Raw genomic sequence first — 42,246 nt, 5'->3', positions numbered from 1 at the left:
GGGGGGGGGGGGGATAGAATGCACTAAATTTTTGGTTGAAAGGAAAAATATGGCTGAGGATAAGATTAACGGGAACGAAGCCTTGACCCAAAACGGCATGAACAACAATAAGAAAGAAAGTGAAACGAAAAATATAAATGAAGATAAAGAAAATGAAGCTTTTGTCCAGGTTTCTTTATCGATTTTGGGCGGTATAGTAGGCGGCGCATGGGCTAATATATTAGATAAAGATTTATGGATTAATGTATTAACTATAGCTGTAGCGGGCTTTATTGTCTATGCAACAATAACTTGGCACGATAAGAAATTAGATAAAAAGATAGGATTTCCTATTCTGATTGTTCTTTTGCTCATAATAATGGCTCTACTTGCGTGTTTAGCGTATTGCATTCATAAATAATTTCAAAGGAGAAAAGAATGAAAAAAGTAATTTTAGTTTTAGCAGTTCTAGCGAATTTGGCGTTTTCTGCTGAAGAATTAACACAAGCTCAAATCGAATATTTCGATAAAGAGTGCGAGGGTGGAAATTTAAAGTATTGCACGGTAATCGGTGAATATTACTTTATGGTTGGCGGAGAAAGGATAGATTACAAAAAAGCAAAATACTATTTTGAAAAAGTTTGCAAAATGAACAAAGCTGTTCAAAAAAATGAATATTTTATTGAAAGCTGCGGAAATCTCGCAGCTATGTATTATAAGGGGATTGCCGGGATCGAACAAAATTATAAAGAAGCGGCTCGCTTATGGAAAGTGACTTGCGATATTGGAGACCCTATGGCATGTAACAATCTTGGGATAATGTACAATAATGGATATGGCGTGAAAAAAGATATAACAAAAGCCGTATCTTGCTATAAATACGCTTGCAATAAAAACAATTGGCGAGGATGCTCAAGTCTTGGTGCATATAATATTGCTTTAGGCAATAAGAATACGGCTGTTAAATATTACAAAAAGGCTTGCGAGTTGGGTAAAAACGACTCAGAAGCACAAAATCCAAGCAATAAAGATTTTTGGCAACTCACTTGTGAATTGTATGAAAAATTAAAATAGACTTAAAATTACCCGAGCCGAATTTACGTTCGAGTAAATCCGCTCAAATTTTCCCAAATCAAATTTAAATTTTCGCTACTCTCGTTTGCGCCGCCCTTACGTAGCCGTCTTACTTAGCCTTATGTTCTCAAAGCATCATATTTTGCCCTATTGTGCCGTATTTACGCGTAACAAAGCGCACAAAAAGTAAATTTTGAAATTTATTCGCCCTATCCTACGATGAAATTTGCGCGCAAAACGCAGGAATAAAAAACAGAAACACCTTAAATTTTACTCATTAGGTCGCCAATGATCGCTTGCGCGCCGTTTTTATCAGCTAGCTCAAGCAGTCCTTTGCTCGCTCGCGCCACGTCGAAGCTTTCAATCAAGCTCAAGATCCGCTCGCCGCTTGCGTCCTGCTGACGCACGATTTCGCACAGCCCGCGCTCCTTAAGAAATTTCGCGTTATAAAACTGATGATCCGCCGCCGCGAACGGAAACGGCACGAATATCGCAGGCAGGCCGTTTGCGCAGAGCTCCCACAGCGTGCTTGCGCCGCTGCGTCCGACGCAAAGATCGGCGCTTGCGATGAGCTCGTGCATGTTTTTGCAAAAGCCTACGAGCTGTACATCCAGGCCCTGCTGCGCGTAGATCTGCGAGATGCGCTCAAACTCGCGCTCGCCGCACTGATGGATCACGCCGTAGCCGAGGCCCAAAAGCTTGGGCGCAAGCTCCACGGCAAGCGAGTTGATAAAGCTCGCTCCCTGCGAGCCGCCCAAAAAGATGACCCTCTTAAGCTCTGTGCGCAGCCGCGCCGTCTCGAAAAAAATATCCGCGATCGGATAAGCAAACGCGGGCTTTTCATAGGAGCTGTAAAACGTGCGCGCAAAGGGCCTTAGTAGGCGGTTAAGTCGCCCGCAAACGGCGTTTTGCTCGTGGATAAAAAACGGCACGCGAGAAAGGATCGCTGCGATGGATGCGGGCGCCGAGCTGTATCCGCCCACGCTGATAAGCGCGCGGACGCCGTTTTGCTTTAAAATTTTACGCGCCGCAAGCGAGAGGCGCAGGATATTTAGCAGCGAGGCTAGCTTGGCGATGCCCTTTTTATCGACGACGCCCGAGCTTTGCAAAAAATAGGTGCGCGCAAAAAGCTCGCTATTTTCAAACCACGCGCGATCCTGCCCGCGGTTTGAGCCGATGAAGATTGCTCCGATGCCCTGCTTCGCAAGATGAGCGGCTAAATTTTTAGCGATTATCAGATGCCCGCCGGTGCCGCCGCCGCTGATTGCTATGACCATACTTTTCCTTTAAATTTATAAAATTTCGCGCTTAAATTTGAGCCTCGGCGCGCTTCGGCATAGAATTTTAAGCGCATTCGGCTCTCAATTTACGCCTAAATTTAAATCGCGCTCGTCCAAAACCCGAAAAAGCTTTAAAATTTCGCCCTTTTCGACGCCATCAAAACGAGCCCCACCGCAAACGACGCCGCGAGCAGGTGGCTGCCGCCGTAGCTTATAAACGGCACGGCGATACCCTTAACCGGCGAGATCGACGTGATGCCGTAGGAGTTGATAATGAACGAAAAGAAAAACATAAAGCCGATACCCAGGCAAAAGAGGAAATTCACGTTACTCGGCGACTTACTCGCGGTCTGAAAGATGCGAAAGAGCATCGCATAAAATAGCGCCACGATGAGCAAAATCCCGACGAACCCCCACTCCTCGGCGATGCCTGCGAGCACGAAGTCTGTATGTACCTCGCTCAGATATCCGAGCTTAAAGCTCCCGAGCCCAAGCCCCTGCCCGAAAAACTCGCCGTTGTTTATCGCATTTAGCGAGTGTCCGACCTGATACGGCGCACTAGCGTCCTCTATACGCAGCCCTGCAGCGGTCTCCGGCGACATAAACGACAGCACGAAATCCTGCACGCCGCCCCACCACGAGCGCACGCGATCGACCCTATGTGCGCTCGTGACGATAAAAACGTAAGCAAGCCCCAAAATCCCCATAAAGCTAAAGCCGATGAGCTTGAAGCTCGTGCCCGCAAAAAGCGACATAAAAATCATCGTAAGCCCCAGCACCGCGACCTGCCCCAGATCGTTTTGCACGATGGCGACTAGGATGACGACGAAGCCGAAAAGCGCTACGTAAGGAAGCAGAGTCGCGATCTCCCGCCCGATGCTTTTTTTGGAGTGATCGAGCTTACGCGAGAAGCTCCACGCCAAAAAGTAGATGAAGCCCACCTTGAAAAATTCCACCGGCGCGAGATTAAAAAACGGCAGCCTGATCCAGCGCGCCGCGCCGTTTACGTCGGCGACCAAGGACTTGGGCAAAAAGCCCATCGCGAGCATCAAAATCCCCATTATCGCAAAAAGCGACATGCACACCGGCGTTAGGCATTTATCGGGATCGGCGCGCGAGACGATCCACATCACCGCGATGCAGGCAATCCCTACCGCGCACTGACGATAAAAAAAATGCAGTGGCGTAGCGCCCAGCAGAAGCACCGTATATGAGCTCAGCGACAGCGAAAATATCATGCCGATCGTAATGAGCGCGCAGGTGAAGTAATATAGCCATTTATCGGTTCTCAATCGTCTCTCCGTTTTAAAATTTATTCGCATTTACGTGCGCCGTGCACGCTTCGTCCACCGCGCGAGGCTTGAAACCTCGCATCGCGCCCGTGCCGCACGGCGCCGATCGTGGCACCGCCTTTTAAAAAGCATACGGCACGACTGCGCATTGTCTTTTGGCACGCAATGCGATTATGCGTCTTTGACGCGCGGCGCACATTCTATTTTCGCATATCGGCGGATTTGCGGCATGCGCTGCGGGATAGCACGCCACAACAAGTATAATCTTGCGTTATCCCGCAAGCGTGCATTGCATACGCTCTATTTTAACATATCGCGGCGACTTTCGGCACGCGATAACAAGGTCGCAAATCACAACTGCGCAAAATCGCGCACAAGAGCAATACAACGGTAGTCGCAAGGTCTTAACGCTATACACACCGGTAGAGCGCGGTAGTTGCAAATTTACGCTACGTGTTGTTAACATGTCGATCAATTTTCAACATGCCGCGGTGCAAAATGTGCCGTATCTTACAACGCAGCCACACTGTAAAATACGACTTCGTTGCAAAAACGCGTTTGTACTTGCAGACGGTGCGAAATTTCGTTTTAAATTTATTTGCCGCTATAGCGCAAATTTATTTATGCGCGCAGTGACACAAATTTCATTTAAAATTTTGCGCCACAGAGCATTGTAAACACTCGCTCGCAAAACATGCTGTATGCAGCCGCACTGCGAATTATACCCACACAAAACACCGCGCGCCAAACAGCTTTTTGTGAGCGGCTTGCGACACAACGGCTTTTAGCGTGTGCAGTGCGAGCACTCGCGTTGCAAATCAGCCGCTGTGAACGGACAACCTCAGTACTCTGCGCATCGACCTTCAAAGCATGAAATCTTTCTGCCAATGTACTCACGCGGCAAGCCAAGTCTGCAGCAACTTCTCCCTCTTGCGCAGTCGCAAGACGTTTCATATCGGCGCTGCGCAATTTAAAATTCAAGTCCGCTGCGACAAATTTTAAAATTTTAAATTCTGTCACTCTTTGTAAATTTATAAAATTTGAAATCGCAAAATTTTTACAATCAATTTTTAAATTTTAAAACCGCCCTATTTCTACTCCGCTTGCACTTTGAAATTTCACGCCGCGATTGAAATTTAGTGCCAAGAGCACAGCGTTCAATTAAACCGCGCTTTAAATTTCAATACGTCTTAAAGCAGGCGCGTCGCAAACGCAAGCTGCAAAACGTGCTGTTTATACCCGCCGAGCACTACTTTTAAACGCCTCCCGCACCGCAAAGAACTTTGACACATCCGCGCATCCATGTAAACCGTCCGCCTTGCTACAGCCACAGAAGCACAAGCGCGAGCCGCAGAACACGCAAATTTTAAAATTTAAATCCGCCGCAGGGGCCGAAAATTTTAAAATTCCGCCGCGGCAAATCCGATAAATTTTAAAATTTATAAAATTTACAATTCCACCGACGCAGACCGATCAAATTTCAAAAATTCCGGCGCCCGCAAATCCAATTAAATTTCAAAATTTCGCCGTTTAAATTTCATCGAAATTTTAAAGCTTACTTGATTATGTCGCGCTGACCTTTGGCGTTGATCTCGCTTAAAACGCCCATCTGCTCGAGCTGCTCGATGATCGTCGCGGCACGGTTGTATCCGATACGCAAGCGGCGCTGTAGGTAGCTGATCGAGGTCTTCTCCTCCTCCAAAACAATCGCCTTCGCCTCGTCGTAAAGCTCGTCAAGCACGATATTTTGCGGATTGATTATGCCGCCTTCTTGCTTGGCGCCCTCGTTCTCGATCAAAAATCGCTCGTCATAAACGACGCTTTCTTGCGCCTTTAAAAATTCCGCGATCTTATTGATCTCATTCTCGGTCGTAAACGGCGCGTGCAGGCGGATGAGCCCCGGCGCGGTAGGCGGCGTAAAGAGCATATCGCCCCGCCCGAGCAGGCTGTCCGCGCCCATCTGATCCAAAATCACCTTGCTATCGACCTTTGAACCCACGCGGAAGCTGATGCGGCTAGGCAGATTCGCCTTTATCAGCCCCGTGACGACATCCACGCTTGGGCGTTGCGTCGCTACGATGAGATGGATGCCGCTGGCGCGCGCCATCTGCGCCAGACGCGCGATATAGTGCTCCACGTCCTTGCCGCTCGTCATCATCAGATCCGCGAGCTCGTCGATGATAACGACGATGTAAGGCAAAATTTCGCCGCCCTCGCGCAGCATCTTTTCGTTGTAGTTATCGATATTTTTCGTCCTGTTTTGCGCCATGAGCGAGTAGCGCTGCTCCATCTCGGCTACAAGGTTGCTCAGCGCGATGATCGCCTGCTTAGGCTGCGTGATGACGGGCGTTAGCAGGTGCGGGATGTCGTTGTAGATGCTAAACTCGAGCATCTTCGGATCAATCATTATGAGACGCAGGCTCTTGGGCGAGTTGCGATACAAAAGGCTAAGCAGCATGGCGTTGATACCCACGCTCTTACCGCTTCCCGTGGTGCCTGCGATGAGAAGGTGCGGCAGCTTCTTAAGGTCGGTGACGAAGGGCTGCCCCACGATGTCTTTGCCAAGCACGATCGTAAGCGGGCTAGAGGCGCTTTTAAACACGTCGCTTTCTAAAATTTCGCGCAGATAGATCGTATCGATATTTTGATTTGGGATCTCGATGCCCACGACGTCTTTGCCCGGAACCGGCGCCTGGATGCGGATGGTCTGCGCCCGAAGTGCCATCGCCAGATCGTCTTGCAGCGTTAGAATTTTACTTACCTTGATGTGCGCGGCTGGGCGAAACTCAAAGGTCGTGACGACCGGGCCCGAGTAGGTCCGCACCACGTCGCCGTCGATCTTAAATTTACGCAGCTTATCGAGCAGGTCGTAAATTTTACGATCAATCTCGCTCTCGTCGATATTGCTTTTCTTTTTCGGCGGCAAATTTAAAAAATCAAGCGGCGGCAGTTTAAAATCCTTTGGCTTAGCCACCCTGCCCTTATCGAGCTGATCCAAAAGCCTTTTATTTTCGGCGACTTCGCTTAGGCGCTCGACCCTTTTTAGCCTGCTCGGCTTTCCCTTTTGCGGCATTTTAAGCTCGCGTTCAGCGGAAGCCTGCAGACCCTGCGCGTCACCAAAATTCTGCTCATTTTCAGGCTCGCGAGTATCGTTTAAATTTTGTAAATTTCGCTCACCTTCAAAACCGCGCCCGCTTGCACCTCGCTCCGCAAAATTACCCTGTTTCGCCGAATTGTCCTCTGCGCTCAAAGCGTCATTCGAAGCGTTAAAATTTTCCGTACCTCTCAAGCCTTGCGCAGACGAATACCTTGCAAGCCCGCCCCTTTGCGCTGCATCCGTATCGCTAGCGAAATCATCTCCAATTCCATCCTGTGAGCTTTCGTCTCTTGAGCCAATAAAGCAGTTTTTGATGATGTCGGTAAAGCGGTCTTCAAATATAAGCACTAGCGAAAGCACAAAAATCGTAATATTAAAAATCCACACACCGACGCTTCCGATCATTCGCCTAAGTCCGTCCACCGCGAAGCTGCCGACTGCTCCGCCACTAGCGCCAAAGAGACTCGACTGCACCATCAAAATGGTAAAAAACAGCAAAATGGCTCCGATGCTAAACTCAAAAAATCTAAAGTCAAAACCGCGAAAATGCTTATAGGCTACGTATGCTAAGGCGAGCAAAAATAGCGGATAGATATAAGCGAAGTAGCCGAACAGCCCGATATTAAATGAGCGAATGGCGTTACCCGCGCTGCCTACAAGCGCGGAATCGGGCGCAATAGTAGCAAGCCCAAAAAATATTATGATAGCCGATACGACGATAAAATATATTTCTTTAACTATGATTGATCCTTAAATTTAAAGCGGTATTTTAGCCAAACGAAGGTTAAAATTTTATTTGAAGGATGAAATTTTAATGCTTTGATAAAATTCCGCGCCCTCACAGGCGCGGAATTAAAGGAGTTAGTTTTTGACGGCTTTGCCCAGATCCCACATAGGCATAAAGATACCCAGAGCCAAAAGAAGAACCATGCCCGCCATAAAAAATAGCATGATCGGCTCGACGTAGCTTGAGATATTATCGATGATATCGTCAAATTTCTCTTTATAATAATCCGTGACGTTGCCAAGCATCTTATCGAGGTTACCGGCCTGCTCGCCCGCGCTGATCATCTGAATAAGCATACTCTCATAAAGCCCTGTATTGTTAAACGCCTCGGTTAGGCTCACGCCTTGCTGCACGGCGATTTTAACGGTAGAGAGCTTCTCTTTTAAAGTATGATTATCCACCATTAAAACAGATGTATCCAGCGCATCTGCGATAGGAATACCCGCTCGCACGAGCTCTGTAAAAATAAGCATAAATCGTGACATCGTAGAGAAAAATATAATCTTGCCGAATAGATAGACCTTTAAAATCGTCTTATCAAAGCCCTTTTTAAACTCATCGTTATTGCGATACGCCCATCTAAGAGCTATGATAGTGCCTATAATGCCTACTAAAACAAAAATTCCATAATTATTAAGCGTGCTTTCGATACCAAGTAGAATTCTAGTAGGCAGCGGCAGATCCGCGCCCAAATCCTCAAAAATCTCACGGAATTTCGGCACAACATACATCATCAAAACCGAAAACGCAATTGCCATAACGATCATAAGGATCATCGGATAGCGCATCGCCTTTTTAAATTTACGTTGGTTCTCCCAAAGCTCTTGAAGCATAGCGGCAAGCTTGGCTAGAGACTCTGCCATATTACCGGTTGCTTCACCAAGGCTTACCATCGCGACGACGACATCACCGAGCTGACCTCTAAATTTCTCCGTAGATTCGGTAAGACTAAGACCCGCGTTAAGATCGTCGTTCATAGCACTAAAAATCTCTTTTAGCGTCTTATCCTCTGCCGCTCTTGCGACCTCTTTGATCGAGTCGTGGATTGAAATTCCCGCATTTGTCATAACCGAAAGCTGACGAATCGACGCTACTAACGGCAGCGTTCTAACTCTTCCGCTACCACCTAGCATGCGCGAAACCTGCGCCTTAAAATCGCCGCCCGTATTCGCCACGACTTGGGTTTCACCTCTTTTTACGATCGTCCCGCCTACGCGCTGCTTCATGAGGTTGTTTGCTTGCACCTTATCGCTAGCTTGCAAAAACATCTTCTTTCTTGCGCCCTTGGCGTTGTATTCAACTTCTAATTGCTTTTTCATTGTTTAGCCACCCTATAAATTTCTTCTATACTAGTTACTCCGCGCGCAGCACGTATAACACCATCTTCAAACATATCTATAAAACCCTCCTCCTTCGCCAAGGCCCTCATATCGTCCTTTGAGCCGCCATTAGCGATCAAGCTCTGCATTTTATCGGTAATAGGTAAAATTTCACTAATCATCTCACGCCCCATATAGCCCGTCTGACCGCATTGATCGCAACCTACGGCCTTAAAAAATGTGTATTTTTCAGGCAAGAATTCCTTCAGCTGATCAAGCATCGATTTAGGCAGATTCGTAGGCTGCTTGCAGTGCGGGCAAAGCTTTCGCACGAGACGCTGTGCCTCTACTGCAATGAGCGCACCGCTTATGAGGTAGGCCTCTATACCCATATCCACTATTCGTGGGATCGCGCTAACGGCGTCATTGGTGTGTAGGGTCGAGAAAACCAAGTGCCCCGTAAGAGCAGCCTGGATCGCGATCCTAAGGGTCTCTTGATCACGGATCTCCCCGATCATTATGATGTCGGGGTCTTGTCTTAAGATCGAGCGCAATGCTGAAGCGAAGGTAAGACCTGCTTTTTCGTTAACTTGGACTTGCTGGATTAAATTTACTTGATACTCGACCGGATCTTCTACGGTAATAACCTTAGTATCAATATTTTTAATATCGTTTAGCGCCGCATATAGCGTCGTAGACTTACCGCTTCCCGTAGGTCCGGTAACCAAGATAATACCATATGGAGCCTTCATAGCGTTATTAAATTTCTTAAAGCTATCAGGGTGCATGCCTAGTTTTTCGAGGCTGATGATAACCTTGGATTTATCGAGGATACGCATAACGGTAGATTCGCCGTTGATAATAGGCAGCGTCGAGATACGAAAGTCATATTCGCGACCTGAAATTTTCATACTAAACCTGCCGTCCTGCGGCTTGCGACGCTCGGCGATATCCATATTCGAAAGTAGCTTCAATCGACTTACTAGCGGCGGATAGATATCTTTATCAAAGATAAAAATTTCAGCGAGCATTCCGTCGATTCTGGTGCGCACGACGCAGTTATTCTCGGTAGGCTCGATGTGAATATCGCTACCGCGCATCTTAATAGACTGACTAATTATCATCTCAATGAGCTTCAAAATCGCCGAGGTATCATCGCTGCTTCCGCTACCGCCGGTGTTGGCGAGCTCTTTGCGTATCTCCGCTACGAGCCCTTTAATGCTCTCTGAAAGCTCAAGCTTAGATAGATATTTATTTACCTGATTTGGATCGGCTACTACGATTTTAAGCAGCTGTTTGCTAAACATAGCCTGCGCTTTATCTTGCGACTCAAGATTAAACGGATCAGAAAAAGCAACGTAAATATTCAGATCATCCGCTTTAACCGGTATCACGCCGTATCTTTTAAGCTGTGCGGTAGGAGTGCGTTCCGATAGCCTAAAGTCTATGTCGATATCGTCTAAATTCATATACGACAGATTCATTTTCTTGGCTAGAATTTGCAAAAATTCCTTCGGATCCATCGAAAATTTTTCGCTTATATCGTCAAATGCTATCTGACGACGCTTGTACAGCTCAACTAAAATTGAGCAAAAATCATCCTGGCTTAGATAGTTATCTCCGACTAAAACCTCGCCTAGCGTCAAGCCAATATCCATCTTGTCCTTTATTTCCGGAACAACGGTGCTAGTAAGGATATTGTTTCGTATTAAAATCGCAACGATCTGCTCTTCAATCTTTGTCATCGCGATCACCAATAAATTTTAATCGAGCTAAGCTTATCGCCAGCATAAATTGCAATTACCATCTTTTTTACCTCTTCCTCTTCTTTGATAAAAAGCTCGGCGCGCTCGCCGTTTTCTAGGGTAAAGACATACGTATCACTCTTTTTTACGTATGCTCTCTCCGTAAATTTATCAAAAATTTCAGACAAAATATAATTGATCTTGGGCGTGCGGATATAACTAATATCCACGCCATCACAAAGTGCTAAATAAAGCATCTTTTTTTGAAAAATTATAGTCGAATAAAGAGAAGCATTCTCGCGAGCCTCTTTCGTCTTATAAAGCATCACCGTAGGCACGACGAGCTCATTTACTTTATCCATCTTTAGGCACGCTTTAGCATACATATTTGCAAGTGCCTCGCTCTGCTCTTCGATGAATAAATTTCGCACGCTTTCTTGGCAGATACGGTTGTACTGACCGATCTGATCCCAGTTGCGCACGTCATCGGCGCTAACTGCAAATAACGACGCGATCGCAAAAGCTAAAATATATAAAATTTTCATAGTTTGTCGCTTCTTATCTTTGAAATGAGGTTAGAAATTTCGCTATTTTTCGCCTTTGCATTAAAAGTCTCAAGAGCGTAAAGCGCGTCTTCTTTACGACCCTTTTTATAATTGGCTTTAGCAAAAATTATCCAGCTGGCGACGTTGTCCTTATCAAGCTCATTTGACGTAAGAGCCCATTTGATCGCATTGTCGTAGTCTTTCTTATTATACGCTTCTTCGGCTAGCGATAGCGAATACTCAATCTTATTCGTTGCGTAAAATTTACTCTCCAAGCTCTGCTTATCTTCGCTTAAATTTGAAGTTTTTATCTCAATTCTGGAACTTAGCGGAGCGCTACTTGCGGTATTTGTAGAACCTCCCGAGAAATTTGATTTAGGCGGCAATGGAGCACGCCCAAAATCTATAACCTCGTTTTTAGGCGGCTGATTTGCAAAAGCTGCGTTATTGGTATTAGGTACGTTAAATGTAGGAGCATTTTGATTGCCAAAATTCTGTCCACCAAAATTTTGACCGCCGAAATTCTGCGCCTGAGCCTGCCCGCCATAGTTTCCGCCATTTTCGTAATTATTGGTTATCTTAAATCCACCGGAATCCTCGCTGGATAGCACACCTACGTCGTTTAAATTTAAACTTGGGCGTTCCTTTTCATGTTTAGAGGCGCGGGCAACTTTCGGCGCGCTGATATTGTAATCTTCTTTAGAGATATTATTTTGCACTGCAAGATCTGCCGCCTGCTGCTCGGCATCATTAGCAGAATTTGTAGCTCCGCCCTTATCCTCAATATTTTGATTGATGCTTGCCATGCTAACGCTATCGCTATCTTTAAGCAGCCAAAATATCGCTCCGATCGCAACCGAGATCAAAATTAAAAGCCCTAAAATCGTCTTGTCAAATCTCAATACAAAATTCGGCTTAGATTTCAGGAAAGAAAACTGCTTTCTGTTTTTGTTATACTCTTCCCATTTTTTTTCAAGTTCGTTTACTTCGTAAAATTCAAGCATTTATTATCCCCGAGCCTATCGCTGCCATCTCTATGATTTTATTATTAATCTGCGAAAAACTAATTTCCGTAGGTTTATTTACCTCGTAATACTCAAAAAGCTCATACATCTTATACATAAGCTTGTTGATATTCCTCATATTACCGTCCGTTAAATTTAAAATCAAATCGAAATTATCGTCGCTAAACATAAAATAGTATTGTTGAAAGCCATGAAGCACAAGCTTTTTTTCAATATACAGCTTGACTTCGCCTAAATTTGAATTAGGAAGCTCGATGCTCTCCCAAATTCTAGTTTTAAAATAATCCTTCGCGAGGCGATCTTCCTCGTCCGTCTTATGCACTGTAAATAAAAATTTAAATAATCTGGTATCTGCCATAAGGCGAATTTTTTCTATTAAATTTCCTGGATACAGCTGAGCTTCGTCGAGCAAAATAACGACCTGCTCTACCGCTCCGACATTGGTAGAGATACCAAATCTTTCTCTATAAATCCGCATAAAATTTTCATAATTATCAATCGGCTCGCTAGGAGTAGAATGAAAAATCTGCGAATAAAGCTCTAAGAAAAATTCTTTCTCATCAAAAAACGGCTGCGGCACAAATACGACTCTTACCTTTTTTTCAAGATCGACCTTGATTTTATTAAGCAAAAATGTCTTGCCACAGCCCGGTTTGCCGTAGAAAAGTATAAGTTTTAACGGCTTTTGCAAAGCATTTAAAATTTTATGATAAGCAAGGGTCGATTTATCGAGATTAACGAAGTCTGAGACTTCGTTATCCTCGATAAAAATCTCCTTGATCGCCGTATAGTTATTACTCATTTTCGTAGATGGATTTTGAGTAACCTAGCTCTTTAAGAGAGGTAGCAAGCGGCGCGCCGGTATTGTCGATGATATGTGGAGTTACTACGAAGATTAACTCCGACGTTCGCAAAACATCGGCAGTACTTTTGAAAAGATTTCCGATTAATGGAATTTCAGCTAGCACAGGCACCCTAGTGTTATCTTTCGACTTAGTTGCACCAATCAAACCGCCTAAAATTACAGTATCGCCATCATCTACCCAAACTACGCTTGAGAGTTTCTTTTGTAAGGTATCAGGTGCAATCTCTCTTCTATTATTTGTTCTTACATTGTCCTCTGCGTATTTAAGAGAGCTTAAAGATGGATTAATTCGTAGCATAATCCTATTATCATCTGAAATTTCAGGCAAGATATTCAAAAGAATACCTACAAATATCGAATACTGATCATCTGACTGAGTATCTCCGCCTTGATAATCACCTGTAGTAGTGGATTTTAATACATAGTTAATAGTATCACCTACAGAGATAATAGCAGGCTGATTATTCATCGTAGTTACCTTAGGGCTTGAAATAACCTTAGTTTTACCTTTAGTCTCTAGGAAGTTAATCAAACCGTCGATATTGAAATTTAGATTAGCCCCTATCGTCCAAGTTCCGTGAGTATCGCTAGCCTTTCCTCTATTTCCGTTATCTATGTGATATCCTGAAAGCTTAGTCGGATCTCCACCTACATAGGTATTAAATCCTAGTTGAAATTTACTCCAATCTATACCGGTGGTGTATTCGTTATTTAGCTCGACAGATATGATATTTACATCTAGCAAGACTTGACGACTAAGGCGTTTTTGCATACCACTTAGATATCTATCGACGCGAGCTATCTGAGACTTCATAGCAGTAACAGTTACTAAACCAGCATTTTGATTTATAATAGGAGCGACTGCGACGTATTTTTCGGTACCGTTATTTAGAACGGAGGTGATTTCCTCACTAATCTTCTCCCAAAAATCAAATTTTTCTTTGGTAGTGATCTTATTATCGTCATTTTCTGTTTTATCACTATCGCCATTATCTACTTTAGTAGGTGCGGAATCGACAGAAGATTTAGTAACAGCAGTGCCTTCTCTAATAGAGGTGATGTAATCCACTTTAAAAGTCCTAGTCTCTAGCGCTGAAATTTTTAATATGCCATGAGAATACTCATAGCTTAGATTATTCTCTTTTATGAGTAGATCTAAAACTTCGCGTAAAGAAAGGTCTTTGATGCTTACACCTTGCAGTGGCTTACTCATCTCCTCTTGAGCAATAGCGTCTTTTGCTACCACTGAGAAGTGGCACATATCGGATAGCTGAGTTAGCATCTCGTTTAGCGTAACGGTATCGTTAATCTTAATATTTAGCGCCTTCCTATCGCAGTTACCTGCAGTTGCGGGAGCGGCATATAGACTAGTAGCCGTAACAGACAAAGCAAGCATAGCAGCTATGCTAAGCTTTTTACTTATATGTAATAATGACATTTTGACTTCCTTGTTTTAGTGTTAGTTCGACTTTATTTTCATCGTCGTTGGTAATAATAACGCTATTGCCCGTTATTTGCACGATCTTATATGAGCCTACATATTCGCCCAAACCATACCACTTATCGTTTAGCTTAACCTTATCGCCCATAATACCTACTAGCTGATAACCTAGATCCACCTGCTGATTAGCTTCTCTAGGTGCATTAGCTTCTTTAGGATAAAACGGATCTTGCAAAGAAGCTATCTGCTCATCACTAAGACCTACTCTAGGCTTACTAAGATCATCGAATATCGCATCGTACTTAGCTTTATAGGCTCCATTACTAGGCGCCACCGTCTGATTATTATCTACAGCAAATAGAGCAGTAGAAAGTAGCAAAGAGCATAAAATTAACTTTTTCATTAGTAATTTACTCCCCAGATAGATATACCGATGCTTCCACCGATTTTGCCATTTTTAGTGGCATTGATATCCATCTTATTTACATCTACGATCATCTCCGATTGTTCGATAAGGTTGATATACCTAAGAACGTTCGAAAATGCTCCTTCAAATTTCACATCTATATCCAGCAAGGCTTCAGGCTGAAAAATTTGTTTGATGCTAGGCTCTCTTCTATCGCTGTGAATAGCATAAATTTTAATATTGTTATTCTCTGCGATCGTTGAGAGGCTATCCATAAATTTAGCCCAGTTCTTTTCATTATAGGTAAGCTTTGAAATTTCTTTTAGCTTACCGTCTAGATACTTACGCTCTTCAACGATATTGTTAAGGTTGGTCCTAGCACCATTGAGGATATTGCGCTTATTATTAACAAAAGCATCAGGATCACCGCCAAAAAACTCGTTATACTCTCTTTGTGCGCCTTCAAGCTTAGTCGTGGCAGTACTTAGATTTGTTTCGCTCTCCTCTAAATACGGATCCGCATAGCTACTCAAAATAAAGTAAGCTACCACACCTACAAACAATAAAGCTATGTAAAAATAGTTATTTGCACTATTTCCCTTGGAGGCAAACCATTGATCAAGTTGATCTAATGAACTTTTCTTTTTCATTATTTAACCTCCACACTGATGTTGCTATCGTAAAAGACGGTTTTATTACCCTCTTGTAGCGCGATTGTTTTAGTATCCACGCCATACACCTCTTTTTTACTGATATCCTCTAAAAGCTCGGTCATCTGCTTATCATTTTTGGTGCGCACCTGAACAGTTAGAGTCCTATTCTCATCACCGATCCTAACCATATTGCCCTTATTTTTAACGACCATATTGGTTAGCTCAAAAATAGAAACACCCTTCATAGCGTAATTATTTTTCTTATCTAAGATGGCATTAATTAGTTTGCGCCTGTCATTAAGCTCCTTACCACTCTTAGCAGCCTGAGCATTTACCTCTTTAGTCTCTTTATCCAAACGCGCACTTTCAGTTCTAGCGGGACCCATCTTTTCCTCTAAACCTTTATATTCGCTAGTTTTATCATCAGCTACCATATTATTATAATAGCCGTAGCCAAAATTATACGCAGGATATGCAGCCCCAAGTAAGCAGCCTAGCAGCATATAGCCTATCAGCTTGCCGGTTGATCTTTGGGTCAAAGGCGGAGGTCTCATAAACGGTGAGTAGTTGTGATCATCGTCTTTGGTAATCAAATAATCTTGACCCACCAAGAACATCAAAATATCTAGCTGAGTGAGCGGATAATCTTTTGCGTTGATTGCAACGTTAAAATTAAAATCCTTGTATCTTAGCTTTAGATTATTTTCTACAAAAACCTCGATCGCAGGAATTTTACCGATATCCGTTCCGATATAGACATTTTGAATATTGACGTTGTAAATTTTACTAATACCGTTCAATACGTCATTGATGTAGTAAAACATATCGTCAAAAATTTGGATCATATAATCGCGTTCGGTCGGATTTTCTAAATTTACTCCCTGCTTGGAAAGCAGCCTATAAAAGCTCTCTTCATCGACCCTGCTACCGACTAGCTCGACATATTTTTCATGCAAAAATTTTAGGTTATATCTTACTTGACGAGATTGAAAATATTCGCCGTTTTGATACACTACCAAAAACGCATCGTCGCGCTGCAAGTAGATGAAGCAGTCGATTCCGTCGCGAGTTAGGACGCCTCTATTATACAAGCCCTCGTATAAAAACGGAGCCATAGCCACATAGTCGATGTAGTTCGTCCTAGCGGCGATCGCATCGAATTCTGAAGTGAGTTTGGCATTATCTACGACGAAGACATTGAAAATTCTATCATCGCCGCCAGCGCCTATTACCTCACTATAGGTGATTTTGTAATCCAAAGCGGTGTCAAGCCCCAGCTCCTCATACACCTTAACGACGATCGCATCTAAAAGATCCGCGTCCTCTACCGATCTGCTTATCTCGACCGTCGCAGTCATTATATCCTTATACGGAATATATGAGACGTAAGTTTCCTTCGCACGATTTGCTTTTGAGAAGTCGTGCTCGAAAACTTCATTCTCACTTAGACCGAATATGGTTTGCGTGACTTTGTTAATCGCAACAATCGAACTAGCATTTTTACTATTCTTTGCCATAACACTCCACTTCCAAATGAAATTTTCTACGCTGCTAATACTAATAGAAATAAAATAAAATGTCAATAGATAAAATCGGTTTTCACCATAAATTCGTCATTTTTCCAGCTTTTTTTTACAAAAACTGTTAATTTTAAGTAAATTTTGACCTTAGAAAAATTTGAAATTAACTTTTTGGCTCGAATTCCGATCCGCTTTATTGCCTCGCCGTTTTTGCCGATCAACATCTCTTTGTGTGAATTGCTGTCCGTTATGATCCGCGCATATACCGAGGTTAGACCGGGTTTTTCGACCACTTTTTCCATCACGACGTCGCTACAATACGGGATTTCGTCGCTCATACTCTCAAAGATCGCCTCAAGTATGAAGTCGCGATAAATTTCACGCTCATTGGTTGCGCTTAAAATTTCGGGATCGTAAAAATACTCGTGCTCGGGTAAAATTTTGCAAATTTCGTCCAAAACCTGCTTTTTATAGACCTTTTTTTTGATGCTAACGGGGATTATCGCTTCGAATTTATCGGTAAATTTTTGATATTGCAGCAGCTTTTGCACGATCTTTTCGTCGTTTGCTTCATCAATTTTAGTTAAAATCACGATATGTTTGGTGCCTGCATTTAAATTTAAAAACTTTTCGTATTCTGTGGTACCGTCGTGCACGGGCGCCAAAAACAGCACCAAATCGCAGCCCTCAATCGCTCCGAGCGCCACTTCGACCATCAGTTTATTCATCAGCTTGGCGCTTTCGTGCAGCCCGGGCGTGTCCGTGAAAATCACCTGATCGGCGCCGTTCATCGCGATGCCGTTAATCTTACGACGCGTGGCATTGATCTTGTGTGAGACGAGCGAAATTTTCTCGCCGCAGAGATAGTTTAACAGCGAGCTCTTGCCCGCATTCGTTCGCCCGATGAGCGTTACAAATCCGCTTTTCATATTTTCCTTAAATTTATAAATTTATCTTGCAACCGCAGCGCTAAGCCCTTACGGGTAAATTTTAAAATCTCGTTTTGTGCAGGCCGACTCCGCACGAGCGTAGAAATTTTAAAATTCCCACGCCGCGCAAACAGGTGAAATTTTAAAATTTCAAGCTGCACGGTAGCGCTCAATTTTACTCGCCTCGGCGCAAAATTTTATCTACTTCAAATTCTGCGCGCCATAGATTTTGCGACTTCATAAATTGATCGAGAAATTTTAAATTTTATCCTGCCATGCGCTACGGCTTGACATACAGCTTGCACCGCGCAGAATTCAATTATCCTTGAAATTTTACAATCTTAAAATTTCAAAGCATCGTCAAATTTAAAAAGATAAAATTCTGCACATTTTAAAATTTCGCTACGTTTCGCGCCCGAAATTCCAGCGCTTTGCAAATTCTAAGAGCGCATAATTTTCGCTATCCGCAAAATTCCACGACTCTATAGAATTCTAAAAGTAGCTGTCGCGCCACCTTATAAAATGTATTTTGCCAGATCCTCGTCGCTTGCGATGCCTGCGAGCTTTTCGCTTACGAGCTTTTCATCCACGACGATCTTTTGCCCTTTAAACTTATCCGCCTCAAAGCTGATATCCTCAAGCACCTTTTCCATTATTGTATGTAGCCTTCTAGCGCCGATATCCTCGACCTTTTCGTTCGTGCTTGCCGCAAATTTCGCGATCGCTTTAACCCCGTCCTCGCTAAATTCCAGCTCGACGCCCTCGGTCTTTAAAAGCGCCGAGTACTGCTTAAGAAGCGAATTTTTTGGCTTGGTTAAAATTTCACACAGCGCCGCCTCGTCTAAGCTGTCAAGCTCGACGCGAAGCGGGAAGCGCCCCTGAAGCTCGGGGATTAGATCGCTCGGCTTGCTGATATGAAAGGCGCCCGCGGCGATAAAAAGGATGTGATCGGTATCGATATTGCCGAATTTCGTGCTTACGCTGCTGCCCTCCACGATCGGAAGCAGATCGCGCTGCACCCCCTCTTTGCTCGGATCCTGCCTGCCGCTATTACCGCTTGAAACCGCCACCTTATCGATCTCGTCGATAAAGATAATGCCCTCGTTTTGCGCACGCCTAACGGCCTCTGCTTTGATGCTCTCCATATCGAGAACCTTCTCGCTAGCCTCGCTTTTAAGGGCAACTTTGGCATCTTTGACCTTCATCTCTTTTTTGCTTTTGCGCGTCGAAATTCCGATTACTTTGATGAAGCTTTCCTGCATATTCGCCATCTCGGGCGGCAAATTTGGATTTGATTCAAGCGCGTTTTCGCTCACTTCAATCTCGATACTAAGATCATCCAGATCGCCGCGCTCGAGCTTAGCAGCCATCTTTTCGTAGCTTTTTTCGTAATCTGCGATCTTCTCCTCGCTCGCTCCGCGCGGAAGCGGCGGAAGGACTTTTTCTAAAATTTTACGCTTGATGTAATCATCGATCTTGTCTTTGTTCTTTTCAAATTCCTCGCCGCGCACTAAATTTACCGACGCAGCTGCCAGATCGCGCACCATGCTCTCCACGTCGCGCCCCACGAAGCCTACTTCAGTATATTTGCTCGCCTCGACCTTGATAAAAGGAAGCCCGAACATCTTCGAAAGCCTGCGCGCGATCTCGGTCTTACCCACGCCGGTAGAGCCGATCATCAGGATGTTTTTGGGCATCACTTCGTTTTTCATCTCATCTTCAAGCGCCATTCTACGGTAGCGATTTCGCAAAGCCACCGCTATCGTGCGTTTGGCGCTATTTTGTCCGATTATATATTCGTCTAGTTTCTCTACAATCTGCTTTGGCGTCATCATCTCTTTTCGTCCCAAATTGCGTATGTTTTGATGTTTTCATTCGTGTAAATGCAAATCTCGCCCGCCACCTTAAGGCTTTGCTTTACGAGCTCTTCCTCGTCTAGGCTTGCAAATTTATCCAAAGCCCGCGCCGCGCTAAGAGCGTAATTCCCGCCGCTTCCGATCGCCGCGATCTTGCCGTCATCCGGCTCTACCACATCGCCCGTGCCGCTAAGCAAAAAGATATTTTTGCGGTCCAGCACCAGCATCATCGCTTCGAGCTTTCGCAGATACTTATCCTTGCGCCACTGCTTGCTAAATTCTATCACCGCCCTTAGAAGATCGCCTTTTGCGCCATCTAAGCACTTTTCAAACATATCAAAAAGATTAAACGCATCGGCAGTGCTGCCCGCAAAGCCCGCCAAGACGTTACCCTCTTTGCCGATCTTTCGAATTTTAGTCGCGTTGCCTTTTAAGACGGTGTTTCCGAACGTAACCTGTCCGTCGCCGCCGATGACAGAGCCCTTCGCGCCTTTGTAGGCTAAAATGGTAGTTGCTTCAAACACTAGCCACCTCTATCTCAAATTTAGCGCTTATGCCATGCTTTAGCTTGGCATTTACGTCGTAGATCCCGGTCGTTTTGATAGCCTCGGTCTCTAAAATTTTCTTATCGATTTCGATCCCCTTTTGCTCTTTTAGCGCGGTTGCGATCTCATCTTTGGTAACCGAGCCGAAAAGCGCGCCGCTCTCGCCCATCTGCTTTACGATCTTTACGCGGATCTTAGCTAGCTCCTCGGCTAGTTTTTGCAGGCTTGCGACCTCATATTTTTCAAGCTCGGCCTGCTTTTTCTTATCCGCTTCAAATTTACGCAAAACCTCCGTCGTAGCGGCTTTGGCGTAGCCTTTGCCGATTAAGAAGTTATTGCCGTAGCCGTCCTTGACCTCCTTTACCTCGCCCGCCTTTCCGAGCCCCTTAACGTCTTTGATCAATAATACTTTCATCCATTATCCTTTTAAATTTAGCTTTAAATTTATAAAATTTTATAAGCGGCGCGGGCGGATCTGAAATTTAGTGAAATTTCATGAAACCCGCCAGCAGCCGCTCGCATTTTTTCGATAAATTTTAAAATTTCGTTTTGTGAAATCCGCCTGCACGCCTTACCGCTATGAGGCAAAATTTCAGCTAAAGCTTGCGTCCGTTCTTGCCCGCGATGATAAATCTTAACGCGCTTAGTTTGATAAATCCGTCCCCGTCTTTTTGATTAAAAACTTTATCTTCTTCAAACGTCACGAAATCGGTATTAAACAAACTATCGCTCTTGCTTTCCCTGCCCAGCACGATCACGTTGCCCTTATAAAGCTCTAGCTTAACCTTGCCGTTTACATGCTCTTGGGATTTATTTATCAGTTCTTGAAGCAGCAAGCGCTCCGGGCTGAACCAAAAGCCGTTGTAGATGAGCTCGGCGTAACGCGGCATCAGATCGTCTTTTAGATGCGCCGCGCCGCGATCTAGCGTGATGCTCTCGATCGCGCGGTGAGCCTTTAGCATGATCGTGCCGCCCGGAGTTTCGTAGCAGCCGCGACTCTTCATACCGACGTAGCGGTTTTCAACAAGATCGAGCCTGCCGATGCCGTTTTTAGCGCCGAGCTCGTTAAGCGCCGCTAGCATCTCGTGCGGCTTAAGCGCTTTGCCATTTAGCTTTACGGGATCGCCGTGTTTGTATTCAATCTCGATGATCTCGCTCTTATCTGGCGCATTTTTAGGGCTTACGGTCCATCGCCACATATCCTCTTCAGGCGCATGGGCGGGATCTTCCAGCACCAAGCCCTCGTAGGAGATGTGAAGGATATTCGCATCCATCGAATACGGCGACTTGCCGGGCTTTGAGGCGATGTCGATGCCGTTTTTCTTAGCGTAAGCAAGAAGCTTCTCGCGAGAGTTCAAATCCCACAGCCTCCACGGCGCAATCACCTTAATATCGGGATTTAGCGCGTATGCGCCAAGCTCGAAGCGGACTTGGTCGTTACCCTTACCGGTAGCGCCGTGGCTTATGGCGTCCGCGCCGGTTTTTTTCGCGATTTCGACTAGCTTTTTAGCGATCAACGGGCGCGCGATCGATGTGCCCAAAAGATACTCGCCCTCATAAACCGCATTTGCACGGAACATCGGAAATACGTAATCGCGCACAAATTCCTCGCGCAGATCCTCTACGAAGATATTTTCCTTTTTGATGCCCAGTTTCACAGCTTTGTTTTTGATCGGCTCCAAATCCTCATTCTGACCGATATCTGCGGTGAAAGTCACCACATCGCAGCCGTAAGTATCGCCGAGCCACTTTAAAATAATACTAGTATCTAGTCCTCCGGAATACGCCAAAACGACCTTTTTTACATCTTTTGCCATCTCAAATCCTTTACGTAAAATTTGGCGAAATTCTACCAAAAATAGTTTAATAGTTGCTTTTAAGGCAAATATCGCTAAACTCACGCCTATGAGAATCGATAAATTTTTAAACGCAGTCAATATCACCAAGCGGCGCGCCATCAGCGAAGATATGTGCAAAAGCGGCGTCGTGGCCGTAAACGGCGCAGTAGCAAAGCCCGCCAAAGAGCTTAAAATCGGCGACGTTATCACGATAAGCTTTTTGGATAGAAAACAAAGCTTTAAAGTCCTAGCCTTTCCTAGCGCAAAAAATACGCCCAAAAGCGAGCAGGCAAAGTATGTCCAAGAGCTTTGAACTACTCTGCGGCGAGGATGAAATTTCGCGCCTCGTACAGGCTCTGCCAAAAAGCGGCATAATATTGCTAATCGGGGGTCTCGCCGCCGGCAAAACAACGCTTGCGCGCGCGATCGTGCGGGCGCATGGGTTAGACGAGCACGTGAGCTCGCCTACATTTTCGATCATGCAAAACTACGGACAAATTTATCATTACGACATCTATAACGGCGGCTGCGAGGGGATTTTAAAAAACGGGCTATTTGAAAATTTATTTGAAGAGGGACTTCATCTAATCGAATGGGCGGATGAAAATTTGATAAATTTACTTAAAAAATATGAGCTTGATTTTTGCGTAGTGAGGATCACGCAGCACGCGCAAGGGCGAAAATACGAGGTAAGCTATGCATAAACTGGAAGTCAGGGGTCTTAAAAAAACCATAAAAGGCACGCCGATCATCAAAGGAATCTCGCTAGAGCTTTACAATGGCGAGATCGTGGGGCTGCTAGGGCCCAACGGAGCGGGCAAAACCACGACGTTTTATATGATCTGCGGGCTGATAAGCGCTAGCGGTGGCGATATCTTGTTTAATGAGAGCAGCATCGCAAAGGTTCCGCTTCATAAGCGCGCCAAGCTCGGCATCGGCTACCTACCACAAGAAAGCAGCATCTTTAAGGAGCTCAGCGTTGAGGAAAATTTAATGCTCGCTGCAGAGATTACCTATAAAAATAAAGCGGAGGCCTCGCAAAAGGTCGATGAGATGTTAAATCTGCTCAACATCGAGCCGATCAGATTGCGCAAAGGCGTGAGCCTAAGCGGCGGCGAGCGCAGACGCTGCGAGATCGCGCGAAGCCTGATGATAACGCCGAAATTTTTGCTTTTGGACGAGCCGTTTGCGGGCGTCGATCCGATCGCCGTTAGCGACATCCAAAGCATCGTGCGCGATTTAAGCGATCTTGGCATCGGCGTGCTCATAACCGATCACAATGTCCGCGAAACGCTTGCGATCTGCGACCGTGCCTACGTCATCAAAGATGGCGAGCTGTTCGCCGGCGGCACCGCAAAAGAGATAGCTAACGATCCGAATGTCCGTAAATTCTACCTCGGCGAGGATTTTAGTATCTAAGCCGGCAAGGGCGCTTTATATTTTCAGCTCCCCCCCCCTTTTTTTCGGCGCGCGCGGTTAAATTCTATAATTTAAGTTTTACGATTTAAAATTCAAGCAAACGGCTGCGACTAGCCGTGCACTTGAATTTCGCGTATTAAATTTTTAAAGAGCATATAGACTCGTTTTAAAATTTTTAAATTTCAAAGGGCGTTTTGTACACTGTAAATTTTAAATAATTTTTTGCAGCAGGTTCTCTTTTCGCGACCGCAATTTACACCCGTGGTACATAAAATTTAAATCGCATTTTAATCGCGCTTTGTTTAAATTCGGCCGAATTCTAAAGCGCGAGCCGTTTTATAAACACGGCGCCGCCGTCTGCGCACCAAAATCACGCCCACAATTTGCAAAAGAATATCCGCTCGTAGAATTAAAATTTTAAAGCAACAACCTCAAATAAATTACGTATGCGAAGACGCCTGCGGTCTCGTGATGTGGTTAAATTTCACGGCGTAATTCCGCGAGCGGCAGCGTAAACCAAAGCGCACACAAACCTACTCACTTCGGCTTCGACACATCAAATTAAAAGCGACGCGCGAAGCAAGGCCTTCCGACCCGCTAGAATTTTGCCGATTAAGCCGCCTTGTTTAATTAAAATTACACTTTTATTTGCTCTGCGGGTTTAAATTTCGCTCATCTTAAAGCTCGCTGCGAATTTTAAAATTTTAACCCGGCACTCGTCGCTTCCCTTAAAATTTTAAAATTCTTAAAATTTTGGCGAGATCAAGGAGAGATTATGAAAAAAGTTCTACTTTCGTGCGCCTTGGCGGGCGCGCTTTTTGGCCTAGAGATCGACGGATTTAGCGCACCTAGTGGTTCGCTCATTACCGATGACGCTTTTTATATCGCAAATCGCGGCAGTAGTGAAGATCCACAAGAGCGCGACGGCTTCATCAGCCGTATAGTAAAAAACTCGGGTGTCGTTGAGACAAATTTTATAGACGATCTGGTAAATCCGGGCGGAATGGCGCAGATCGCAGACGTGCTTTATGTCTGTGATATCGATACGATCAGGGGTTTTGCCAAAGGCCAGGAGATTTTCAATCTAAAAATCGAGGGAGCACAGGCCCTAAACGACGTCGTAGCGCTCGGCAGCGAAGTTTTGCTCGCAAGCGATCCCGCGCGTGGGACAATCTGGCGCATCGACCTGCTCTCGCGCACCGCGGATGAGTTTGCGCGCATCGATCCATCGCTAGGCAGCCCAAACGGACTTTTGGCTAAAGGCGATAAGCTTCTGATCACTACATTCGATCTTAGTGGAAAGGTTTCGGGGCGCGTGCTAAGCATGGATTTGAAATCTCGCGAAATTTCGATATTTGCCGATATGAAAGGGGTTTTCTACGGCATAGCGCGCGGAAAAAACGGCGAAATTTTAATTAGCGACTGGGGCGAGGACCTTTTAAGCGGCAAAATTTGGCGTATCGATGCGAACGGACAAATACGCAAAATAAACCTCGGCGCGATGCAAAGACCCGCGGACATCTCAAGCGACGGCAAGGTTTTATTGATCCCAAAAACGCTGGAAAACAAGGTGGAGCTAATAAATTTGCCGTAACCGGTCGTCTTATTGCGCTTCGCAGTTTGCTTAAATTTTACAAAATATATGCAATATCGTGCTTTATAAGCCATCTTTTTGCGCTTCGCCGCTTACGTAGCGGCGTCGGTTGCGACGCTATAGCCGATCGTGATACCGAAATTAGGTCAATGCCGAAGCCGGTCGCAGCGCCAAGGCTAATTGCGGCAGCGTGAGAGTTATATTACGAAACTAATCGTCCTTTTTCGCGCGCACTCAAGAGCCAAATACGATCAAAAGCCGCGCGTGCCGTCTTGCGACACGTAAATGCCGAGCCTGCCGTAAAATTTGCAAATTCATCTGCCCTCCTTTTAAATTTCCTCGCTGCAGATATTTTCGCAGGCCGAGCGGCGCAAAATTTCAGCGCAAAATTTAACGCCTGCCGTGACTCAAAAGCCTCAAAGACTCATAGCGCGCAAAATTTCAGCGTAAATTTTAACGATGAGAGGCACTTTTACATACCGCGTCGTATCTGCGCGACCGAATTTTGCGCGGCGGAATAACCTCTACCGCGTGCCGCGTATTTACAGTCCGTAAAGGCAAGTGGAGCCCATTTTTCCGCGCAGCGCGTATGTCTATTTAGGCTACTTCTGGGACACCCGCGCGTGGAACCTACCTTTCTACGCGCCCCTCCCACACGGCGGGAGCGTCAAGCTCTACGTATGAGTTTAAAATTTCATACGGCTCGTAGCTAAATTTATACGCCAGGCTCGGGCACTGCTTAACCGCATAGCCTAGATAGATCCAGCGCAGCCCCAGATCTTGGGCAAACTCGATCTGTTTTAAAAGCGAAAATTTACCCAGACTTAGATGCGGCAGATACGGATCGTAGTAGCAATACACCGAGCTGATGCCGTCATCCACGATATCGATGAGATCGACGCAGATAAGCCGCCCGTCCTCGCCGTAGTAAGAAATTTCTTTGCCGAAGTCGCCGTGGCCTTGGACGTAAATTTCGTCATATCGCTCAAAATCGATCTCTTGCACAGGCCAGCCCTTTTTTAGATGCATGTAGTCGTGATAGAGCGCGAAAAGCTCCAAACGCGCATCGTTTAAAAGCGGGCGAGATTGCCATACATAGGCGGTCGTGCGATTATTTTTATAGACGCGACGATGCGATCTGCTAAATTTAAAATTTGCGGCATCGACGCGTAGGCTTTTACACTCCGCACAGGCTGCACAAATGGGCTTTTGAAAATACCTGCCGAAGCGGCGGTAGCCGTGCTGCACTAAGCTTGAATTATATTCGAAGTCGCAGTCTTTTATGTAGAGATACTCGCTGCGCGCGGCTCTGCCGTCCAGATAAGGACAAGAAAAATCCAGCGTACAAAATGGAATTTCAGTCATTCAGCTTTTTGATATTCGCCGCGTCCACGTATTTTAAAAACTCGTCTTTGAGGCGATTTTCGCGTGCGGCGATGCTCTCTTTGGCTACGTCAAGCTCTTCCGTCACGACGCCGTCTAAGCCGTTTTCGCTTTGCAAGCTTAAATCATCATCTCTAAAAATATCTTTAAACTCGTCGCGATTTGGATTAGGTTTTTTGGGCTTTTTGGGCGCGGAGCTTGCCGCCTTGTCCTTAAGCATATCCTTTTTTATATCTTTTAGGCTATCTAAAAAATCCATAACTCTTTCCTAAATCCGCGCCGATTTGCGCATCGCAGCGATGATCGCAGCAATCGCTTCGTTTTTATTCGGCTGCATATCGTCGATGGTGTTTTCTAAAATTTTGTCTAAATTTTTCTCGACGTAGCTCGTGTCAAAAAAGCCGAGTCGGAACTCGCGCGACTTGCTGATGCTGAGCAAAAACGGAATGATGGTGCGCACTCCCTCGATGCGAAACTCCTTCAACGCGCGCTCTAGCTTATTGACGGCCAGGTCGTAGTCGGTGGTTTTGATGATTAGCTTGGCTAGAAGCGAGTCGTAAAACGGCGGAATTTTATAACCTTTGTAGATGTGGCTATCGACGCGTACGGAAGGACCTAGCGCTGGATAATAATCGCTAACGGTGCCGGGAACGGGGGTAAAATTTTTCCAGACGTTTTCGGAAGTGATTCTAGCCTCGATCGCATATCCGTGCGGCTTAATGTCGCTTTGCTCAAGCTCTAAAATTTCGCCGTTTGCGATGCGGATCTGGCGCACTACCAGATCGACGCCCGTAACTTCCTCGGTGATGCCGTGCTCGACCTGGATACGGGTATTCATCTCCATAAAATAAAAGTTGTTGTAATCGTCAAGCAAAAATTCCACCGTGCCAACATTGGTATAATTCACCGCTTTTGCCGCAGCTACCGCGGTCGTACCCATCGTCTTTCGCAGATGCTCGCTTATGGAAGGACACGGCGCAATCTCGATAATCTTTTGGTGGCGGCGCTGGATCGAGCAGTCGCGCTCGCAGAGGTGAATGATGTTGCCGTAATTATCGCCGATGATCTGAAACTCGATATGGCGCGGCTTGACGACGAGTTTTTCCATAAAAATTTCATCGTTGTTAAAAAAGGTCTTCGCCTCCCTCGTGCACGAGTCGTAGGCGCTCTGCATATCCTTCTCGTCCCACACCTCGCGGATACCACGTCCGCCGCCGCCGCCGCTAGCTTTTAAAATCACAGGATAGCCAATCTCGCGCGCATATTTTTTGATCGTATCCATGCTCTCGTGATTAAGCTTTTCGGTGCCCGGCACGATCGGGATGCCGTTTTTGCGCATCAGGTAGCGAGCGATGTTTTTGTTGCCCATTTTGCGGATAACGTCGGGTTTCGGGCCGATGAAAATAATACCCGCATCCTCGACCTCTCTTGCAAAGTCGTAATTCTCGCTCAAAAAGCCGTATCCTGGATGTATCGCATCAGCGCCGCACTCTTTGGCGACTTCGACGATCTTTTTGGCGTCCAGATAGCCTTTTAGCGCATCGGTGCTTACCTCGTAGGCCTCGTCGGCGATTTTTACGTGCAAGCAATCAACGTCGGGTTTGGTGTAGATCGCGACGCTTCCGATATGCAGATCTCTGCAGGCCCTAATGATCCTAACCGCGATCTCGCCGCGATTAGCGATAAGAATTTTACGTATCATAAATAATTGCCTCTTTTAAAGAAATACCGCGGTAATAATAGTATAAAAAATTTTATAGCAAGTTGAAATTTGCAAAAGGCGGTTGAAATTACGGATAAAATTTAAAGAAGTTTTATGGTGCCCGAGGTCGGAATCGAACCGACACGAGGTCGCCCTCGCCAGATTTTGAGTCTGGTGCGTCTACCAATTTCACCACTCGGGCATTTTGAAAAGTTATGATTGTATAAATTTAAAAAAGATAAGCCCCGACAAGCGGGGCCTGGAGCAAGAAAATTATTTTTTCTTCTTGCCTTTTGCAGCTGCAACAGCCTCTTTTAGCTGTTTACCGACTTTAAATTTTACTACTTTAGTAGCAGGAGATTTGTAAGTTCTGTTTGTGCCAGGAACTTTACCCTCGCGAGCTGCACGCTCTGCAATACCGAAAGATCCGAAGCCGATGAAGCTTATGTCATCACCTTTTACCAAAAGCTCTTTGATAGCCTCAAGTGCAGAATCAACTACCTTAACAGTATCTTTTTTAGAAAGACCTGCCTTATCGGCAACTACCTGGATAAAATCAGCTTTTTTCATGCTAATCCTTTAAAATAAAGTGGTTTGGGCGGTATTCTACAATAGTTTCGCAAAAAATACAATAGTTTTTTAAGAAAAAAACGCAAAAATCGGCAAAATTTAGCCGATTTTAGCCCAAATTCGTCAATTTTTCAGATTTTGCTTCTTTAAATTTCAAAATTTCACCATATTTTTAGAGCTGATTTTTGGAATTTTGCCCGATTTCAAAAAATTTCAAAATTTTACCCCTCTGCGCTTCATTTTTATAAAATTTCGCCCAAATTTGCCGCTTTAAAATATATAAACTATATTTTGTTATAATCCGCGCAAAATTTCAAAGGTTTTTTATGACTAAAATTTTAATGATAGAGGACGATTTAGAACTCGCCGAAATTTTAAGCGAATATCTGCAACAATACGATATTGATATCACCGTCGCGGACGATCCGTTTTTGGGGCTTTCCAAGCTAAATTTAGAAAATTTCAACCTTGTGATTTTAGACCTCACGCTTCCTGGGATGGACGGGCTTGAGGTCTGCAAAGAGATCCGCAAAAACACCGATATACCGATCATAATCTCAAGCGCCCGCCACGATCTGACCGACAAGATCAACGCTTTTGACTTCGGCGCGGACGACTATCTGCCAAAGCCCTATAATCCGCAAGAACTTTTAGCGCGCATCAAACGCCACATCGAGCGCTACGACATAAACTCGCTCCAGCGCGCCGCAAAGCCAAAAAAAGACCTCGAAGTGGATGATTTCCGCCACGTCATCAGCTTCAAAGGACAGCCGCTGTCGCTCACCATCGCCGAATACGACGTGCTTTCGTATCTCATCAAAAAGGAAGGCGGCGCGATCACCCGCGAGGAGCTCATCTACAACTGCAGCTCCATAAGCGAGGAATCCTCGAGCAAAAGCATCGACGTCATCATCGGTCGCATCCGCCTAAAGCTTGGCGAAACGTCCAAGGCGCCAAGCTACATCCACGCAATCCGCGGCGTAGGCTATAAGCTGATACAGTAGGCGGGCTTGCGTCCGGCGGGCGGCGCGATAGAATTTAGCCGCTCGCGGCTCTAAATTTAATAGGCACTCGCGCGGCGAAACTGAAATCGCAAGCCGGCTCGCGCGATTTTGCCCCTTGAATTTAAGACGCCGCAACTGAAGCGTTAAAATTTTACGATAAAATTTTGTAGTTATAAATTTAGCACGCGGCTAGATGCGCGCGAAATTTTATCGTCGAATTCGACGAGCAATTCGGCTCTACGCGCAGAACGAGTTATAAAAAGCAGGGCCCAGGGCAGCGGGAAAAATTTTAAAATTTAAAGCGGCGCGGCTGCTAAATTTAAAAGCGCCCTGCTTTGCGGTGAAATTTTAAAATTTACGCGCCGCGCCTTTAAGACGCGCCGTAAATTTAAAGCCGAGTAAGCCGGTCCGCGCGCAGAGCCAAAACAAGCCCGCGGCTTCAAAGCTTTGAAATTTTAAAAATTTAAGGATCATATAAATTTAATGAAAGTAAGATCGTCGATTTTTTACACCATCACGTTCATCTTCACGCTCGCTGCCGTGGGCGTTTCGCTCGCTATACTCTGGCTCATCGGCTACGATCAGCAAAACTACACCCGCGAGCTAAACTCCAAGTACTCCATCGTCGCGCGCGCGAACCTATATCAGATGAGCAAGCTCATCAGCGATGTCGAATACGAACGGCAGGTCGCAAATTTCGAGTTTTCGACCATCCGCGATGAAGCCAAGCGCGATGAGATCATCAAAGGCGCCGAAATTTTAGATAGCATCTCCGCAGACATTGGCTCTGCGGATATCTTGCTTTTTAAACGCAAACACTATCTAAAGATCACCCACGCGGGCGAGACGCGACTTTTAAACGACAAGGATTATCAGCCCTACCGCTACGATATTTTCAAAGCGATCTACGGCGTCATTTTGGTGATCATCCTGCTTGCGTATATCTTTATCATCCGCAAAATTCGCCCTCTTCGCAAGCTTAAGCGCCAGATCGATAAATTTGCTAAAGGCGATCTTCAGATCAAGGACGTAAGCGCGGGAAACGACGAAATTTCCGAGGTTTCGCACGCATTTTACGAGGCGGTCACGCAGATAAATAAGCTTAACGAATCGCGCCATCTGTTTTTGCGAAACATAATGCACGAGCTCAAAACCCCCATCACAAAGGGTCGCATCGCCGTCGAGATGATCGAGCACGGTAAAAATCAAGAGCGCCTCATCTCGGTCTTTGAGCGGCTAGAGAGCCTAATCAACGAATTTGCGGCGGTCGAGCGCGCGACTGCGGGCACGGCACTAGTCGAACGCGGAATTTTTTCAATGGATGAAATTTTAAAAGAAGCGCTTAGTATCGCGATGATCGAGCCCGGCTGCGTCACGCTGCAAAATCCGCTAGGCCTGAGCTTAAACGTTGATCTGAAGCTCTTTTGCGTCGCGGTGAAAAATTTAATAGACAATGCCGTCAAATACGCCGCAGACGGTAAAATTTTAATCCGCCTAAACGCCGAGACGATGGACTTCATAACGCTAGGAGAGCCGCTGCAGAAGGATTTTAGCTACTACAAAGAGGCCTTCGTCAAGGGCACGAACGCTAAGCAAAGCTTCGGCCTAGGGCTTTACATCGTCGATAATATCGCCAAGGCGCACGGGCTAAAATTCCTCTACCGCAGGCAGGATGAGCTAAACGTCTTTTATTTCGAGGGGATCGAAAAGATAGCGACGTTATGAAATTTAAGCACATTTTTTATATTATTGCGCCAAAAATTCGAAACGAGAAGATGCGAAATTTCATATTTTTAGCGCTATTTTTAACCGCGACCATATTTTTTCTACCTCGCGGCGTACAAGCCGAGAGCTTCATCACCGACGAGGAGTACGGCGCGATGCTGTACAAAAACCCGCGCGGCGTGGGCTGCGACAAGTGCCACGGCGAAAAGGGAGAGGGCTCGCTCATTGTAAAATATAAAGAATTTAACCGCACCGCGGGCGCCTACTACGAGCGCGCCCTAAACGCGCCGCCGATCAACGCTCTCTCGCTTCAGGAGCTCGCCGACGGGATCAGCAGCTCGCGCGACGTGATGCCAAGCTACTTCCTGACGCAAAACGAGATCATCATCATCTACAAATATATAAAGTCGATAAATCAACCCAAAAAGAAGGAGAAAAAATGAATAATCACGACGAATTTCTAGCAGCGCAAAAACTTATCCCCGGAGGCGTCGATTCGCCGGTGCGAGCATTCGGCAACGTAGGCGGCGAGCCTTTTATGGTAGATCGCGGCGAGGGCTCGTACATCTACGACGTCGAGGGCAAAAAATATCTCGACTTCGTGCAGAGCTGGGGCCCGCTCATCTTCGGCCACGCCGATGCAGACATAGAGCGCGCCGTCGTGCAAACCGCAAAAAAGGGGCTAAGCTTCGGCGCATCCAGCCCGCTTGAGACGCAGCTTGCCTCGCTCGTGCTAAAAAATTTCGATTTCCTAGATAAGATCCGCTTTACCAGCAGCGGCACCGAAGCCACGATGAGCGCGATCCGTCTTGCGCGCGCCTTTAGCGGACGGGATAAAATTTTAAAATTTGAGGGCTGCTATCACGGCCACAGCGACAGCCTGCTCGTCAAAGCAGGCAGCGGCGCAAGCACCTTCGGTAACGCAAGCAGCGCGGGCGTGCCGCAGGACGTCGCAAAAAACACCTACCTAGCCAGATACAACGATATACAAAGCGTAAAGGACGTCCTAGCGCAAAACGACATCGGCACGATCATCATCGAGCCGATCGCGGGAAATATGGGCTTAGTGCCTGCGGATCCTAAATTTTTAACCGAGCTTCGCGCGCTGTGCGACGAGAAAAAGATCGTGCTGATAATCGACGAGGTAATGAGCGGCTTTCGCGCGAGCGAGCTAAGCAGCTACGGCATCTACGGCGTCCGCGGCGATCTGGTAACCTTCGGCAAGGTCATCGGCGGCGGTATGAGCGTAGCGGCGTTTGCAGGCAAGCGCGAAATTATGGATATGATAAGCCCGCTAGGAGCGGTATATCAAGCAGGCACGCTAAGCGGAAACCCCGTCGCAATGGCTGCGGGCATCGCCAGTCTAAGTAAAATTTACGCTAGCGACGGACTTTACGAAAGGCTTGGTGAGCTTGCCCGCAGGTTCACGAACGGGCTTTGCGCCATAGCACAGCGCCGCGGCATCGCACTGCAAACCAGCTGCGTAGGCTCGATGTTCGGCTACTTTTTCGCAGACGAAGAGGTGCGCGACTACGACGGCGCCTTGCGGGCAGACACCGCGCGCTTTGCGAAATTTCACGGCGAGATGATTAAGCGCGGCGTATTTTTGGCGCCTAGTCAGTTTGAGACGGGCTTTATCTGCTCCACGATGGACGAAGCGCAGATCGACTTTGCGCTAAACGCGGCGGATGAAGCGATGGCGGCGCTTTGAGGGCTGCGTTTTAAAATTTTACGGATTTTAGATGAGAGTAACGAAAAATTTAAACAAAATCGTAAAGGGCGCCTGCGACATCAGCCTAGGCATCTCAATCGTCGTAGCGATCGGCATCGGAGTAGCGATCGGACTTGGGCTGCAGCATCTCACGGGCTCGCTGATTTTGCTCTGGCTTGGCATCGCCATCGGCATCGCAGCGGCGTTTTTGAACGTTTACCGTGCGTGCAAGGCGCTAAATTCGAGCCTAAAAGAGCTCGAGGACGATCCGAAATACAAGGCGGATCCGAAAAATTTCGACAATGACGATGAATGGGATGAGCGGGATTGAATAGGCGGTTTTTGCTCATATACTGCGCGCTAAACGCGGCGTTTGCCCTGCTTGGGCTAGCGCTTTGCGGCGGCGGGTTTTTCGGCACGGGCTCTTTCGGCGTGCGGGCGCTTGCGTGGCTTCTTAGCTTGGAAGCGGGATTTTTGGGTGCATTCGGCGCGATATATTTTTCGTTTCGCGCTTACCGAAACAAGATAGAAGATGAGCTAAGAGCCGGTAAATACGATGAAATTTTGCAGCAAAGCTCTAAAAATTCCGCATGTTTCATAAGCAGCGAAACTTCCTCCTGCGATACGAATTCCACAAGCCACGGCGAAAACCGAGGCGACGCAAGCAGCGGCGATAAAATTTCATACGGCAAAACTTGTGGATGCGAAATTTTAAATAGCGAAAATTTTAGCGGCGCAAATTCAGGCGTCGAAATTTCAAACGCGCAAAATTCCGAAGACGCCGTAAATTTCACAAGCAGCGAGACCCGCACCGAAAACGGCGATAGCTGCGCCCTGCACGACGAAATCGCCGCCGAGCACGCCGCAAACTCTACCGAGCGTACCGCAAGCTCCGCTGGGTGCGCCGCCGATAAATTTAAAACGAATGACGGCAAGACTTGCGGAAACTCGCAAAGCGATATAGACGACGAAGCTAGCGATAGTTCGCAAGACGGCATAGACGAGCGTTGCGACGATTTGAAAGGCGGAGCGAGCGGCGACCTGGACGACGGCGTAGATAGCGGCGGCTGGAGTGACGGCGCAGATCGCAACAATCATAGCGATGGCGCAGGTAACGGCAAGCTAGGTGCCGCCGTTCGCGACAAATCAAAGGATGGCTTCGAAGGCACGGATGATTTTGAGGGTGAGCTTGAGCGGAGCGAGGTGCGGAGCAATTTTGCGGGGGCATTTTTCTCTCCGTTTAAAATTTTGTCCTACGCGGCGCTCGTGGCGGCGATCTATCTGCTTGCCAAGCTGTCCTTGCTAAACCCGCTGGCGATTATTTTGGGCGTTACGATCATTCCTCTAGGTACGATGATTGCTGCCTTAGCTGACAAAGACGCGCGCTAAAGCTCAAACTGCGCGAGTTGGGACGCTTTAAATTTTAAAATTTAGCTTCAGCGGAATTGAGTGCAGTCAGACGCAGGATAAAATCGCGGCAACGCCCACCATCGCGAGCTGCGCCACGGACACCGCGCATTTCGGCACGTACCCGGGCGGGCTAAATTTATAAAATTTACGCCGCACATCTTTGAACTTCTGCGTAAATTTAAACCGCTCATTGCAAGCCGTAGAAATTTTACGCAGCATTTCTCGTATAATTCTAAAATTAAATTTAACCGCCGCAAATTGCAATTCAGCGCGAAATCCTTATCTATATTTAATTAAATTTTAGCTACCATTACGCAAAATTTGAGGAAAAATTATGAATTATGATACCTTGAAAAAAATCTTTTTTCGATTTGATCCAGAAACCGCTCACAAGATCGCAGAATTCGGACTTCGCGCGCTCTATGCGACCCCGGGCGGGCTTGAGGCTTTGGCGAAATTCGGCGTTTATAAAGATGAAATTTTAACTCAAAATATATGGAATCTCAGCTTTGATAACCCCGTAGGTATCGCGGGCGGATTCGACAAAAACGCCACGATGATCGCGCCACTGGCGGCTCTTGGCTTCGGACACATCGATTTTGGTACCTTTACGCCGCGTCCTCAAAGCGGCAACGAAAAGCCGCGACTTTTTCGCCTCGTTAGCGAGCAGAGTATCCAAAACGCGATGGGCTTTAACAACGAGGGTGCCGATATTATCGAGCATCGCGTGCGAAAAATTTATCCTTTTAAAATCCCGATCGCCGCAAATATCGGCAAAAATAAGGTCACTCCGAACGAGGACGCGCTGAGCGATTACGAGGCCTTGGGTCGTAAATTTAACGGGCTGTGCGATTTTTTCATCATCAACGTAAGCTCGCCAAACACCCCTAATCTGCGCGCTTTGCAAGAAAACAACTTCATAAGCGAGCTGATCGGAGCGATGAAAAAGATCACGAACAGGCCGCTCGTCTTAAAGCTGGCGCCCGATATGAGCGCGGATCAGGCGATCGCGCTGTGCGAGTGCGCGGTGCAAAGCGGCGCAAGCGGCATCATCATAAACAACACCAGCGTTGATTATTCGCTAAGCCCCAATGCTAGGAACTTCGGCGGCTTAAGTGGCAGGCTGATCACCGAAAAATCGCGCGAGCTTTTCGCACAGGTCGCTCGCGAGCTCTTCGGCCGCACGATCCTAATCAGCTGCGGCGGCATAGACAGCGCGCAGGAGGCCTACGAGCGCATCAAATCGGGTGCGAGCCTGGTTCAAATTTTTACCGCCTTTATCTTCAAAGGTCCGTTCGTCGCAAAATCGATCAACGAGGGGCTGGCGGGGCTTTTGCGCGTAGACGGTTTCAATAACATAAGCGAGGCGGTCGGGGTAAATTTAAAAGATCGCGCGGGCGAAGGATATGGCATCAGAGGCGATCACGCCGAAAATCGCGGCGACGGCTCGGATTTGCGCGCTTGCGAAAATAAAGGAGCTGGCGCTAAACCAAACGAAATTTTAAACGCGGCCAAAGGCGAGGAGACGGATGAAATTTCAAGTGCGCCCGAAAGTAAGGAAACGGATGGAATTTCAAACGACGGCAAAAGCGAGATATCGAGCGCCCAAGCTGATGAAATTCCCGCCGTTCAAACAGATGAAATTCCAACCGCTCAAACAAACTCAATCTCTGAATCGGACGAAAATTCTAGCACTTCGGCAAATTTAAGCACCTTGGTAAGCGCAGATACCGCGACGGATCAAAGCTCGGCCGAACAAAGCGGCACAAAAAGCGAAAATTCCGAGGTTAAAAACACAAAGCGCAACGGCGCAGAGAGCGAGAATTTAGAGGCTAAAAACGCAAAGCAAGGCAGCGTGGATCATAAGCAGGATAAAATTTCAAAAACTACCTCCAAAAGCGATGCGGATCAAAAGCGAAGCCAAATTTTAAAAAGTGGCGCAGGTTCCAAACGCGGTAAAATTTCCAAGGACGCTAAGCAAAAAGACGCCGCACAAAAAGATACTGCAAAGGATAATGACGCTTCTCAGAAGAATACCGTCCAGAATACTGCGCAGCAGAAGGACACTGAAGCAAAAAATCTCTCGAAAAGCGATGCAAAAAGCGAAAATTTAGAGGCTAAAAGGACAAAGCAAGGCGACACGGCAAGCAAAACCGTCAAAACAAAAACCGCGCCGAAAAATATAACCGCAACTAAAACCACATCTAAAAATAAAACCGCGACCAAAGCCACGCCAAAAAACGACATAGAAAGTAAAAATTCTAAAACTAAAGCCGCGCCAAAAAGCAGCGCAGAAAGCAAAAGTTCTAAGGTCAAAAACGTAAAGCAAAGCAGTGCCAAAACTAAAAATGCCGAGGCTAAAGAGACCAAAGAGCTTAAAGAGGCCAAAGAAGCGAGCGGCGCCCAAGACGCAGAGCAAAACTCAAGCAAAAAACGAAAGGCGAAAAAAGATTAATGTTTCCGAAATTTAAGAAAATCACGCTGCAAAACGGGCTTCAAATTTATCACATTCCGATGAATAAAGGCAGCGGCGTCATCAGCGTGGACGTGTTTTACAACGTCGGCTCGCGCGACGAGGTGATGGGCAAAAGCGGCATCGCGCACATGCTGGAGCATCTAAATTTTAAATCCACGAAAAATCGCAAGGCGGGCGAGTTCGACGCGATCGTAAAGGGATTCGGCGGCGTGAACAACGCAAGTACGGGCTTTGATTACACGCACTACTTCATCAAGTGCGCGAGCTCAAATTTAGAGGTCTGCTTGGATCTTTACGCCGACATCATGCAAAACTTAAGCCTCAAAGACAAAGAATTTCAGCCCGAGCGCAAGGTCGTGCTTGAAGAGCGGCTATGGCGCACCGATAACGATCCGTTCGGATACCTATTTTTCAGGCTCTATAACGCTGCGTTTTTGTACCATCCATACCACTGGACGCCGATCGGCTTTCGCAAGGACATCGAAAACTGGAACATCAAAGATATCAAGGAATTTCACGCTAAATTTTATCAGCCGCAAAACGCCGTGCTGCTGATCACCGGCGACATCGGCGAAAAGGCGGCGTTTGATGCGGCTAAAAAATACTTCGCGCCCGTAAAAAACAAGGGCGAAATTCCGCGCCTTCACTGCACCGAGCCTGCGCAAGACGGTGAGAAGCTTAGCATTATTTACAAAAACAGCGAAGCGCAGATCGTTGCGGTCGCTTTTAAAATTTCACCGTTTAACCACGCCGACGCCGCGACGATCAAAGCGATGGATATATATCTTAGCGGCGGCAAAAGCTCGCTTTTGCAGCGCGTGCTGGTCGATGAGAAAAAGCTCGCCAATCAGATCAACATCTACGATATGAGCGGTAAGGATGAGAATTTATTTATAGTCTTTGCCGTTTGCAACCAAGGCGTAAGCGGCAAGACGCTGAGGAGTGAAATTTTAGCGTTGATCGAAAAAGCCAAAAAAGCTAAAATAAGCGACGACGATATGTTAAAGATCAAAAACACCCTAAGTAGCGATCTGATCTACTCCCTCGACAGCGCTAGCAAGGTAGCGCAGATGTATGGCAGCTACATCGTCCGCGGCGATCTGGACGCGCTATTTAGGCTGGAGCGCGAGATCAAAAGTCTAGATAAAAACGCGGTTAAAAAAGCGATGAAAACCTATCTAAGCCTTAAAAGCTCCACAAGCATTATCTTACGAAAGGAAAACGATGAATAAAAATGTCATAATCGGCTCTATGACGGCGCTGATCACGCCTTTTAAAGAGGGCAAACTCGACGAGCAGACCTACTCCAAGCTTATCAAAAGACAGATCGCAAACGGCATAAGCGCGGTCGTACCCGTCGGTACCACGGGCGAGAGTGCGACGCTGACGCACGACGAGCATCGCGTCTGTATCGAGATCGCCGTAGATGCGTGCAAGGACACGGACGTCAAGGTACTAGCGGGCGCAGGCAGCAATGCAACTCACGAAGCGATCGGGCTAGCGCAGTTTGCACAGGCTCACGGCGCGGACGGAATTTTATCCGTAGCGCCCTACTACAACAAACCCACCCAAAAGGGACTCTATCTGCACTATAAAGCAATCGCGAGCTCGGTAGATCTGCCGGTACTGCTCTACAATGTCCCGGGTCGCACCGGCTGCGACATAGCCGCAGATACGATCATCAAGCTTTTTAACGACTGCGAGAACATCTACGGCGTCAAAGAAGCCAGCGGCAGCATCGATAAATGCGTCGATCTGCTCGCGCACGAGCCGCGCCTTAGCGTGCTTAGCGGTGAGGATGCGATCAACTATCCGATCCTAAGTAACGGCGGCAAGGGCGTGATCTCCGTTACGGCAAATTTACTGCCCGATTACACGGCAAAGCTAACGAAATTTGCGCTGCAAAATGAGTTTTTAAAAGCCAAGCAGATCAACGACGATCTCTACGCGATCAATAAAATTTTATTCTGCGAGAGCAATCCGATCCCGATCAAAGCGGCGATGTATATCGCAGGTCTGACGCCGAGCTTGGAGTACCGCTTGCCGCTTTGCGAGCCGAGCGCGGAAAACCTCAAAAAAATAGAAAACGTAATGAAACAATACACTATCAAAGGATTTTAATTGACGAACGAATTTAAAGGAAAAACGCTAGTTATCAGCGGCGGCACGAGAGGCATAGGCAGGGCGATAGTTTTGGAATTCGCAGCTGCGGGGGTAAATATCGCTTTTACGTATAATTCCAACGAGGAGCTGGCGACTTCGCAAGCAGCCGATCTTGAGAAGACCTACGGCATCAAGGCGCGCGCTTATGCGCTCAATATCTTAGAGCCAGAGACCTACAAGGAGCTCTTTGCCAAGATCGATGAGGATTTTGCGCGAGTGGATTTTTTCATCTCAAACGCCATCATCTCGGGTCGCGCGGTCGCGGGCGGATACACTAAATTTATGAGACTAAAGCCGCGCGGTATCAATAATATCTTTACGGCGACCGTAAATGCCTTCGTCGTGGGCGCACAAGAAGCTGCAAAACGCATGGAGGCGGTAGGCGGTGGCTCGATCATATCGCTTAGCTCCACGGGAAATTTAGTCTATATCGAAAACTACGCGGGTCACGGCACGGCGAAAGCCGCAGTTGAGGCGATGGCACGCTACGCCGCGACCGAGCTCGGCGAAAAAAACATCCGCGTAAACGTCGTTAGCGGCGGACCGATAGAGACGGACGCACTTAGAGCCTTTACAAACTACGAAGAGGTCCGCGACAAGACCGCCGAGCTTAGCCCGCTAGGACGTATGGGGCAGCCGGAGGATCTGGCGGGAGCATGTTTATTTCTATGCTCGAGCAAGGCTAGCTGGGTGACGGGGCACACCTTCATCGTCGACGGCGGAACGACCTTTAAATAATGCTAAATTTACCCAATATTTTAGCGAGTTTTCGCGTTGCGCTGGCGCCGCTGTTTTTCTGGCTGATCTTACTAGCAGGCCATGCAAACGGCGACATGGTAGGCTCGGTGCACGTCAGCTGGATCGATTATTTCGCCGCGCTAGTCTTCGTAATCGCCTCCGTCACGGACTTTTTCGACGGATACATCGCGCGCTCTTGGAACCAGAAGACCAAACTAGGCGCCATCATCGATCCGCTCGCTGATAAGATGCTGACGCTTGCGGGCTTTTTGGGGCTTATGTTTATCGGGCGCGCTAGCCCGTGGGCGATCTATCTGATCCTAATCCGCGAGTTTTTCATCACTGGTCTTCGCGTGGCGATGGCGGGCGACGGCGTAGAGGTCGCCGCGTCGATGGCGGGTAAGGTAAAAACGGTCTTTCAGATGATCGCTATCGGCTGGCTAACGATGCAGTGGCCCTATGCAAACACCCTACTCTGGATCGCAGTTGCGCTGACGCTATATTCGGGCTTTGAATACGTCGCGGCATATGCCAAGGCTACGAAAAAAGGCTAAATTTTAGGCTAGATATGGCTTTCGCAGTTGAAGAAAAAATCGGCGAAGAAAATGCAAGAAAGTATAAGCTCAATAAGGTAGAAAAAGATATTAGAAACAAAATTTCTAAAAAGCGATTGCCTTTTAGATGTTATCCTGAAATTTCTATAGAATTAAGCTGGCGCATAGATAGAGAGCTTGGCGCATGGCTCATAAACTACGGGAGCTTTAGCGGCTTTTGGGATCATTGTAATTTAGATTTTAACGCATATAGATTGTATTATCAAGGCAAAATGTTTGATACAGTCATTACTTACGGCGCTTGGTTCGGCGATTTTAGGATGATAAATGGACAGAAGCGACGTATCCATAAACTCTATGCGCTAGAACCGAGAAGTAACGGCAAGCTCAGCAAAAGCGATATTTTTAAAATTTTACAAGACGCCCTTAACGCCGAAAATGAAAATGTTTTGCTAATAGATGCCCTGGATTACAACATTGATTATGTAGGTAGATTTTTGATTGATGGATACCGCTTTGAGGATAACCTAGAGCAAATCATAAATCCATTTAGAAATCAACACGGTCTAGCTAGCTTAAGCCGAGATGAGATAGATGGTCTGTGGTGTATCTCAAAGGAGCTAAACGAGATTTTTCTTATAAAAGTGGGCTCGGCTGGCAGTAATGATCTTTTTACGCTTACTCATTACAATCACGGTTATTACGAATACCACGCAAATATAGTGCTAAAGCAAATTTCCAACAAAACCGTAGATGGAATAAATGAAATTGGCTATAAGATAAAGAAAATAGAAATTTTAGGCGATCGCAGCGCCGCGCCGACGCAAGGCAAAATAAAACGACTAATACGCAAAATGTTTAGATCCACTTGCGAAAGCGGATTAAAGGGCTTTAGTCCAAATTTAATAGATGAAAAATTTAAACTAAGCTTGATCTTACATTCATTTGAAGAATCAGAATTTTTTATCAAACTAAAACAATGTATTGTGAAGCTACAAAACCTCATCGCAAAGCGTTAGAACCCGCGCTTAGTGGGTTTTAGCGATAGAATTTCAGCGTAAAATTTCACCTATTTTAGTAGCGCGGAATTTTAAAATTTCACGTTCAAATTTTACCGATAAAATTCTATAGATGCTTAGTCTGTATGTGCACAGCGATGTACAAACCTATAAAATTTAAAAGATAAAATTCCGCCGTGCAAAATTTCACGGCGTAAAATTTCGTTTAAACCGCCGCGCAAAATTTCAGGGCGGCGCAGCAGTGTTTCAAAACATGACGGAATTTCAAAGCGCGACAAAATTTTAGAGCATGACGACTTGTCAAAACATAATGAAATTTCAAAGCATAGCGGCAGTTCAAAGCACAAGCTCCGCGCGGCGAAATTTTATAATCCGCTCCGTAAAATCTCGCGATGAAATTTTGCTTTTAAATTTTAAATTCCTCTCGTCCTCCATCCGCCGCGCGCCTTTAATTTAACTAAATTTACAGCCCGAAGCGGCGGCGGGCTAAGTTTAAAAGCTAATCAAATTTAAAAAAGCCAGCTAAGGCTTTAAACGGCGATCTAAGCTTAAAATTTACAAAATCATAGTAAGCTTAGCCCA

The 42,246-nt window shown here is 46.3% G+C and carries 40 protein-coding genes, 1 tRNA gene and 1 pseudogene; 18 read left to right on the top strand and 24 right to left on the bottom strand.

Features of this window, described 5'->3' with window-relative positions:
- Together Q0369_RS09120 and Q0369_RS09115 are read left to right on the top strand one after the other, a co-directional pair.
- The coding region (locus Q0369_RS09120) for a hypothetical protein (RefSeq protein ID WP_298098926.1) at positions 1-400 on the top strand (400 nt) is incomplete at its 5' end.
- 17 nt (positions 401-417) lie between these two features.
- Positions 418-1,053 (top strand): tetratricopeptide repeat protein, encoded by a 636-nt coding sequence (locus Q0369_RS09115; RefSeq protein WP_298098923.1) that lies wholly within the window; start codon positions 418-420, stop codon positions 1,051-1,053.
- 263 nt (positions 1,054-1,316) lie between these two features.
- Here the strand turns inward: Q0369_RS09115 and Q0369_RS09110 are convergent, their stop codons facing one another.
- The 17 genes from Q0369_RS09110 to Q0369_RS09030 all read right to left on the bottom strand — a co-directional run bounded on the left by Q0369_RS09110 (position 1,317) and on the right by Q0369_RS09030 (position 22,175).
- Positions 1,317-2,330, bottom strand: a complete 1,014-nt coding sequence (locus Q0369_RS09110) for a UDP-N-acetylglucosamine--N-acetylmuramyl-(pentapeptide) pyrophosphoryl-undecaprenol N-acetylglucosamine transferase (protein WP_298098920.1) — start codon at positions 2,328-2,330, stop codon at positions 1,317-1,319.
- Positions 2,331-2,464: 134 nt separating this feature from the next.
- Entirely contained in the window at positions 2,465-3,625 is a 1,161-nt protein-coding gene (locus Q0369_RS09105) for an FtsW/RodA/SpoVE family cell cycle protein (protein ID WP_298098917.1), read from the bottom strand.
- A 1,555-nt stretch (positions 3,626-5,180) separates the two neighbouring features.
- The gene (locus Q0369_RS09100; protein ID WP_298098933.1) at positions 5,181-7,400 is read right to left on the bottom strand and encodes a DNA translocase FtsK; all 2,220 of its coding nucleotides are present in this window, start codon (positions 7,398-7,400) and stop codon (positions 5,181-5,183) included.
- A 183-nt stretch (positions 7,401-7,583) separates the two neighbouring features.
- Complete coding sequence (locus Q0369_RS09095; protein ID WP_298098915.1) at positions 7,584-8,828, bottom strand: type II secretion system F family protein; 1,245 nt, start codon at positions 8,826-8,828, stop codon at positions 7,584-7,586.
- Positions 8,825-10,573, bottom strand: coding sequence for a GspE/PulE family protein (locus tag Q0369_RS09090; RefSeq protein ID WP_177389147.1), 1,749 nt, complete (start codon positions 10,571-10,573; stop codon positions 8,825-8,827). Before Q0369_RS09090 ends, Q0369_RS09095 begins: the two co-directional genes overlap by 4 nt.
- A gap of 5 nt (positions 10,574-10,578) precedes the next feature.
- A complete protein-coding gene (locus tag Q0369_RS09085) occupies positions 10,579-11,118 on the bottom strand; it encodes a hypothetical protein (RefSeq protein WP_177389145.1) in 540 nt (179 codons plus the stop codon).
- Complete coding sequence (locus Q0369_RS09080) at positions 11,115-12,122, bottom strand: hypothetical protein (protein WP_297951164.1); 1,008 nt, start codon at positions 12,120-12,122, stop codon at positions 11,115-11,117. The genes Q0369_RS09085 and Q0369_RS09080 overlap by 4 nt, the downstream gene beginning before the upstream one ends.
- The gene (locus tag Q0369_RS09075; protein ID WP_297946458.1) at positions 12,115-12,945 is read right to left on the bottom strand and encodes an ATP-binding protein; all 831 of its coding nucleotides are present in this window, start codon (positions 12,943-12,945) and stop codon (positions 12,115-12,117) included. The genes Q0369_RS09080 and Q0369_RS09075 overlap by 8 nt, the downstream gene beginning before the upstream one ends.
- The gene (gene mshL, locus Q0369_RS09070) at positions 12,938-14,446 is read right to left on the bottom strand and encodes a pilus (MSHA type) biogenesis protein MshL (protein WP_298098912.1); all 1,509 of its coding nucleotides are present in this window, start codon (positions 14,444-14,446) and stop codon (positions 12,938-12,940) included. Before mshL ends, Q0369_RS09075 begins: the two co-directional genes overlap by 8 nt.
- Positions 14,424-14,783 carry a hypothetical protein gene (locus Q0369_RS09065; protein WP_177389139.1) on the bottom strand — a complete coding sequence of 120 codons (360 nt, stop codon included), beginning with the start codon at positions 14,781-14,783 and terminating at the stop codon, positions 14,424-14,426. Before Q0369_RS09065 ends, mshL begins: the two co-directional genes overlap by 23 nt.
- 68 nt (positions 14,784-14,851) lie before the next feature.
- Entirely contained in the window at positions 14,852-15,505 is a 654-nt protein-coding gene (locus Q0369_RS09060) for a hypothetical protein (RefSeq protein WP_298098909.1), read from the bottom strand.
- Complete coding sequence (locus tag Q0369_RS09055; protein WP_297960143.1) at positions 15,505-17,025, bottom strand: hypothetical protein; 1,521 nt, start codon at positions 17,023-17,025, stop codon at positions 15,505-15,507. The genes Q0369_RS09060 and Q0369_RS09055 overlap by 1 nt, the downstream gene beginning before the upstream one ends.
- 62 nt (positions 17,026-17,087) lie before the next feature.
- Positions 17,088-17,957 (bottom strand): GTPase Era, encoded by an 870-nt coding sequence (gene era / locus Q0369_RS09050; RefSeq protein WP_298098906.1) that lies wholly within the window; start codon positions 17,955-17,957, stop codon positions 17,088-17,090.
- Between the two features lie 515 nt (positions 17,958-18,472).
- Positions 18,473-19,792, bottom strand: coding sequence for an HslU--HslV peptidase ATPase subunit (gene hslU, locus Q0369_RS09045; protein ID WP_040303649.1), 1,320 nt, complete (start codon positions 19,790-19,792; stop codon positions 18,473-18,475).
- Positions 19,789-20,337, bottom strand: a complete 549-nt coding sequence (hslV, locus tag Q0369_RS09040; RefSeq protein ID WP_298098903.1) for an ATP-dependent protease subunit HslV — start codon at positions 20,335-20,337, stop codon at positions 19,789-19,791. Before hslV ends, hslU begins: the two co-directional genes overlap by 4 nt.
- Positions 20,330-20,773 carry a 50S ribosomal protein L9 gene (gene rplI / locus Q0369_RS09035; RefSeq protein ID WP_298098900.1) on the bottom strand — a complete coding sequence of 148 codons (444 nt, stop codon included), beginning with the start codon at positions 20,771-20,773 and terminating at the stop codon, positions 20,330-20,332. The genes hslV and rplI overlap by 8 nt, the downstream gene beginning before the upstream one ends.
- Before the next feature lie 181 nt (positions 20,774-20,954).
- Positions 20,955-22,175 carry an argininosuccinate synthase gene (locus Q0369_RS09030; protein WP_298098896.1) on the bottom strand — a complete coding sequence of 407 codons (1,221 nt, stop codon included), beginning with the start codon at positions 22,173-22,175 and terminating at the stop codon, positions 20,955-20,957.
- An 88-nt stretch (positions 22,176-22,263) separates the two neighbouring features.
- Here Q0369_RS09030 and Q0369_RS09025 point away from each other — a divergent pair, with 88 nt between their 5' ends.
- The 4 genes from Q0369_RS09025 to Q0369_RS09010 all read left to right on the top strand — a co-directional run bounded on the left by Q0369_RS09025 (position 22,264) and on the right by Q0369_RS09010 (position 25,209).
- Positions 22,264-22,509, top strand: coding sequence for an RNA-binding S4 domain-containing protein (locus tag Q0369_RS09025; RefSeq protein WP_297904011.1), 246 nt, complete (start codon positions 22,264-22,266; stop codon positions 22,507-22,509).
- Positions 22,493-22,900 (top strand): tRNA (adenosine(37)-N6)-threonylcarbamoyltransferase complex ATPase subunit type 1 TsaE, encoded by a 408-nt coding sequence (tsaE, locus tag Q0369_RS09020; RefSeq protein ID WP_298098891.1) that lies wholly within the window; start codon positions 22,493-22,495, stop codon positions 22,898-22,900. Before Q0369_RS09025 ends, tsaE begins: the two co-directional genes overlap by 17 nt.
- A complete protein-coding gene (lptB, locus tag Q0369_RS09015; RefSeq protein ID WP_298098887.1) occupies positions 22,893-23,615 on the top strand; it encodes an LPS export ABC transporter ATP-binding protein in 723 nt (240 codons plus the stop codon). Before tsaE ends, lptB begins: the two co-directional genes overlap by 8 nt.
- A gap of 775 nt (positions 23,616-24,390) precedes the next feature.
- A complete protein-coding gene (locus Q0369_RS09010) occupies positions 24,391-25,209 on the top strand; it encodes an ATP-binding protein (RefSeq protein WP_298098884.1) in 819 nt (272 codons plus the stop codon).
- A 630-nt stretch (positions 25,210-25,839) separates the two neighbouring features.
- On the opposite strand, the gene Q0369_RS09005 is transcribed toward Q0369_RS09010, so the two are convergent.
- The 5 genes from Q0369_RS09005 to Q0369_RS08985 all read right to left on the bottom strand — a co-directional run bounded on the left by Q0369_RS09005 (position 25,840) and on the right by Q0369_RS08985 (position 28,864).
- On the bottom strand, positions 25,840-26,574 hold the full coding sequence (locus Q0369_RS09005; RefSeq protein WP_298098882.1) for an arginyltransferase: 735 nt from the start codon (positions 26,572-26,574) through the stop codon (positions 25,840-25,842).
- A complete protein-coding gene (locus Q0369_RS09000; protein ID WP_298098879.1) occupies positions 26,567-26,851 on the bottom strand; it encodes a hypothetical protein in 285 nt (94 codons plus the stop codon). Before Q0369_RS09000 ends, Q0369_RS09005 begins: the two co-directional genes overlap by 8 nt.
- Positions 26,852-26,860: 9 nt before the next feature.
- The gene (locus tag Q0369_RS08995) at positions 26,861-28,294 is read right to left on the bottom strand and encodes an acetyl-CoA carboxylase subunit A (protein ID WP_298098876.1); all 1,434 of its coding nucleotides are present in this window, start codon (positions 28,292-28,294) and stop codon (positions 26,861-26,863) included.
- 115 nt (positions 28,295-28,409) lie between these two features.
- Positions 28,410-28,496: transfer RNA gene (locus Q0369_RS08990), tRNA-Leu, on the bottom strand.
- A gap of 71 nt (positions 28,497-28,567) precedes the next feature.
- The gene (locus tag Q0369_RS08985; protein ID WP_291937435.1) at positions 28,568-28,864 is read right to left on the bottom strand and encodes an HU family DNA-binding protein; all 297 of its coding nucleotides are present in this window, start codon (positions 28,862-28,864) and stop codon (positions 28,568-28,570) included.
- A gap of 326 nt (positions 28,865-29,190) precedes the next feature.
- Between Q0369_RS08985 and Q0369_RS08980 the strand changes: the two genes are divergently transcribed.
- The 6 genes from Q0369_RS08980 to Q0369_RS08955 all read left to right on the top strand — a co-directional run bounded on the left by Q0369_RS08980 (position 29,191) and on the right by Q0369_RS08955 (position 34,693).
- Positions 29,191-29,868: a response regulator transcription factor gene (locus Q0369_RS08980; protein ID WP_297882598.1), complete on the top strand. Its 678-nt coding sequence runs from the start codon at positions 29,191-29,193 to the stop codon at positions 29,866-29,868.
- A 483-nt stretch (positions 29,869-30,351) separates the two neighbouring features.
- Positions 30,352-31,593 (top strand): ArsS family sensor histidine kinase, encoded by a 1,242-nt coding sequence (locus Q0369_RS08975; protein WP_298098873.1) that lies wholly within the window; start codon positions 30,352-30,354, stop codon positions 31,591-31,593.
- Positions 31,590-32,036, top strand: coding sequence for a cytochrome C oxidase subunit III (locus Q0369_RS08970; protein WP_298098871.1), 447 nt, complete (start codon positions 31,590-31,592; stop codon positions 32,034-32,036). The genes Q0369_RS08975 and Q0369_RS08970 overlap by 4 nt, the downstream gene beginning before the upstream one ends.
- Entirely contained in the window at positions 32,033-33,304 is a 1,272-nt protein-coding gene (gene hemL, locus Q0369_RS08965) for a glutamate-1-semialdehyde 2,1-aminomutase (protein ID WP_298098868.1), read from the top strand. Before Q0369_RS08970 ends, hemL begins: the two co-directional genes overlap by 4 nt.
- 31 nt (positions 33,305-33,335) lie before the next feature.
- Entirely contained in the window at positions 33,336-33,635 is a 300-nt protein-coding gene (locus tag Q0369_RS08960) for an AtpZ/AtpI family protein (RefSeq protein WP_298098865.1), read from the top strand.
- Positions 33,636-33,646: 11 nt separating this feature from the next.
- Positions 33,647-34,693 (top strand): hypothetical protein, encoded by a 1,047-nt coding sequence (locus Q0369_RS08955; protein ID WP_298098862.1) that lies wholly within the window; start codon positions 33,647-33,649, stop codon positions 34,691-34,693.
- A 66-nt stretch (positions 34,694-34,759) separates the two neighbouring features.
- On the opposite strand, the gene Q0369_RS08950 is transcribed toward Q0369_RS08955, so the two are convergent.
- On the bottom strand, positions 34,760-34,978 hold the full coding sequence (locus Q0369_RS08950; protein WP_298098860.1) for a hypothetical protein: 219 nt from the start codon (positions 34,976-34,978) through the stop codon (positions 34,760-34,762).
- A gap of 70 nt (positions 34,979-35,048) precedes the next feature.
- On the opposite strand from Q0369_RS08950, the pseudogene Q0369_RS08945 reads away from it, so the two are divergent.
- From Q0369_RS08945 to Q0369_RS08920, 6 genes and pseudogenes are all read left to right on the top strand, one after another.
- A pseudogene (locus Q0369_RS08945) lies at positions 35,049-36,101 on the top strand (quinone-dependent dihydroorotate dehydrogenase); the annotation flags it as partial.
- Positions 36,102-37,168: 1,067 nt separating this feature from the next.
- Positions 37,169-38,422 (top strand): pitrilysin family protein, encoded by a 1,254-nt coding sequence (locus Q0369_RS08940; protein WP_298098857.1) that lies wholly within the window; start codon positions 37,169-37,171, stop codon positions 38,420-38,422.
- Positions 38,415-39,311, top strand: coding sequence for a 4-hydroxy-tetrahydrodipicolinate synthase (dapA, locus tag Q0369_RS08935; protein ID WP_298098854.1), 897 nt, complete (start codon positions 38,415-38,417; stop codon positions 39,309-39,311). The genes Q0369_RS08940 and dapA overlap by 8 nt, the downstream gene beginning before the upstream one ends.
- Entirely contained in the window at positions 39,312-40,091 is a 780-nt protein-coding gene (locus Q0369_RS08930; RefSeq protein WP_298098851.1) for an enoyl-ACP reductase, read from the top strand.
- Complete coding sequence (pgsA, locus tag Q0369_RS08925; protein ID WP_298098928.1) at positions 40,088-40,645, top strand: CDP-diacylglycerol--glycerol-3-phosphate 3-phosphatidyltransferase; 558 nt, start codon at positions 40,088-40,090, stop codon at positions 40,643-40,645. Before Q0369_RS08930 ends, pgsA begins: the two co-directional genes overlap by 4 nt.
- 14 nt (positions 40,646-40,659) lie before the next feature.
- Positions 40,660-41,664: a hypothetical protein gene (locus Q0369_RS08920; RefSeq protein ID WP_298098848.1), complete on the top strand. Its 1,005-nt coding sequence runs from the start codon at positions 40,660-40,662 to the stop codon at positions 41,662-41,664.
- A 116-nt stretch (positions 41,665-41,780) separates the two neighbouring features.
- Here Q0369_RS08920 and Q0369_RS08915 read toward each other — a convergent pair whose 3' ends face one another.
- A complete protein-coding gene (locus Q0369_RS08915) occupies positions 41,781-42,011 on the bottom strand; it encodes a hypothetical protein (RefSeq protein WP_298098845.1) in 231 nt (76 codons plus the stop codon).
- Positions 42,012-42,246 lie beyond the last annotated feature (235 nt).

The sequence above is a fragment of the uncultured Campylobacter sp. genome (assembly GCF_938030685.1).
Taxonomy (GTDB): Bacteria; Campylobacterota; Campylobacteria; order Campylobacterales; family Campylobacteraceae; genus Campylobacter_B.
The sequence above is the reverse complement of the archived record's forward strand: the minus strand, read 5'-3'. Positions and strand labels throughout refer to the sequence as shown.

Bases quoted from the DNA above. Each gene is read 5' to 3' on its own strand.
- Q0369_RS09115 (WP_298098923.1), top strand. From the start codon at position 418: ATGAAAAAAGTAATTTTAGTTTTAGCAGTTCTAGCGAATTTGGCGTTT.
- Q0369_RS09110 (WP_298098920.1), bottom strand. From the start codon at position 2,330: ATGGTCATAGCAATCAGCGGCGGCGGCACCGGCGGGCATCTGATAATC.
- Q0369_RS09095 (WP_298098915.1), bottom strand. From the start codon at position 8,828: ATGAAAAAGCAATTAGAAGTTGAATACAACGCCAAGGGCGCAAGAAAG.
- Q0369_RS09090 (WP_177389147.1), bottom strand. From the start codon at position 10,573: ATGACAAAGATTGAAGAGCAGATCGTTGCGATTTTAATACGAAACAAT.
- Q0369_RS09085 (WP_177389145.1), bottom strand. From the start codon at position 11,118: ATGAAAATTTTATATATTTTAGCTTTTGCGATCGCGTCGTTATTTGCA.
- Q0369_RS09080 (WP_297951164.1), bottom strand. From the start codon at position 12,122: ATGCTTGAATTTTACGAAGTAAACGAACTTGAAAAAAAATGGGAAGAG.
- Q0369_RS09075 (WP_297946458.1), bottom strand. From the start codon at position 12,945: ATGAGTAATAACTATACGGCGATCAAGGAGATTTTTATCGAGGATAAC.
- mshL (WP_298098912.1), bottom strand. From the start codon at position 14,446: ATGTCATTATTACATATAAGTAAAAAGCTTAGCATAGCTGCTATGCTT.
- Q0369_RS09060 (WP_298098909.1), bottom strand. From the start codon at position 15,505: ATGAAAAAGAAAAGTTCATTAGATCAACTTGATCAATGGTTTGCCTCC.
- Q0369_RS09055 (WP_297960143.1), bottom strand. From the start codon at position 17,025: ATGGCAAAGAATAGTAAAAATGCTAGTTCGATTGTTGCGATTAACAAA.
- era (WP_298098906.1), bottom strand. From the start codon at position 17,957: ATGAAAAGCGGATTTGTAACGCTCATCGGGCGAACGAATGCGGGCAAG.
- hslU (WP_040303649.1), bottom strand. From the start codon at position 19,792: ATGATGACGCCAAAGCAGATTGTAGAGAAACTAGACGAATATATAATC.
- rplI (WP_298098900.1), bottom strand. From the start codon at position 20,773: ATGAAAGTATTATTGATCAAAGACGTTAAGGGGCTCGGAAAGGCGGGC.
- Q0369_RS09030 (WP_298098896.1), bottom strand. From the start codon at position 22,175: ATGGCAAAAGATGTAAAAAAGGTCGTTTTGGCGTATTCCGGAGGACTA.
- Q0369_RS09025 (WP_297904011.1), top strand. From the start codon at position 22,264: ATGAGAATCGATAAATTTTTAAACGCAGTCAATATCACCAAGCGGCGC.
- tsaE (WP_298098891.1), top strand. From the start codon at position 22,493: ATGTCCAAGAGCTTTGAACTACTCTGCGGCGAGGATGAAATTTCGCGC.
- lptB (WP_298098887.1), top strand. From the start codon at position 22,893: ATGCATAAACTGGAAGTCAGGGGTCTTAAAAAAACCATAAAAGGCACG.
- Q0369_RS09010 (WP_298098884.1), top strand. From the start codon at position 24,391: ATGAAAAAAGTTCTACTTTCGTGCGCCTTGGCGGGCGCGCTTTTTGGC.
- Q0369_RS09005 (WP_298098882.1), bottom strand. From the start codon at position 26,574: ATGACTGAAATTCCATTTTGTACGCTGGATTTTTCTTGTCCTTATCTG.
- Q0369_RS09000 (WP_298098879.1), bottom strand. From the start codon at position 26,851: ATGGATTTTTTAGATAGCCTAAAAGATATAAAAAAGGATATGCTTAAG.
- Q0369_RS08995 (WP_298098876.1), bottom strand. From the start codon at position 28,294: ATGATACGTAAAATTCTTATCGCTAATCGCGGCGAGATCGCGGTTAGG.
- Q0369_RS08985 (WP_291937435.1), bottom strand. From the start codon at position 28,864: ATGAAAAAAGCTGATTTTATCCAGGTAGTTGCCGATAAGGCAGGTCTT.
- Q0369_RS08980 (WP_297882598.1), top strand. From the start codon at position 29,191: ATGACTAAAATTTTAATGATAGAGGACGATTTAGAACTCGCCGAAATT.
- Q0369_RS08975 (WP_298098873.1), top strand. From the start codon at position 30,352: ATGAAAGTAAGATCGTCGATTTTTTACACCATCACGTTCATCTTCACG.
- Q0369_RS08970 (WP_298098871.1), top strand. From the start codon at position 31,590: ATGAAATTTAAGCACATTTTTTATATTATTGCGCCAAAAATTCGAAAC.
- hemL (WP_298098868.1), top strand. From the start codon at position 32,033: ATGAATAATCACGACGAATTTCTAGCAGCGCAAAAACTTATCCCCGGA.
- Q0369_RS08960 (WP_298098865.1), top strand. From the start codon at position 33,336: ATGAGAGTAACGAAAAATTTAAACAAAATCGTAAAGGGCGCCTGCGAC.
- Q0369_RS08940 (WP_298098857.1), top strand. From the start codon at position 37,169: ATGTTTCCGAAATTTAAGAAAATCACGCTGCAAAACGGGCTTCAAATT.
- dapA (WP_298098854.1), top strand. From the start codon at position 38,415: ATGAATAAAAATGTCATAATCGGCTCTATGACGGCGCTGATCACGCCT.
- Q0369_RS08920 (WP_298098848.1), top strand. From the start codon at position 40,660: ATGGCTTTCGCAGTTGAAGAAAAAATCGGCGAAGAAAATGCAAGAAAG.